Genomic DNA, 56,566 nt, shown 5'->3' with positions numbered 1-56,566 from the left:
TGTGATCGACAGCCATACCGGCGGCGAACCCACGCGGGTGATCCTGGAGGGCGGGCCGGATCTGGGCAGCGGCCCGCTGGCCGACCGGGCCGGGAGGCTGGCCCGCGACCACGCCGATTTCTACCACGCGGTCCTGCGCGAGCCGCGCGGCCAGCCGGCGATGGTGGGGGCGCTGCTGGTGCCGCCGGTCGACCCGGACTGCGTGACCGGGGTGATCTATTTCGACGCGGATGCGGTGCTTGGCATGTGCGGGCACGGCACGATCGGGCTGACCGTGACGCTTGCGCATCTGGGCCGGATCGGGGTTGGCACGCATCGGATCGAGACACCGGCCGGGGTGGTCTCGGTCCGGCTGCACGACGCGCACACGGTGACGGTGACGAATGTCGAAAGCCGCCGCGTGGCCCGCGCGGTCGAGATCGAGGTGCCGGGCCACGGCACGGTGACCGGTGACGTCGCCTATGGCGGCAACTGGTTCTTCATCGTCGATCCCAGCCCGGTGCCGGTCGAGCCCGCGAATATCCGAGCCCTGACCGACCTGGGCGTCGGCATCCGCCGTGCGGCCAATGCCGCGGGTATCGGCGGCGAAGCCGGAGAGCCGATCGACCATGTGATTTTTCAGGAGGCCGCGCCGGCCCCCGACGTCCACAGCCGAAACTTCGTTCTGTGCCCCGATGACGCCTATGACCGCTCGCCCTGCGGCACGGGCAGTTCGGCGCGGTTGGCGTGTCTGGCGGCCGACGGGCGCTTGGCGCCCGGTGAAGAAATCGTGCAGGCCAGCGTCATCGGCAGCCCCTATCGGCTGTCCTATCAGCCTGGTCCGAACGGCGGGGTGATCCCCTCGATCACCGGTCAGGCTTTCGTGATGGCCGAAAGCCGCTTGATTTTTGATCCCGCCGATGCATTCCGTTCGGGTATAGCGATCACATGAAAAAATAGAGATCACATGAAGATAGACGTCATCGTTATAGGTGCCGGCGTGGTCGGCATCAGCGCGGCACTTGAGCTGCAGCGTCGGGGTTACGCCGTGCAGGTGTTGGACCGCGAAGGCGTGGCCGCGGGCAGTTCGGCGGGTAACGCCGGAGCGTTCGCCTTCCCCGAAGTCGAACCGTTGGCCACCCCCGGGATCATGAAGAAGGCCCCAAAATGGCTGCTCGATCCGTTGGGGCCGCTGTCGATCCCGCCCGCTTATGCCCTGCAGATCGCGCCGTGGATGTGGCGGTTCTGGCGGGCCAGTCGCCCCAGCCGGTATCAAACGCTGGTCGCCGCGCAGGCCAGCCTGATGCGCCTGTGCCAGGCCGCGACCGAACGGCAGATCGCCGATACGGGTGGCGAGGCGATGATGCAGCGTGACGGGCAGTTGCAGTTGTACGAAAGCGCGGCCGAGTTCCGTGCCGCTTTGCCCACGTGGGAGTTGCGTCGCCAGCATGGCATCGCCTTCGACTTGCTGGAAAGCCCCGAAGCGATCGCTGAGATCCAGCCCGGGCTCAGCCCGCGTTTTACCCATGCCGGGTTCACGCCGCACTGGTGGAATACCGTCGATCCCAAACGCTGGGTCGAGCATCTGGCGCAGGTGTTCCGCGACCGTGGCGGGGTGATCGAGACGCGCCCCGTGCGCGCGCTGGAGCTGTCGGACACGGGCGTCTGGGTGCGCTTCGATCAGGGGGCGGCGGATGCCAGCAAGGTCGTGGTGGCCGCGGGCGCATGGTCGCACCACCTGACCCGTACGGTGGGCGACCGGATTCCGCTGGAGACCGAGCGCGGCTACAACACGACCCTGCCGCCGGGCGCGTTCGACCTGCGGCTGCACCTGGCGTTCTCGCGGCATGCTTTCGTGGCCACCAAGATCAACGGCGGTGTTCGCATCGGTGGTGCGGTCGAACTGGGCGGGCTTGACCTGCCGCCCAATTTCAAACGCGCCGATACCCTGTTGAACAAGGCGCGCCAGTTCCTGCCGGGGTTGAAGACCGAAGGCGGGACGCAATGGATGGGATTCCGCCCCTCGCTGCCAGACAGCATTCCGGTGATCGGGCGGTCTCCGAAATCGCGGCACCTGGTCTATGCCTTCGGGCACGGCCATCTGGGCCTGACCCAGTCGGCCGGCACCGCCGAACTGGTGGGCGCGCTGGTCGACGGCACCGACCCGGCCATCCCGGTCGATCCCTTCGCCGCCACCCGGTTCTGAGCGGGTGATGCGCAGCAGCAAGACCATCCACGTGATCTCGGCCCATGCCGAGGGCGAGGTGGGGGATGTGATCGTCGGCGGTGTCGCCCCGCCGCCGGGCGACACGATCTGGGCGCAACGCAACTTCATCGCCCGTGACCAGACCCTGCGCAACTTCGTGCTGAACGAGCCGCGCGGTGGGGTGTTCCGTCATGTCAACCTGCTGGTGCCGCCCAAACACCCCGATGCCGACGCCGCCTTCATCATCATGGAGCCCGAGGACACGCCGCCCATGTCCGGCTCGAACGCGATATGCGTGGCGACAGTGCTGCTGGACGGGGGCATCCTGCCGATGACCGAGCCGGAGACCCACCTGACGCTCGAGGCGCCGGGCGGGCTGGTGCGGGTGCGGGCCGAATGCCGCAACGGCAAGGCCAAACGGATCTTCGTGCAGAACCTGCCCAGCTTTGCCGACCGCCTCGCCGCGCCGCTCGAAGTCGAAGGGCTGGGGACCCTGACGGTGGACACCGCCTATGGCGGGGACAGTTTCGTCGTGGTCGACGCCGCAGCGTTGGGGCTGCGCATAACCGAGGACGAGGCCGCCGACATCGCCCGCTTGGGGGTGGCGATTACCTATGCCGCCAATGCGCAGCTGGGCTTTGCGCATCCCGAGATCCCGGATTGGGACCACATTTCGTTTTGCGCCTTCTGCGGACCGTTGGCCGAAACCGAAACCGGCCTGACCGGCCGATCCGCGGTGGCGATCCAGCCCGGCAAGGTCGACCGCTCACCCACCGGCACCGCCGTTTCGGCCCGCATGGCGCTGATGGCCGCGCGGGGGCAGATGCGGCCGGGCCAGAGCTTCGAGGCCGTCTCGATCATCGGTTCGCGGTTTACCGGCCGTATACTGGGCACAACCCATGTTGGCGACCGCGCCGCCATCCTGCCCGAGATCTCGGGTCGCGGATGGATCACCGGCATCCACCAGCACATGCTGGACCCGGACGATCCCTGGCCGCAAGGTTACCGCCTGCGCGACACCTGGGGCGCCTAGTCCAGAAGGGCCAGCAGGTCGCGGTAAAGTTGCGTCGGAATCTCGGCATATCCCCGGGCGGTGTTACGCGCCCGGGCGGCAAAGCGGCGCTGCGACGGCAGGCGCGCGCCCTGATCGAGGATATCGGCAAACAGGCGCTCGGCCCGCGCGTCGTTGGCCTGTCGCCGCCCGCCGCTGAACTGGTCGGGGTCGAAGGCGATGATGATGTCGCCGTGGTATGGCGCGCCGCCTGTTCCTTGGGCGAATTCCATGCTCTCCAGGCTGGTCAGGTCGTCGATGAGAGGGCCGGCCAGAAGCTCGATCATGATTGACAGGGCCGAGCCCTTGTAGCCGCCGAAGGTCAGCATCGCGCCGTCCAGCGCCGCTTGCGGGTCGGTCGTGGGGTTGCCGTCCTTGTCGATCGCCACGCCTTCGGGCAGGGGTTTGCCCGCGCGCTTGTACAGCTCGATCTCGCCGCGGGCGAAGGCGCTGGTGGCGAAGTCGAAGGTGAACGGGTCCTTGCCCCTGCGGGGCCAGCTGAAGGCCAGCGGGTTGGTGCCCAGGCTGCCGCGCGTGCCCCCGGCCGGGGCCACCCAGGAATGGCTGGGCACCATCGCCATGGCCGCAAGCCCCTCGGCCGACAGGGCCTCGACCTCGGGCCACAGGGCCGAAAAATGAAAACAGCGGTTGATCGCCATGGCCGCGATCCCGTGGGTGCGGGTCTTGTCGACCAGATGCGGCAGGCCGGTCTGGAATGCCAGCAACGACATGCCGCCCCGCGCGTCGACGCGCACGATGGCATTGTCCGAGGAGGTGACCTCGGGCTGTGCATGGCCGTCGATCTTGCCGGCCTGCATGGTCTGGGCGCACATGAACAGGCGAAACAACCCGTGCGACTGGCAATCATCCATCTGGCAGGTGGTCAGCATCCGCGCAATCGCCTGCGCGTGGTCGGGGCCATAGCCCACATCGGTCAGGACCTTCAGGCTCAGATCGGTCATTTCCTCGGGCGTCAGCCCTACCGTTTCGCTCATGTTCTGTCCCCTTGGGCTGATTTTGGTCGCCCAAGGGGTAACGGGGAAGCTCGGACCTGTTCAACCCGATAACCGCCAGCACCGGCACCGCTGGGCGGAAATGCCGCCGGCCCTCTTGTGAAGCGTTGAAAATCGCCGAAGAATGCAGGTCATGATGTCAGGACCGCATTCCCCCGACCCCGACGAGGACGAGCCCTTTGCCGGCCCGCGCAGCATCTATGATGTCGATCCCCCGGAAGACGAGGACCTGTGGTTTCTGCCCCCCGACAGCGACCCGGCCGTCGAGGATCTTTTGCCGCCCGGTCCCCGGGCGGACCGGCGCCTGCTGTTCGATCCGCGCGAGTGGCGCGCGGCGCAGGCCGCCGTGGCGCAGGACCTGGCCGAGTTGACCCTGACCTTCGGCGCGTTGGACGAACGGTTGCGGGCGGGTCCGGCGGGCTGGACGCATCGGCTGGCGCTGATGGACGTGTCCGATCTGGGTTGGTGGACCGGCGATCGGATCAGCGTCGACCGGCTGGCACTGTGGACCGGGCTGCGCATCGGAGCCACCGGCGACGACGTACAGGCCCTGTTTCGGGCGGGCTGGGCGGTGCGGCGGCTGACCTCAGGGGCCGGTCCGTCCGACGGGGGCTGGCAGCACGGGCTGGCTGCGTTTCTGGACCGGATGGCGCAGGGCATCGACGAGGTGCCCGAGGCCGTGGCCGATCTGGCCGAGGTGATGGACTCTGCCGCCGATCTGCACCCGGTGACCCAGTCGGCCATCGCCTTTCACGCCTGGCGCGCGCTGTCGCAAGGGATGGGTCAGGACACCGAGGCCGCTGTCATCGCTGCTCGCCACGCGGCCACGATGGGGCGGGGTGGGGCGCTGTTCATGCCGCTGGCGCTGTCGGGGCCGGGGGCGTTGCGCAGCGCAGGAGCGCCCGAAGACAAGCTGGGCGCGTGGGTGCGCGGCGCGGGGCAGGCGGCGCTGGCCGCCCTGCTACACCTGGATCGCGTCAGCGCCTGGGAGTCGCGCGCTCGCGCCGCGACCGATGATCTGAGCGGCCGGACACCGCCGGTTCTGATCGACGTTCTGGCCGCCTGGCCCATGGTTTCGGCGCCGCTGGCCGAGCAACTGACGCAGGCCTCGCGCGCGGCGGTGCAGCGCAATCTCGACAAGTTCACCAGCCGCGGCCTGATCCGCGAGGTGACTGGGCAGGGGCGGTACCGCGTCTGGGCGGCGGCGCTGTGATGCGGCGGGCCTAGCGGCCTACGCCAACATAGGTGTCGAAACCCGATTTCAGCGCCATTTCGCGGGCGTAGATGTTGCGCAGATCGACCATCCGCGGGGATTTCATCGCCCGGGCCATCTGGGACAGGTTCAGAGCGCGGAACTCGTTCCATTCGGTCAGCAGCACGACCGCATCGGCATCGCGCACGGCGGCATAGGGGTCGTCCTCCCATACTACGCCTGGCAGCAGGGCCTCGCCCTCGGCGCGGCCCTGCGGATCGACCACGCGCACCTGAGCGCCGCCGCCGATCAGCGCCGGTACGATGGTCAGCGAGGGTGCATCGCGCATGTCATCCGTGTTGGGCTTGAAGGTCACGCCCAGCACCGCGATGGTCTTGCCGTTGAAGCTGTCTCCGCAGGCGTCGCGGATCTTTTCGATCATGCGCTTCTTGACCTCGTCATTCACCCGCATGACCGTCTCGGTGATCTGCATGGGAAAGGCGTGATCCTGGCCGATCCGCGCCAGGGCGGCAGTGTCCTTGGGAAAGCACGACCCGCCATATCCGGGACCGGCATGCAGGAACTTGTTGCCTATGCGCCCGTCCAGACCGATGCCCCGCGACACCTCCTTGACGTCGGCGCCGACCCGCTCGCACAGGCCGGCGATTTCGTTGATGAAGGTGATCTTGGTCGCCAGAAAGGCATTGGCCGCGTATTTGATCATCTCGGCGCTTTCCAGATCGGTGGTCAGGATCGGAAAGTCCCGCAGGTACAGGGGGCGATAGATGTCGGCCATCACCTGAGCGGCGCGGTCGCTCTCGACGCCCACCACGACCCGGTCGGGACGCATGAAATCGTCGATCGCCGCGCCTTCGCGCAGAAATTCGGGGTTCGAGGCGACGTCGAAATCGGCCTCGGGGTTGGCGGCAGAAATGGTCTCGTGAACCTTGCGGTTGGTGCCCACGGGCACGGTCGATTTGGTGACGACCACGGTATAGCCGGTCAGGGCGCGGGCGATCTCGTCGGCGGCGGCCATCACATAGGTCAGGTCGGCATGCCCGTCTCCGCGGCGGGTCGGCGTGCCAACGGCGATGAACACCGCATCGGCCCCATCGACCGCCCGGGCCAGATCGGAGGTGAAGCTGAGCCGTCCGGCGGCCACGTTCTTGGCCATCAGCATGTCCAGCCCCGGCTCATAGATCGGAACCTGACCCGCCTGCAGCATCCGAATCTTGTCTTCGGCCTTGTCCACGCAGATCACGTCATGGCCGAAATCCGAGAAACACACCCCCGACACCAGCCCTACGTAACCGGTGCCGATCATCGCAATACGCATTGTCCACTATCCCTTTCTGGTACCCACCGTGGCGGGCGGGCACACATTCTGAGAATCTTCCGCCGGTTTCAATGGCTGTCTGCCGGACCGGCTTGCAATCTGGTTCGTCTTGCTGTTTTAGGAGCGAAACCCAAATACCCCTAGGATTTTTGAGGCATTCGATGACGAAAACGGCGCTGATTACCGGGATCACCGGACAGGACGGTTCTTACCTGGCAGAGTTTCTTTTGGCCAAGGGGTATGAAGTTCACGGAATCAAGCGGCGGGCCTCTTCGTTCAACACGCAGCGGATCGACCATATCTATCAAGACCCGCACGAGCCCAACCCCAAACTGCGCCTGCACTATGGTGACCTCAGCGACACGTCGAACCTGACCCGGATCATCCAAGAGGTTCAACCCGACGAAGTCTACAACCTAGGTGCGCAATCGCATGTGGCGGTCAGTTTCGAGGCGCCGGAATATACCGCCGATGTCGATGCAATCGGTACCCTGCGGCTGCTCGAGGCGATCCGCTTTCTGGGGCTCGAGAAAAAGACGCGCTTCTATCAGGCTTCGACCTCAGAGCTGTACGGGCTGGTCCAGGAAATCCCGCAGCGCGAGACCACGCCGTTTCACCCCCGTTCGCCTTATGCCGTCGCCAAGCTGTATTCCTACTGGATCACGGTGAACTACCGCGAGGCCTATGGGATGTATGCCTGCAACGGGATCCTGTTCAATCACGAAAGCCCCCGCCGGGGCGAAACCTTCGTGACCCGCAAGATCACCCGCGGTCTGGCCAACATCGCCCAGGGCCTCGAACAGTGCTTGTACATGGGCAATATCGACAGTCTGCGCGACTGGGGCCATGCCAAGGACTACGTGCGCATGCAGTGGATGATGCTGCAGCAGGATCAGCCCGAGGATTTCGTGATCGCCACCGGCAAGCAGTATTCGGTGCGCGAGTTCATCGAATGGTCGGCGGCCGAACTAGGGATCTCGGTCGAGTTCTCCGGCAGTGGCGTCGACGAGGTTGCAACGGTGACGGCGATCGAAGGCGAGGACGCTCCGGCTGTGAAACCGGGCGACGTGATCATGCGCATCGACCCGCAGTATTTCCGTCCGGCCGAGGTGGACACCCTGCTGGGCGACCCGACCAAGGCAAAGGAAAAACTGGGCTGGGAGCCGGAACTGACGGCGCGGGAAATGTGCGCCGAAATGGTCCGGGAAGATCTGAGAACGGCCAAACGCCACGCCCTGTTGAAAGAGCATGGCTATGAACTGCCGGTCAGCCTTGAAAACGGCTGAGGGGGCGAAAATGCAAAAGGTCTATATCGCCGGACATCGCGGCATGGTCGGAGGCGCGATTCTGCGCCGTCTTCAGGCGCGTCAGGCCCAGGGCGAGGACCTGCAGCTGATCACGCGCACCCACGCAGAACTGGACCTGACCGATCAGGCGGCGGTGCGCGACTTCATGCAGGCCGAACGCCCCGATGTGGTGATCCTTGCCGCCGCCAAAGTGGGCGGCATCCACGCCAACAACACTTATCCGGCGGATTTCATCTATGACAACCTGATGATCGAGTGCAACGTGATCCATCAGGCCTTTGCCGCCGGTGTGCGGCGCCTGCTGCAATTGGGCAGTTCTTGCATCTACCCGCGCGAGGCCGCCCAGCCCATGCGCGAAGATGCGCTGTTGACCGGTGTGCTGGAACCCACGAACGAGCCTTATGCCGTTGCCAAGATCGCCGGGATCAAGCTGTGCGAAAGCTACAATCGCCAGCACGGGGTCGACTACCGCTCGGTCATGCCGACGAACCTGTACGGACCGGGCGACAACTTTCACCCTGAAAACAGCCACGTTCTGCCCGCCCTGATCCGCCGGTTTCACGAAGCCGCGCGCGACGGGCTGGACGAGGTGGTGATCTGGGGCACCGGCAAACCCAGGCGCGAATTCCTGCATGTCGATGACATGGCCGAGGCGTCTCTGTTCGTGCTGGACTTGCCGCGAGCCGACTACGAGGCCAACACCCAGCCGATGCTGAGCCACATCAATGTCGGGTTCGGGCAGGACGTCTCGATCGCGGAACTGGCTGCGCTGGTGGCCAAGGTCACGGGGTTCCAGGGCAGGATCACCCAGGACCCCAGCAAACCCGACGGCACGATGCGCAAGCTGATGGATGTTTCGCGGCTGGCGAGGATGGGCTGGACGGCGCGCATCGGGCTCGAGGACGGCATTCGCCAGACCTATGCCTGGTTCCTTGAGCAGCCCGAGCACGGCCTACGCGCCAAGTAGCGGCCCGGCCCGAAGGCCGGGTGGCTGAGCAGGTCAGATCCACCGACCGATTGCGACCAGTGCAGGCGCGATTGCCGTTGTGTCCGAGATTGTCGACAAGACCTGCCAGTCGGCCTGACTGTCGGTTGCGGCTCCAAGGCTGAGGAACCGGCCCGTGGCCCCGCCACTGCCCGAGACGGCAGGCGTGCTGCCGCTGACAAAGGGCACCGGGTAGGTCCAGGTTTGGGTGGCGCTTGCAAATAGGGCGCCGGCATTGCCGATACAGCCGACCCCAGCAGGGCTTGTTGTGCAGATCTGGGTGCCGTCGGCAAAGCGGACATATTCGCCGTCAGCCGAGGCGCCGCGTTCGATCACCGCTCCGGTCGGTGTGCCGCCGGACTGGCTGACTGCGCCCAGCAGGTTGCCCGGCCCATAGCCAAAATCCGCCCGCATCAGTCGGCCGGGGGTCACGTCAGTCGCGCTGGCCTGAACTGCGGCCCCGGCCACAGTGCCCGTGGCCGCGTCCAAACGAAGTGCCTCGGTCCAGCTGCCGCCATCCGGCGACACCTTGATCGAGAAGTCGGTGTTTCCCGCCAGACCCATCTCGGCGTGGCCGGTCCAGTTGGACTGAAACAGCAGGGATGCAGTGTCGGATGCAGCGGCCTTGTTGATCTTCAGTTGATGCCCGGCCCCGTCATGGGTCAGCAGCGTGGCCGGGCTGCGGACCGACAGACGGTTCGTGCCGTCATAGCCGGTTGCGATACCGATGCCCGCAAGGTTGGACGTTTCGACCGGCGGATCGATCCAGCCGTTCCCGTCCCACGACTTCAACCGCCCGGCGGTTTCATCCCAGATCCGCCAACCGGTTCTGGGGGTCACGAAATACCAGCCATTGTCCAGCCAGGCCGCCAGCTTGCCCGCGTGCCCGGCCCAGGCGCCGGTGGGCGCGGATCCCAATCCATAGACCGCCCCCTGCGCGGGTACCGCAGGCGGGGTGTTTTCGTTCAGCGCAATCGCGCTGAGCTGCACGACCAGATCCAGCTCACGCAGGGCCTCGTTGTGGGTGACATGTTTTTGCGCCTGAGACGGTTGCAGAAAGGGCAGGTTCAGGCGGGGAGTGGTTTGTGACACGGCGGGCATCCTCCTTGGGCTGTCGGGTCAGTGAGTGCTTTGCGCGTCACTCTGCCCTGCCTGTGGTCAATGCGCGCTTTCCCGTGCGAACGGTACGGAAACAAATTCGAAAGTGGTGATTTCCAATGGCGAAACAAATCGGGGCGATGGTGTGGTTTGTTGCCAACTAAGGGCGGCGACGCATCAAGGTGATTCTGTTGGCCGCACAAAAAAAGGGGCCGCCATGGGGCCGCCCCTGGGGTCATCCGCCGGGATGCTCAGCTGCGGGCATAGACATCCTCGTACCGGATGATGTCATCCTCGCCCAGATAGCTTCCGGTCTGAACTTCGATCAGAACCATCGGCACCTTGCCGGGGTTTTCCATCCGGTGCACGGCGCCCAGCGGGATATAGACCGACTCGTTTTCGCTCACCAACTGCACCTTATCGTCGATCGTGACCTTTGCGGTGCCTTCGACGACGATCCAATGTTCGGCCCGATGGTGATGTGACTGCAGGCTCAGCGCGGCGCCGGGGTGCACATGGATGCGCTTCACCTGAAACCGGTCGCCCACGACCAGGCTTTCGAACCAGCCCCACGGGCGATGGTCCACCGGCAGCTGTTCAGCCTGTTTGGAGCCCTTTGCCTTGAGGGCCGCGACCGCTGTCTTGACGTCCTGCGCCTTGTCCATGCTGGCTACCAGCACAGCATCGGGCATGGCCACGGCGATCATATTCTCAAGTCCCATCGCCACGACTTCCTGGGCTGGCGATTCCGACCGGATCAGAACGTTGCGACAGTCGATCGCCGTCACCTCGCCGGCGGTTGCCACGCCATCCTCGGATGGGTTGCTCAGTTCCTGCACGGCAGACCAGCTGCCCACATCCGACCAGCCGCCTGCGAAGGGCACGACGCTCAGGTTGTCGGCCCGCTCCATAACGGCATAGTCGATCGAGATGTCTTCGATCGGCTCCCATGCGTCGCGGTCCAACCGCAGGAAACCCAGATCGGCCTTGGCCTTTTCAACGGCGACTCGAACCGGGTCGATCAGATCGGGCGCGTGGGCTTCGAAGGCGGAAATGATGTCGCGGACGGCGAACAGGAAGATCCCGGAATTCCACAGATAATTCCCGTCGGCGACCATCTGGCGGGCGCGTTCGAGATCGGGTTTTTCAACGAAATGGTCCAGCGGGACGGCCTTGCCCGAAGCGTCCGGCGTCGTGGCGAGCTTCAGATAGCCATAGCCGGTCTCGGGCCGGTCCGGCGTGATGCCGAACGTAACCAGATGCCGGTCTTGTGCGACCGCCTGCACGCCCTTTTCGACGGCGGCGAAGAAGGCGGCCTTGTCCGGGACGACATGATCCGACGGAGCCACCAGCATAAGCGCGTCCGGGTCCTGCTGTTGCAGGTACAGGGCCGCCGCCAGAATAGCCGGTGCCGTGTTGCGTCCTTCGGGCTCGATCAGCACTGGGCCGGGGTCGATTCCGACAGCGGCCAACTGCTCGGTGACGACAAAACGGAAGGCCTCATTGGTCAGAATCAGGGGTTTGGAAAAAGGTGCCTCGGCCGGACCCCGCATCCGATCAGCGCAATCCTGCAACAGGCTGGTTTCACCGAGCAGCGGCACGAATTGCTTGGGATAGCTCTTGCGGGACAACGGCCACAGCCGGGTTCCGGAGCCTCCACACAAGATGACGGGATGGACGTTGCTCATGTTTAAAAACACTCTTTTTTTGATGTGATTTGGGTGGTTACACCGTTTGACGGCTAGGTATGGCGCGGTGCATCACTGCGCGGCTTTGCCTGTGGCGACGATATCGTTCAGGTATCGGGCCAAGTCGTCGCGCAGGTCGTCGCGGGCCAGCGCGAAGGACACCGTCGCCTGCAGAAACCCCGCCTTCGAGCCGCAATCGAACCGCTGGCCCTTGAACCGATAGCCGAAGACCGGCACGCCGTTGCCGATGTCCTCGGCGATGGCATCGGTCAGCTGGATCTCACCGCCGCTGCCTTTCTTCATGTGGTTGAGGTTGTACAGCACCGAAGGACCCATGATGTAGCGTCCGATCACCGCCAGGTTCGAGGGCGCCTCTTCGGGTTTGGGCTTCTCGACCATTCCGCGCACGCGGACCACCGTGCCGGCGTTTTCGGCCACGTCCAGAATGCCGTAGGCGCTGGTGCGCTCTGGCGCCACCTCCATCGTGGCGACCATGTTGCCGCCGGTTTCTTCATAGGCTTCGACCATTTGTTGCAGACAGGGCTTTTCGGCGGCGATGACGTCGTCGGGCAGCATCACGGCAAAAGGTTCGTCGCCGATCAAACGTCGTGCGCACCAGACCGCGTGGCCCAGGCCCAGGGCCTTGTATTGGCGGATATAGGCGATCGCACCGCTTTCCATGTTGGTCGCATCCAGCGTTTTCAGCAGCTTGTCTTTGCCCTTGGCCCGCAACTCTTCCTCGAGAACGGGGTTGTGGTCGAAATAGTCTTCCAGCGCCGACTTGCCGCGCGATGTCACGAAGATGAATTCCGTGATCCCGGCCGCGCGGGCTTCGTCGATTGCGTATTGTATTAATGGCCGGTCAACCAGCGTCATGATTTCTTTCGGAACCGATTTCGTGGCGGGAAGAAACCGGGTCCCCAATCCCGCGACCGGAAAAATCGCCTTGGTGACCTTTCGTGACATGATACCTCACAAATCAAATACGCTGCGGGCGAACAAACTGCCGCCGGGGATCCCTCTTAGGCCGGGAGGCCAGCGCATTCAATGACTCTTGGGCGACCCGGCGGAAACTTTCCGAACCGTGCCATCTCAAATGAACGGTGTCAAAAGCATCCGCAAAGGTGTGATCGACCCGCGAAACGCCAAAGGCCCGGAAACCCGGCAAGCGGACGAACCCCCAAAGCCGAAGTTCCGGCTTTGGGGGGCGGCGATCAAGCCTGAGCCAGAATGGCGTCCAGCGGGTCGTGCTCGGCCACCAGATGCCCCGGGGCAACCTCGGTCAGCTTGGGAACATAGTCGGTCTGACCCGCCGCCAGACGGCTGGGCAGGAACCGCAGCGCCGCCTTGGGATCCATCGGCGAGGGCAACTCGCCCGGCAGTTTCAACCGCTGGCGGCTGCGCTCGACATCCGGGTCCGGGATCGGAACCGCCGAGATCAGCGATTGCGTATAGGGATGAACCGGGTTCGAGCAGATCACCTCGCCATCGCCCAGTTCGACGATGCGGCCGAGATACAGAACCATGATCCGGTTCGACACCGCGCGCACCACCGACAGGTCGTGGCTGATGAAGATCATCGACAGCCCGAACTCCTTCTGCAGTTCCTTCAGCAGCTGCACGATTTGCGCCTGGATCGACACGTCCAGCGCCGAGACCGCCTCGTCGCAGATGATCAGCTTGGGTTTGTTGATCATCGCACGGGCGATGCCCACGCGTTGGTTCTGCCCGCCCGACAACTCGTGCGGGTAGCGGTTGATCATGTTGGCGTTCAGGCCGACCCGTTCCATCATCTCGGCGACCATCTGCTTGCGCTCGCGCTCGGTCAGGTCGGGGCGATAGGTTTTCAGCGGTTCCGCGATCGAGGCAGAAATCGTCATCCGCGGGTCCAGGCTGGCCAGCGGGTCCTGGAACACGATCTGCAGGTCCTTGCGGTACTTGTTCAGCTCGGCCCGTTTCAGCCCGACGATCGGATGGCCCAGCCAGCTGACATTGCCGGCGCTCGGCTCGATAAGCTGCAGCACGGCACGGGCGAGGGTGGACTTGCCGCAGCCCGATTCACCGACCACGCCCAGGGTTTCACCCTTGCGGATGTCAAAGCTGACGCCGTTCACCGCCTTCAACGGCACCTTGCGGCCAAAAATGCCGCCCGGAACGTGGATCGGGAAATGCACCTTGACGTCATCGACCCTCAGCAGCGGGGCCTCGTCGGTCTCCACCGCCTTGGGCGCATCGCCCGCGTCGATGCGGGGCATGGCCTCGATCAGGGTGCGAGTATAGTCGTGCTTGGGCGCGTGAAAGATCTCGCGCGTGTCACCGGCCTCGACGAACTCACCCAGGCGCATGACCTGCACCCGGTCGCACATGCGGGCCACGACGCCCATGTCATGGGTGATCAGGGCGATGGCCGTGCCTTCGTCCTTTTGCAGACGCACCATCAGATCCAGGATGTCGGCCTGAACGGTCACGTCCAGCGCGGTGGTCGGTTCGTCGGCGATCAGCAGTTTGGGATTGCACAGCATGGACATGGCGATCATCACCCGCTGGCGCATCCCGCCCGACAGCTCGTGCGGGAACTGGTCCAGACGGCGCGCGGCCTCTGGGATGCGGACGCGGTCCAGCCATTCCAGACACCGTTGCCGCGCGGCCGAGCCCAGCAGGCCTTCGTGCACGCTCAGCACTTCGCGCATCTGCTGGCCGATCCTCAGATGCGGGGTCAGCGCGGTCAGCGGGTCCTGAAATATCATGCCCACATCGGCACCGCGGATCTGGTTCAGCTTGCTCACGGGCAGGTTCAGAATTTCCTGCCCGTTCAGCAGCACCGACCCGGTGGCCCGGCCCGCCGGCGGCAGCAGGCCCATCGCGGCCATGAAGGTCTGGCTTTTGCCCGACCCGCTTTCGCCGACGATGCCCAGGCATTCGCCCGGGGCGATGTCAAAGCTGATGTTCTTGACGGCCTCGACCACCCCATCGGGCGTGTCGAACTGAACGCTCAGGTTCTTTACGGAAAGCAGGCTCATGTCAGCGGTCCTTCGGATCCAGTGCGTCACGCAGGCCATCGCCGATGAAGAACATCGTGATGATGATGGTGACGTAAAATGCCAGGGGGTACATCAGTTGCCACAACGTGCCGTAACCCATGGTTCCGGCGCCCTCGGCGATCAGACGACCCAACGAGGTATAGGGCTCGGAAATCCCCAGCCCCAGGAACGAGATGAAGCTTTCCGTCAGGATCATCTCGGGCACCAGCAGCGAGGCATAGACGATCACCACGCCCAGCAGGTTGGGCAGGATGTGGCGGTACATGATGGTGAACTCGCTGACACCGGCAGCGCGGGCGGCTTCGATGAACTCACGGTTCTTCAGGGTCAGGGTCTGGCCGCGCACGATCCGTGCCATGGTCAGCCAGCCCACCGCACCCAGTGCGATGAACAGCATGAAGAACGACCGCCCCGCCACGACCAGCAGCAGGATGATGACCAGCGTGGCCGGAATGGCCAGCAGGATGTCGACAAAGCGCATCATCACGCTGTCGACGCGGCCGCCGATGTAACCGGCGGCGATGCCGTAGCAGGTGCCGACGATCAGCGCGGTGGCCGCCCCGACCAGGCCCACCAGTAACGAGGTGGTGGTGGCCTGGATGACCCGGCTGTACAGGTCGCGCCCCAGATCGTCGACGCCGAAATAGTGGCCGGTTTCGATGGACGGCATCCCCATGCCGGCCACGTCGCCCATGACGGCCCAGTCGATTTCCTCGTTGTTCCAGACGGCGAAGTAAGGCCCGATGATCGTGAACAGAACGATCAAGCCCAAGATGAACACGCTGGCCATGGCGGCCTTGTTGCGGACAAAACGCATCCGCGCGTCCTGCCACAGCGACCGGCCCTGGATGGCGGTGTGATCGGTGATGGTCTCGGCCAGCCGAGCGGCTTTTTGTGATTTTCCAAGCATGGATTGCCCCTCAGTACCGGATTTTCGGATCGAACCAGGCATAGGCCAGGTCGGTCAGCAGGTTCACCAGAACGGTCAGCACGCCATAAAGTATCGTGACCCCCAGCAGCACGGCATAGTCGCGCGACAGGGCCGAACCCACATAGGCTTGCCCCAGCCCGCCGGTCGAGAAGTAGATGTCCACAAACACCGACCCGGTCAGTACATAAACGAAGACCGGGCCCAGATAGGACACCACCGGCAGCAGCGTGGGTTTCAGCGCGTGGCGCCAGATCACGGTGCGGGTCGGTAGGCCCTTGGCCCGGGCGGTGCGGATGAAGTTCGAATTCAGAACCTCGAGCATAGACGACCGGGTGATCCGCGCGATCGAGCCCATGTACGAGGTCGCAAGAGCGATGACGGGCATGATCAGGTATTGCCACTGACCCCCGTTCCAGCCGCCGCCCGGCAGCCAGCCCAGCCACAGTGTGAAAGTCAGGATCAGGATCGGGCCCATGATGAAGTTCGGCAGCGCCTGGGCGGCGATGCCCAGACCCACGGCGAAATAGTCGATCCAGCTGTTGTGGCGGATCGCGGCGGCGATGCCCAGCCCGACGCCCACCAGCGTAGCCACGATGAATGACAGCATCCCGTAGGTCAGCGAAATCGGAAAGCCCTGCGCGATGATGTCGTTCACGTCGCGGTCCTTGAACTTGAAGGACGGGCCGAAATCGAAATGCACCACGATGTTGTACAGATAGTCCCAAAGCTGTTTCCACAGCGGCTGGTCCAGCCCGTAGCGCGCCTCGATATTGGCCAGAACCTGCGGCGGCAACGGCCGCTCCGAGGTGAAGGGCCCGCCGGGCGCGAAGTGCATCAGAAAGAAACTGGCTACGATCAGCAACAGGATCGTCGGAACGGCGATCAGCAGTCGCCGGATGACATAGGCAAGCATTTCATGCCCCCAATTATTGGCCCTGCCCCAGAGCATGTCCGGGGCAGGGCGCGATCAAAGGATGATGATTACTCGGCGATCTTGTAGAGGTTTTTCGAGTACCAGTTCTGCTCGACGTTATTCACCGGCCAGTTCCCCACGTCGCTGTCCATCATGTAGACGCCGGCATAGTGGTAGATCGGGATCACAGGGGTTTCCTGTGCGATGATCCGCTCGACCTCGGTGTACAGCGGGGCCGGATCATCCGAGGTCTTGGCCTGGGCCAGCAGCTCGTCCACCTTCGGGTTGCTGTACTTGCCGTCGTTATAGCCGGAATCAGACTGCAGCAGGTCCAGGAAGGTCGAGGCTTCGTTGTAGTCGCCGCACCATGCGCCGCGGGCCAGCTCGAAGTTCTGGTTGCCGCGCTCTTCCAGGAAGATCTTCCATTCCATGTTGGCCAGCTCGACCTGCGCGCCCAGCTTCTGCTTCCACATCTGGCTGAGGGCCACGGCGACCTTCTTGTGCGCCTCGGAGGTGTTGTAGACCATCGAGAAGGTCAGCGGGTTGTCGGGGCCGTACCCGGCCTCGGCCAGCAGTTCCTTGGCCAGCTCGTCGCGCTCGGCTTGCGTCATCGTCGCCATTTCGACGACCGGCGGGGTGAACCCTGCGGTGGCTTCGGGCACGAAGGTGTAGGCTTCGGGCTGACCTCCGGCCAGGATGTTCTCGGTGATGATCTTGCGGTCAACCGCCAGCGACAGAGCCTGACGCACGTTCGGGTCCTTGAAGGCCTCGGGGCCGCCGTCGGACAGGTTGAACGTGTAGTAGTAGTTGCACAGGCGCGGGAAGCTGATCGCCTCGTTCGGGTATTCCTTCTTCAGGCGCGGGAACTGGCCTGCGGGCACCTCGGTACGGTCCAGCTCGCCGGCCAGATAACGGGTCAGGGCCACGTTTTCATCGTTGATGACCAGCGCCACGACCTTGTCGATGATGGTGTTGTCGTTGTCCCAGTACATCGGGTTGCGCTCGCGCACCGAGCGTTCGTTGGGCAGGTGCTCGGTCAGGACATAGGCGCCGTTCGACACGATGTTGCCGGGCTTGGTCCATTCATCGCCGAACTGCTCGATAACCTTCCGCGGGGCCGGGAAGGTGGTCGAATGCGTGGTCATCTGCGGGAAATAGGGCAGCGGCGCGCTCAGCTTCACTTCCAGCGTGTGGTCGTCGATCGCCTTGACGCCCAGATCGTCGACCGGCTTGTCGCCCGCGATGATTTCGGCGGCGTTCTCGATCGACATCAGTTCCATGAACCACGCATAGGGCGAGGACAGCGCCGGATCGACGGCGCGCTTCCAAGCGTATACGAAATCATGCGCGGTGACCGGGTCACCATTCGACCACTTGGCGTTGTCGCGCAGGGTGAAGGTGTACACGTCCTTGGTTTCGTTGGTGGTATAGCCGGTCGCCACGCCCGGAACCAGGTTGCCGTTCTCGTCCTGGTTCATCAGACCTTCGAACAGGTCGCGGACAATCTCGGCGCCCGACACGTCCTCGACCACCTGCGGGTCGACCGAGCTGTGCTCGTCCAGCACGCGGTAGACAAAGGTCTGGTCGTCGGCCAGCGGCTCGCCGGTGACCGGATGGGTGCCTGCGGCCAGCGCGGCACCGGTGATGAAGGTCGAGCACAGCAGGCCCGCCACCGAGTTTCGAAGGATGGTGTTCATGATCTTCTCCCATTTATTGTGGCGGCGGTCTGCGCATCCCCGTGGGATGGCGTCCGGCGGCCCTGGTTGCCCGACATCCGCTGGGACCCGGTTCTTTTCGATTTTGGATTGTGCCAATTCGCAAGGAACACTGCGTCGCAGCTTTGTGGATTGCAGTCGGTGAAGTGGATGCAAGAGCTTCCTCTCGCTGTGTAAGACCGTGCCACTATTTTGGGCAGGGTTAAAGCCTTCCCATGAACCCGGATCGCCTAAAGGTAGAAAGAAACTTCGTGACGCGAGGTCGCCGAAATTTTGTAACGATGGCGTTTGTCGCTGGGATATTTTCGTGCCCAGGCTGCTCGGAATTCCGCCTGTGAAGCGGCCTGTTTCGGCAGAGTATCGCGGCCCGTTTTCGCCGAATTCGGCGAATCGCCCGCGGTCAGGGGCGCAACCGCGATTTCATCCGCGCGTCGGGAAAGCATGTGGGGCGCTGGCCTGTCGCCTCTTGCCAGCGGCCGATCGACCGGCGCGTCTTGTATCCCGGCAGGCCATCGGCACCGCCCACGTCATGCCCCATGGCGATCAGTGCTTTCTGCATGGCTGCGATGTCCGACCGGTACAGGCCGTCAATCTTGCCCCAGCGCCCCTTGAAATCGCCCACGCCATACTGGATGCGGTCGCCTACATGGCCCACAAACAGGGCATAGAGGTCGCTGGTGTTGTAGTCCTTCAGAACGTAGAAATTGGGTGTCACGATGAAGGCCGGCCCGTGGCGGCCCGCTGGCATCATCAGGTATCCTTCGCCGAGCAGCTCGTGCGGGGGAAAGGGTCGGCCCGAGACGCGGGTGATGCCCATCGCGGCCCAGTCGCGGATCGGGCGACCCTGATCGGGGCCCTCCAGCGCACAGGACACTGACGCATCCACCGTCACCTCGAACCCCCAGTCGCGGCCGGGCACCCAGCCATGTCGTTCAAGGTAGGCAGCGATTGAGGCGATCGTGTCTTCGGCCGACCTCCAGATATCGGCGCGCCCATCGCCATTGCCGTCGGTGGCATAGGTCAGAAAACTGCTGGGCATGAATTGCGGCTGGCCCAGAGCGCCGGCCCAACTGCTTTTCATCGCCCGGCCGCTTACGTGGCCGGCCTCGACGATCTGCAGGGCGGCGATCAGCTCGTCGGTGAAATACGCCGCGCGCGTGCTCATGAACGCCTTGGTGGCCAGCACCTGAAAGGCATCATGCCGGATGGGCACCTGCCCGAACCCGCTTTCGCGGCCCCAGATCGCAAGGATGATGCGTGCGGGCACGCCTGTGTCCGCCTCGACCCGACGCAGGGTCGCTGCATGGCGTTTGGCCATCCTGCGCCCGGCCGCGGCGGTGCCTTGCACCGTGTTGGCGTTGAAATAACGCGCCGGTGCGCCGAATTCGGCCTGGCGCTGCGTCTTGGGCGTCTTTGGTGTGGTTCCGGGCGGCACCAGATCCGGCAGATCCCAGTTGATCCTGACGCCGTTCAGACTGTTTTGGAACGTGCGGCGCGACACGCCCTCGCCCCGGGCCAAGGGCCAGAGTTCGGTGCTCAGCCAAGCCTGGAATTGTTGTTCCACGGCGGCCCTGTCCAGCGCCGGAACGGCGGTGGCCCAGATCAGGCCGAGGATGACGAACAGCACACGCATGGCAGATTCCGAGTGTCTCCACCCCGCGACCCAAGTCAACTCATACCGATAGTTTGCCTGAAATTTCTTGTGAAGTCGGTCAACTCTGCCGATAGTTGCCGAAACCAGCGGGAACAAAAGGCAATCTGACGTGGCCAGAGAACCGACGACCCCGGCAGTACGAGCGACGCTGATCGCGATCACGGTCTGGGCGGTCGCCGCCCATCCTGGGTTGGCCAGTAATAGCTTTCTGGACCCGCAAGGCCCGATAGCCCAGGCCCAGAGGGTTCATCTGTTGCGCGCCACCGCGCTGATCCTGGTTGCGGTCATTCCGGTTCTGGTTCTGGTTCCCCTGATCGCTCTGCGCTATCGCCGTCGCGCGCAAAGCCCGGCTACCTATCGGCCCAAATGGGAGTTTTCGCCCCTGCTCGAAACCGCGATGTGGGGCGTGCCAGTGGTAATCGTGGCGCTGCTGTCCTTCTATCTGTGGAAGGCGACCCACCGGCTGGACCCCTACGCGGCCGCGTTCGGCGATGAACCGGCCCTGCGCGTGCAGGTGGTGGGGCTGGATTGGAAATGGCTGTTCATCTACCCCGATCTGGGCATCGCGACGGTGGGTGAATTCGGGATTCCCACGCAGCGTCAGGTCGCCTTGACGCTGACGACGGACACGGTGATGCAATCCTTCATGATTTCTGCCCTGGCGGGGCAGATCTATGCCATGCCCGGCATGATGACCCAATTGCATCTTGTGGCTGATGTCCCGGGCCGGATGCAGGGCGAGAACACCCAGTACAACGGGCGCGGATTTACCAAGCAGAAGTTCCAGACGGTCGCGATGTCGCCCCCGGACTTCGACGCATGGGTTGACCGGGTTGGGCAGAACGGAATCGTTCTGGACCCGGCAACCTATCGGACGTTGGCCATGCGGACCGACCGGGACGAAGTTCAGGCCGCGCTTGGCACCGCGCAGATGCCGGACAATGCGCTGTACTTTCGTCTGGATGATGGCGATCTGTTCCACAGCGTTCTGGACCGGTATCACAACGGGCAACCATTGCCTGAGGATCAGCAACCGGGAACCGCCCAATACGGGCAGGAGGGCAAGCCATGACAGCTGTCGAGTCCGGTTTCTTCGGTCGTCTGACCTGGGAAGCATTCCCCATCGCCGGGCTGATTCAAGATCCCAACACGAACGAGATCGTCGCCAACGCGGCGGCGGGCGTGGTGATCGTCGGTGTGGTCTTGGTTCTGGGGCTGCTCACGTGGTTTCGCCTGTGGGGGCCGCTGTGGCGCGACTGGCTGACCAGCGCGGATCACAAGAAAATCGGCATCATGTATATCGTCTTTGCCATCGTCATGCTGGCGCGCGGCGTTCTGGAAGGCGTCGTGATGCGTGCCCAACAGGCGGCCGGGCCGGGCGAGGGATTCCTCGAGGCCGAACACTTTGCCGAGCTGTTCAGCACCCACGGCACGATCATGATCTTCTTCGTGGCGGTGCCCTTCGTGTTCGGACTGGCGAATTTCCTTGTCCCGCTGATGATCGGCGCGCGCGACGTGGCCTTTCCGGTGATGAACCAGATCAGCCTCGGCCTGACGGTTTCGGCGGGGATGATGCTGATGGTCAGCTTGGTGGTGGGCGAGTTTTCCACCGGCGGCTGGACGGCCTATCCGCCCTATACCGGAGCGGCCTTCAATCCGGGTGTGGGGCCGGATTACTGGATCTGGGCGATCGTGGTGTCGGGTATCGGCACCACGCTGACGGGGATCAACTTTGCCGTCACGATCTACAAGCTGCGCGCGCCCGGGATGAAATTCATGCGGCTGCCGATGTATTGTTGGACGATCATCTGCAGCTCGATCCTGATCGTGTTCGCAATGCCGCCTTTGGGGGTAGCGGCGCTGCTGCTGGCCGCTGACCGGTATCTTGATTTCCATTTCTTCACCAATGACCTGGGCGGCAACATGATGAACTATGCCAACCTGTTCTGGTTGTTCGGCCACCCCGAGGTCTATCTGCTGGTTCTGCCGGCCTATGGTATTTATTCCGAAGTCTTCGCGACCTTCTCGGCCAAGCGGCTCTATGGCTACAACTCGCTGGTGATCGCGACCATGTCGATTGCCGTGCTGTCGTTTACCGTCTGGCTGCACCATTTCTTCACCATGGGCCAAAGCGCCCTGATCAATGCGGTGTTCGGCATCGCCACGATGCTGATCGCCATACCCACCGGCGTTAAGGTCTATGACTGGATGGCCACCCTGTATCGCGGCCGCATCCGGTTCTCGGTGCCGATGCTGTACGGGCTGGCCTTTCTGATGTTGTTCGTGATCGGGGGGCTCAGCGGGGTGATCCTGGCCAACCCGACCGTCGATTACCAGGTGCACAATACGCTGTTCCTGGTCGCGCATTTCCACAACGTGCTGCTGCCGGGTGTCCTGTTCGGATTGCTTGCGGGCTACAACTACTGGTTTCCCAAGGCGTTCGGCTTCCGCCTGGATGAGGTCTGGGGGCGGATATCGGTCGTGCTGTGGACGGTGGGCTTCATGCTGACCTTCCTGCCGCTGTATTTCGTGGGGCTGATGGGGATGCCGCGCCGCTCCTACAGCTGGGAGGACCCGAGCTTTCACCCCTACATGATCACGGCCGTCATCGGCGCGCTGGTCATTCTGGCGGCCTTGCTTTCGGTCGTCGTGCAGCTGTGGGTCAGCATCCGGAACCGCGAACAGAGCCGCGTACCGGTTGGCGACCCCTGGGACGCCCGCACGCTGGAATGGTCGATTCCCTCGCCGCCGCCGCCGTACAATTTCGCGATCATCCCGCATGTCACGGACCGCGACGATTTTGCCGCCGCGAAAGAGCGTGGCGAGGCATACCCGCACCCCGATCAGTACGAGGACATCACCATGCCGCGCAACACCGGCATCGGTTTCGTGCTCTGCGTGCTCAGCGGTGTGTGGATGTTTGCGCTGGTCTGGTGGATCTGGTGGCTGGCGGCGCTGGTGACAGTGATGATGATCCTGTCGTTCATCCTTTGGACCTTTCAGACCGATACCGAGGAGGTTGTTGCGGCCGAAGACGTGCGCAGGCAGCACGAGGCCTGGCTGGACTTGGTCCGCAACGCGACCCCTGTAAACAGGGATCATGAAGGCGCGCCAGAAAACACCGGGCTTGCCCGACCGGATCTGGAGGCGACGACATGAGGCCTGCACCAACCCACAGCTATCCGGGCCTGAACCTGGGCCGAGGCAGGCCCGGGGCCCACAAGGCGACCGAGGTTGTGACCTTCGGTTTCTGGGTCTTTCTGATGAGCGATCTGGTCTATTTCGGGCTGATGTTCGGCGTCTACATCACCATGATAGACGCACAGGCCGGTGGTCCGGGCCCGCACGCGCTGTTTGATCTGTACAGCATCTTTGCCCAGACGCTGATCCTGCTGACCAGCAGCCTGACCGTTGGACTGGCCATGCTGGCGCTGAAATACAACCTGCCGCGCGGTCGGGTCGTCCTGTGGTTCGGGGTCACGCTGCTGCTGGGGCTGAGTTTCCTAGTCCTCGAGATCCGCGATTTCATGTCGATGGTGGAAAAGGGCGGCATCCCACAGCGCAGCGGTTTCCTGTCCGCCTACTACGGGCTGGTGCCTCTGCACGGTCTGCATGTGGCCGCAGGCTGCGTGTGGTTGGTGGTGCTGGGCATTCAACTGCGGGTCATGGGGATGACCGACCTGGTGATCTCGCGCATGGTCCGGCTGGCGCTGTTTTGGCATTTTCTCGACCTAATCTGGATCGGCATCATCACTATCGTCTATTTCGGAGGGCTGACTTATGGATAGACATTCCGAACTGCACCGGCGCGAACGGCGGCGCTATGCGATCGGGTATGGTGGCTCGCTTTTGTTGACGCTGGGCATGTTTGGCACGGCGCATTGGTTCGGCATCGAAACCCCCGGCGTCTATCTGACGATCGGCCTGCTCGGGCTGGCGCAGCTGATCGTGCAGCTGATCTATTTCCTGCATATCGACCGTCGCCGCAGCAGCCGCGAGGATCTCGATCTGGTGTTGTTCTCGACGCTGGTTCTTCTGATCATAATCGGGGGAACGGTCTGGATTCTGGGCAATCTGGCGATGCGGATGCACATGCCCGTCATGTGAGCGCGCTCAGCGCGTTGCCCACAGGCCCAGCCACAGGGCCAGCCAGCACAGGCCTACGCTCAGCAGGATGTTGGCGGCTGCGCTCGCGATGGTGCGCTCGCGCCGCAGTTCCAGCGACTGCCAGGCAAAGCTGGAAAAGGTCGTGAAACCGCCGCAGAAGCCGAAGACAAGGCGCCTTTGATCTTCGGCCAGATCGACGGTGCCGCCCAGATACCCGATCCAAAGCCCCAACAGCAGGCTGCCGCCCACGTTCACCATCAGAGTTGCCACCGGTAGGTCATGGGTAACCGCGCGTGTAACCCAATGGCGCAGCACGGCGCCCAGCCCGCCGCCCAGCCCGAACATTAAGTGCAGGTGCAGATCGGTCATCCGCCGAACCCTCGGGCCGACCTGCGACGGCCGGTGGCCTCGCCCAGAATGGCCGCGCCCAGTCCGGCGGAGATCTCGGCCGCCAGCGGTATCAGCACCACCCAGCCCGAGGTTTCGGCGAAGCGCTCCAGCTCGGCGACGAACGAGGAAAAGGTCGACAGCCCGCCGCAGAAACCCACAGCGCCCAGATGCAGCACATGGGCATGCACACGGGTGCGGATCGCATACAGCCAGCCCAGCACGAAACAGGCCGCCACGTTGATGCCGAACGTGGCCGTCAGCAGTGGCGCACCGGGGATCTCCAGCGCAAACAGTTCGCGCAGGATCGACCCCGCCGCGCCGCCGATGAAGACGGCGGCATACATCAGCGGTCGTCCCGCTATGGCAGCCTGCGCTCTGGCCAAGACGTCTGTCCCTGTTCCTGCGTGTCTGCGCATGGATAAAGGGCGTGCCCATCAGGCTCAAGGGCGATCACGATGGCGCAAGACAGGCCGCGCGATCCGCACAAAGGCTTGCAATCGCGTGACAAGCTTTCCACGATCGGCCGAAGATCATGAGGGAGAGCAGGATGATCGTACGCAGGATCTACTTTGCCGTGACCTTTGTCGCGTTGCCGCTGACGGTCATTCTGGGGCTGTTCTGGCCGCCTGCTTTCTGGCTGCTGGTCCTGTTGGTGCCTTATGCGCTGGTTGGTCTCTATGACCTGCTAACCACGCGGCACAACGTGCTGAACAACTATCCGGTTCTGGGGCACTTCCGCTATATGCTGGAATTCGTCAGCCCCGAGATCCGGCAATATTTCGTGGAAACCAACGAAAGCGGCCGCCCGTTCAACCGCATCGTGCGGTCTCTGGTCTATTCCCGGGCCAAGGGGCAGGTCGATACGCAGGCCTTCGGCACGCAGTACGACATCCTCAAGGTCGGGTACCACCGCGCCAACCATTCGCTAGTCCCCAAGGAGGTGCCGGAAAGCGAGGAACGCATCCTGCTTGGCGGGCCTCAATGTGAAAAACCCTATTTGGCGTCGCGTCTGAACGTCTCGGCCATGAGCTTCGGTGCGCTCAGCGCCAATGCGATCCGGGCGCTGAACGGCGGCGCGCGCGACGGCGGTTTTGCCCACAACACGGGCGAGGGCGGCCTGTCGCCCCATCACTTGGCCGAGGGCGGTGACATCATCTGGCAGATCGGCACCGGCTATTTCGGCTGCCGCACCCCTGAGGGCGGTTTCGACAAGGACAAGTTCGCCGAACGGGCGCGGATGGAGGTCGTCAAGGCGATCGAGATCAAGCTGTCGCAAGGGGCTAAGCCCTCGCATGGCGGCGTGCTGCCTGCGGCCAAGGTGGATGCCGAAATCGCCGTGATCCGCGGCGTGCCGGTTCACCAGGACGTGATCTCGCCGCCGGTTCATTCGGCCTTCGACGGCCCGACCGGGTTGCTGAATTTCGTCCAACAGCTCCGCGACCTGTCCGGCGGCAAGCCCGTCGGCTTCAAGCTGTGCATCGGGGCGCGATCCGAATTCCTTTCGATCTGCAAGGCCATGCTGGAAACCGGCATCCTGCCCGATTTTATCACCGTGGACGGGGCCGAAGGCGGCACCGGCGCTGCCCCAGTGGAATTTACAAATCGCCTGGGAACCCCACTGAACGAGGCGTTGATCTTCGTCGACAACAGCCTGCGTGGCGTGGGGCTGCGTGACAAGATCCGGGTGATCGCCTCGGGCAAGGTGGCCACCGGGTATGACATGATCGAGAAATGCGCCCTGGGGGCCGACATGTGCAACGCGGCGCGGGCGATGATGTTCGCGGTGGGCTGCATCCAGGCGCTACATTGCAACACCAACCGCTGCCCCTCGGGGGTGGCCACGCAGGACCCGGTGCGCGGCCGCGCGGTCAATGTCCCGCAAAAGCGCAAGCGCGTGCACCGGTTCCACGATGCGACGCTGGAAAGCTTCCGTGAGATCCTGGGCGCCATGGGCAAGGAACGGGTGTCGGATCTGCGCCCGTCCGACATCTTTCGCCGGACGGCGGACGAACGCGAGTGGTCCTATGCCCAGCTTTATACCTTTCTCGAAGACGGCGCCTTGTTGGGTGCCGACATTCCTGCCGAATTCGCCGATGATTGGGCCCGTGCCTCACCCGCGCAGTTCTGACATCCGGGCCTAGTTCAGCGACGGCCGCGGGTTGCTGGCGGCATGGGCGTGGATCTTGCGGATGCTCCATTCAACAGCGTTCCGCATCGTGCTGCCGAGGGCCTGATCGAAGGCAGCGACCAGGTCGGGTGTCTGGTCGCTGGCAGCAATCACGTCGCGCTGGAACGAGTTCGAGGCGATGATTTTGTCTTCGAACTCGTCGATGATCTTGATGTTGAGGCGAACTTCGATTTTGACCGAGGTGGAATCTTCGGTGTCTCCGAAGACGATGCCTTGGAATTCGCGCAGGTCTGGAACGATCACATAGTCCGCCCGCAGACCGACGGTCGAGCGGCCCACGGCCGCAACACGGTTGCTGTTTTCAAAGCTCTCGACCAGCAGGGCCTGCACGATCAGCGGTGCCCTGTCCACCCAGCGCGCGCGCGGCAGGTATTGCACCTGCAGGCGCGTCGGCTGCACCGCGATCTGGTCGGTGTTGACCGCGGCTGTGGCCGTCGGCTCCTGCACGACGATCTGCTTACCCACACGTGGCAGCGAACTGGAGAACGTGCTTTTGGGCGTCAGCAGGTACAGATCGTTGGGTTTCGAGGCCTGCTTCAGCGTTCCCAACCCGGTGCAGCCGGTCAACCCTGCCAGGCCCAACGCGACGATTGCTGCTCTGATCATTGGCGAAACTCCGATGCCTGTGTGCCCAGCAGGAACCGGGCCGGGTCGCGTTCCAGCTTGTCCACTAGCCGATCAAGGCCAACGACAAGGCGCTGGGATTCTTCGACGAAGCGCACGAACTGGGGCAGGCCCACCCGCAGAAAGTCCGACACCTGGCGACGGTTCTGCTGCACAATGCCGTCGATCGTGCCCAGCAGGTCCGACGCCGATTGCGAGGCGCTGAGGATATCGGCGGAAATCGCGTCGATCCGCTCGGTGACGTTCGACACGGTCTCGGCCACCTGGTTGGCTGCGGTGCGGATATCGGCGGCCACGGCGGCCACGTCTTCGTCCATGACACGATTGGCCGAGTCGAAGGCGCGTTCGGCCGAGGTCAGCGTGCCCTTGGCCGTTTCCATCGCCGAGGTGACGGAGTCGAGCGTTTGGTTGGCATTCGCGAAGGTGTTGTTGACGGTTGTCATGGTCACCCCTGCCTCATCCGACAGCCCGATCAGCCGGTCCGCCAATTCAGACCCCTGCGCGATGAAGGGCCGGATATCCTGTTCCAGCACCTGATCGGCCGTGGCCAGCGTCTTGTTGACACCATCCAGTGCGGTTTTTGCGGATTCCGCGGCGGTCTTGACACTGTTGAGCGTGTCAGTCCCGGTGGTCAGCGTGGTTTCGGCCGTATCCGCCAGCTGGTCCAGCCGCTGGGTGAAGGCACCAATCTCCTTTGCCGCACCGCCCAGATCGCCCGAGAGGGTTTCGAAATCGGTCAGCGTCTTGTCCAGCCGCCCCGAGGCCGAGGCGAGGTTGTCCAGAATGTCGGCCACCGCCTTGCGGTTGTCGTCATCGACAACGGCGTTGAGGTTTTCCAGCAGGGTCACCGCCTCGTCCAGCACCTTTGGCGCGCCTTCGAACAGCGACTGGATCGCGCTGCGTTTGCTTTTGATGACGCTGAACTGCGGCAGGCGCTCTGCATCGGGCGACCCCCCCGACAGTTCGACATAGCTGACGCCCGTCACCCCCAGCGACTGCAATTGCGCGATGGTATCCGTGGTGACGGGAATGTCGGCGTCGATTTCAAGGCGCACACGCACCTTCGAGGGGTCGTCATCGTCCAGATCCAGCGAGATCACCTGGCCCACGGGCAGACCGTTGTAGTTGACGCCCCCGGCCGCCGACAGGCCCGAAACATTGTCGAACAACACGTCGTAGTAGGCGTATTGCCGGGTCACCTCGAACTTGGCCAGCCACAGGAAAAAGCCGAACGCGCTGAGGATACCCACAAGCGTGAAAGTGCCGATCAGGATGTAGTTCGCCCGGGTTTCCATCGCCTCTACCTGTCGTGCCCCTTCTGCTGCGCCGCGCGGGCCCGGGGGCCGGTGAAGTATTCCTGCACCCAAGGATGATCGACCTTGGTCATCTCGTCTATGGGACCTTCGACCAGAACGCGTTTTTCCGCAAGCACCGCGACGCGGTCGCAGATGGCGTAAAGACTGTCGAGGTCATGGGTGACCATGAAAACGGTCAGCCCCAAGGCCTGTTGCAATTCGCCGATCAGTTCGTCATAGGCCGCCGCCCCGATCGGGTCCAACCCGGCGGTGGGTTCGTCCAGAAACACGATCTCGGGGTCCAGCGCCAGCGCGCGCGCCAGTGCCGCCCGTTTGCGCATCCCGCCCGACAGCTCGGACGGAAACTTGCCGCAACTCAGCTGTGGCAGGCCCACAAGGCTGATCTTGAGGCTGCCGAGCGCGCGCATCAGGCTTTCGCTCAGGCCCGTATGTTCGCGCAGCGGCGCCATCACGTTCTGCAACACGGTCAGCGATGAAAACAGCGCGCCGTCCTGAAAGGCCACGCCCCAGCGTTTCTCGATCCGGCGACGGTCCGCCTCGGGGCCGTTCAGCACGTCAACGCCTAGCACCTCGATGCTGCCGGCGGCGGGCTTGTTCAGCCCGACGATGGTGCGCAACAGGACCGATTTGCCGGTGCCCGACCCGCCGACGATGCCCAGAACCTCGCCGCGCCAGACATCCAGGTTCAGGTCATCATGCACCACCTGCGGGCCGAACTGGTTGCGCAGGTGACGCACCCGGATCACCGCCTCGCGCTGTGCCTCTGCCTTGGTGTCCTGCTGCTGGATTGCGCCATCCATGTCAGACGCCCACCTCAGAGAAGAAGATGGAAAACAGCGCATCGATGGCGATCACCATGAAGATCGCCTGCACCACCGATGATGTCGTCCGCTGCCCCACGCTCTGGGAAGAGCCCTTGACCTGCATCGCCTGCCAACAGGCGATCACCGCGATGACCACGGCAAAGAACGGAGCCTTGATCAGGCCGACTGCCAGGTGCCAGACATCGGTGTTTTCCTTCAGGCGCGTGACGAACATGCCGGGGCTGACGCCCAGATCGATCCAGCTCATCAAGGCGCCGCCGAACAGGCCGGCAATGTCGGCGACGAAGCCCAGGATCGGCAGCATGATCAGCAACGCCAGCACCCGAGGGACAACCAGAACCTCGATCGGGTCCAGGCCCAGCGTCTGCATGGCGTCGATCTCCTCCTGCACCTTCATCGAGCCGATCGAGGCGGTGAAGGCCGAGCCCGACCTGCCCGCCACGATGATCGCGGTCAGCAGGACGCCCAATTCGCGCAGAACCGAGATCGAGATCAGCTCGACCACGAAGATCTCGGCGCCGAACTGTTTCAACTGGGTTGCCCCCTGAAAGGCCAGAACCACGCCGATCAGAAACCCCATCAGCGCCACGATGGGCAGCGCCTTGAGCCCGGTTTCCTCCATCTGCGACACCAGCGCGGCCCGGCGCAGACGCCACGGCATGACCAACGTGCGCGCCAGCCGATGCAGCGTCAGGCCCAGAAAGCCCAGCATCGACGCCGTGTCGCGCCCGGCCCCGACCGTCCTCCGGCCCAGAGACTCCAGCCAGGGCACGAAGCCGCGCGGCGGGGCCTCTGCCGGTATCTCGGTTGCGATGTTCTGCGCGACGGTCTCAAGCAGCGCCGATTGCGTTGCCGAGACGTTTTCATAAGTCACGGTTGCGCCCGCCGCCGAGGCGCGCCGCGCCAGATCGCAGATCAGCCAGGCGCCTCCGGTGTCCAGCGACCTGAGCCCGGACAGATCGAAAATAATGCTTCTCGCGTCGGGGTGAAGAGACCGAAATCCCTTTTCCACCGACTCCAGCGATTGGGTCACCATCTCACCCGAAACGGCGATCCGCAGGTCGTCGTTGACCTGCTCCAATGCAATCGAGGGCTGTGTCATGTGGGTATCAGATGGGAAACGGCCCCCTGCTGCAACGGCTTTCTTGCACATGAGGTGAAACTGAGCGTGGGGCGTGTCCTTCAGGGGCTGCCGCGCCGTCGGAAAATCTCGCCTGACCGACGGAATCGGTTGCCCGGACCAAGGATCGCAGACACAGTCGCCTTCGGACGGAACACGGGATCCAGACAGGGTGGTTCGGAATGCGGCGAAGGGGAAATGTCCTGTTCATCATCATCGATCAGTTGCGTGCCGACTGCCTGACCGGGGCGCTGGCCGACCATGTCGATCTGCCGAACCTGCGCGGCTTCATGGCCGAGGGCGTCACGTTCACCCGCCATTTCTCGGTCACCAACCCGTGCGGGCCGTCGCGGGCGTCGCTGCTGACCGGACAATATGCCATGAACCACCGATCGGTGCGCAATGGCACACCGCTGCGGCATGATACGCCAAACATCGCCACCGAAATGCGCAAGGCCGGATACCTGCCGCAGTTGTTCGGCTATACCGACACCTCGGCCGACCCCAGGGTGCATCACCCGAACGACCCGGCGGTAAAGACCTACGAAAACCCGATGAACGGCTTTCACGAGGTCGTCGAAATGCGGCTCGAGGAATCTTTTCCCTGGCAATCGCACCTGCTGCGCAAGGGATATGAGTTCGACAACTATTGGGACCTCTACAAGCCGGTTTCACAGGACGGGTCCGTGCCTCGGTTGAATGATCCGGCCCCTTACAGCGCCGAAGACAGTGACACGGCATTCCTGACCGACTCGTTTTTGAACGAGATCGCGTCGTATCGAAAGCCCGGCTGGTTCGCGCATTTGACCTATATCCGCCCGCACCCGCCGCTGGTTGCGCCGGCGCCGTACAACCGCATGTATGATCCGGCGTCGCTGCCCCTGCCGACGCGTCTTGAATCGCCCGATGCCGAAGCCGCCGTTCATCCGTTCTTTGGCCCGGCACTGGAAAGCTGCGGGCCGGGTGACTGCGTACATGGCTTTGCCGAGGTGTCACCGACCGATCCGAACACCCAGACACTGCGCGCCGTCTATCTGGGGCTGGCGAGTGAGGTCGACTATCACATCGGTCGGGTGCTGCGGTTTTTGAAAGATAACGGCCAATATGATGACACGTTGATCGTCATCACCGCCGATCATGGCGAGATGCTGGGCGACCACCATGCCTGGGGCAAGATGTCGGTCTATGACGCGGCCTATCACACGCCGTTGGTGATCCGCGCGCCGGGCAACGCGGGGAATGCCGGGCTGCGCGTCGACGTTCCGACCGAATCCATCGACATCGCGCCTACCATTCTGCATTGGGTGGGGCAGGCCATCCCGAATTCGATGGACGGGCGTTCCCTGCTGCCGCTTCTGCGCGGCCAGACACCGGCGGACTGGCGCAGCTATTCTTTCAGTGAGCTGGATTTTTCCGACCCCGAACACCCGACCGTCTGGCAGAGGCGGCTGGGGACAGGGCACAGCGACTCGTGCCTGAGCATCCTGCGGGATACCCGGTTTACACTGGTGGAATTCGCCGCTGACCTGCCGCCCCTGCTGTTCGATCACAATGGCAAGGGCGAGGCCGAGAATGTCGCGCACAAGCCCGAATTCGCGTCGGACCTTGCGCGGTTGACGCGCCAGATGCTGCGCCACCGGATGCGCAACATGGACCATACACTCTCGTTGCATTCAATCACGCCGGATGGTCCGAGATCGGTGCGGCGCTATTCCTGACCCACGCCAGTTCCACCCCCTGTGACATCGCGGATGTTGCGTTTTCCGGCTTTATTGATAAACCCGAGTAGATCTGAATCATCGGGAAAAATTATCTATAAAATGTCGGCTACATCGAACACCTGGACCCGCGAAACCGCTCAGGCCATCTATGACCTGCCGCTGATGGATCTTCTGTATCGGGCGCAGACCGTACATCGCGAGAATTTTGACCCCAACAAGGTGCAGATGTCGCGGCTTCTGTCGATCAAGACCGGCGGCTGCGCCGAGGATTGCGCCTATTGCTCGCAATCCGCGCGCAACGGCTCCAAGCTGAGCGCCTCGAAACTGATCGAGGTCGAACGCGTTCTGGCCGAGGCCCGCAAGGCCCGCGAGTCCGGCTCGACCCGGTTCTGCATGGGCGCCGCCTGGCGTGAGCCCAAGGCGCGCGACATGGATGCGCTGGTGGCGATGATTCAGGGCGTCAAGGCGATGGGCATGGAAACCTGCATGACTCTGGGTATGCTGGACGACACCCAGGTGGTGCAGCTGCGCGATGCCGGGCTGGATTATTACAACCACAACATCGACACGTCCGAGCGTTACTACCCCGAGGTCATCACCACTCGCACCTTTGCCGACCGGATCGACACGCTGAACCGCGTACGCGAGGCGGGGATGAAGGTCTGCTCGGGCGGCATTCTGGGCATGGGCGAAAACGGCGAGGATCGGATCGACATGCTGGTCACGCTGGCCAACCTGCCCGAGCCGCCGGATTCGGTGCCGATCAACATGCTGATGCCGCAACCCGATACCCCGCTGGCCGACGCCAAGCCGGTCGATCCGATCGATTTCGTGCGCATCATCGCGCTGGCGCGGATCATGATGCCGAAATCCCATGTCCGCCTGTCCGCTGGCCGCAGCGACATGAGCGACGAGATGCAGGCCATGTGCTTCTTTGCCGGTGCCAACTCGATCTTTGCCGGCGACACGCTGTTGACCGCCGAGAACCCCGAGGAAAGCAAGGACGCGATCCTGTTCGCCAAGCTGGGCATCCAGCCGATGGAGGCGGAGTCCGAGGCCCGCGTGGACGCGGCCGAATGACAGCGATCGCAAGGCTGGGCAATGCGCTGAAGGTGCTGGAAACGCGCCATCGGCTGCGCAGGCTTGCGCCCCGCACTGGGCTGGATTTCGCATCCAACGATTATCTGGGCCTGGCCGGGTCCGATGTTCTGAAACGTGCGGCGCAGAACGCGCTGGACCGGGGCGTTCCGCTGGGTTCCGGCGGGTCGCGCCTGTTGCGCGGCAACCACCCCGAGCATGAGGCGCTGGAAGCCGAGGCCGCCGCCTTTTTCGGCGCCGAGGCGGCGCTGTTCATGGGCGGCGGGTTTCAGGCCAATCAAGCCATTTTCTCGACCCTGCCGGCGGCCGGGGATCTGATCCTGCATGACGAGTTGGTCCATGCCAGCGCGCATGAAGGGATGCGCTTGGGTCGGGCCGAGATCCGTGGCTTTGCGCATAACGACATTTCGGCGGCCCGCGCGGTGCTGGCCGATTGGCGTGCGCAAGGCGGCACGGGCCAGGTCTGGATCGCGGTCGAAAGCGTCTATTCGATGGAGGGCGATCTGGCCCCGTTGACCGCCCTGGCCGAACTGGCCCGAGCCGAGAAGGCAGTGCTGGTGGTGGACGAGGCCCACGCCACGGGCGTCTTCGGCCCGAACGGGCAGGGACTGGCCCATGGGTTGAACGCCGAGATGCTGACACTGCACACCTGCGGCAAGGGGCTGGGCGCCAGCGGCGGGTTGATCTGCGGGCCGCGTGAAATGATCGACACCCTGATCAACCGGGCACGGCCGTTCATCTTTGCGACAGCCCCGTCGCCATTGGACGCCGCCATCGTGCGGGGCGCGTTGCGGGCCGTCGGACAGGACCCGGGCCTGACATTGGCCGCGCGCGACCGGATGGCCCATGCCCATGCCGAAGCCGCACGCCTGTGCGGTCTGACCGGATTTCACAGCCAGATCATGCCCGTCATCGTGGGCCAGGACGCGGCCACGATGGATCGCGCGGCGGAACTCCAGCAGATGGGGTTTGACGTGCGCGGCATCCGCCCGCCCACCGTACCACGAGGCAGCTCGCGACTGCGGGTCTCGATCACCGGCAACGTCGGCGCGCAGGACATCACGGCGGTGTTTCAGGCCATCGCCGAACAACAGGCAGGAACCGCATGACCACAGTGATCGTGACCGGAACCGACACCGGTGTCGGCAAGACCGTGTTTTCCGCCGGGCTGACTGCGGCCCTTGGCGCGCAGTACTGGAAGCCCGTGCAATCGGGGCTTGAGGAAGAGACCGACAGCCAGATCGTGGCGCGCCTGTCCGGCCAACCGGTCTTGCCCGAGGCGTATCTGCTGAACCTGCCCGCCTCGCCGCACCTGTCGGCCGAGGCCGAGGGGGTCGAGATCGATCTGAACCGACTGACCCTGCCGCAGACCAATGGCCCGCTGGTGGTCGAAGGGGCTGGGGGTGTCATGGTGCCGCTGACCCGGCAGGCCTATTACCTTGACCTGTTCGCCCGCTGGCAAGCACCCGTGATTCTGGTGGCCCGAACGGCCTTGGGCACGATCAACCACACGACCCTGTCGCTGATGGCGCTGCGCGGCGCCGGTTGCCCGGTGGTCGGTGTGGCCTTCATCGGAGACCCCGAACCCGAGGTCGAACAGACCATCGCCCAGATGTCGCAGGTGCCCCACGTTGGACGCCTCGGCCGGATCGAGAATCTGACACCCGCCACCCTGCGCCGCGCGTTCGAGGCGATCGACATGGACACGATCCGAGGTGCCCTGTGACCCCGCTCGAGTTTGACGCCCGCCACTTATGGCACCCCTATACGAACGTGGCCGACCCGGGCCCGATGCATCTGATCGACCGGGCCGAGGGCGTGTATCTGTACCGCGAGGATGGGGTGAAGATGATCGACGCCATGTCCTCGTGGTGGTGCGCCATCCATGGGCACCGTCACCCGGCGATCACAGCCGCCATGCAGCAGCAGCTGGACCGGATGCCCCATGTCATGTTCGGAGGCCTGACCCATCGGCCCGCCATTGATCTGGGCCGCAAGATGGTGGCCCTGCTGCCCGAGGGGCTGGACCGGATCTTCTATTGCGACAGCGGCTCGGTCTCGATCGAGGTGGCGATGAAGATGGCGGTGCAGTTCCAGATGGCCCATGGCCGCACCGACAAGGTCGAGTTCGCCACGATCCGTGGCGGCTATCACGGCGACACCTGGAAGGCGATGAGCGTCTGCGACCCGGTCAACGGCATGCACGGGCTGTTCCGCGGCGCGCTGTCGATCCAGCACTTTCTGCCGCGCCCGTCCGTCCGTCTGGGCGATGACTGGCCAGAGGACTCCGCGCAGAACGGGCTCGACGCCTTGGAACAGTTGCTGCGGGACAAGGCGCACCGGCTGGCTGCGCTGGTGCTTGAACCGGTCGTGCAGGGCGCGGGCGGCATGTATTTCTATCACCCCAAGTGGCTGCGCCGGGCCAAGGCATTGTGTCAGGCCCATGACGTTCTGGTTATCTTCGATGAAATCGCCACGGGGTTCGGCCGGACCGGAGAGCTCTTTGCCACCACCTATGCGGGGGTGACGCCGGACATCATCTGCCTGGGCAAGGCGCTGACGGGGGGGCATATCTCGTTCGCCGCAACGGTGACCACCGAACAGGTGGCTTATGGCATCGGCAACAGCGAGGCCGGCGTGTTCATGCACGGCCCAACCTACATGGCCAATCCGCTGGCCTGCGCCGCCGGCATCGCCAGCCTCGGGCTGCTTGAAGACAACGGCTGGCAGTCCCGTGTGCGGGCCATTGAGACGCAGATGAAGGCCGAACTGGAGCCGGCGCGCGGCCTGCGCGGCGTCACCGATGTTCGGGTGCTGGGCGCCATCGGCGTGATCGAGATGGAGCACACGGTCGATCCGCGCATCGCCCATCGGCGGGCGCCGGAAACCGGTGTCTGGCTACGCCCCTTTGCGCGCAACATCTATTGCATGCCGCCCTATGTGATCTCGGGCGACGAGCTGAGCCAGGTGACGGCGACCATGGTCGAACTGGCGCGAGGCGACGCATGAGGCGGCACTGGCTGAACCGTGACGGCGGAGCGCAGTTGACGCTGGTGTTCGGCGGGTGGGCGCTGGGGCCTGCGCCGTTTACGCGCCTGACCGGGGCGGCGGATGTTCTGGTGGTTGACGACTATCGCAACCTCGACGACGCCCTGCCCGAAACCGGCGACTATGACACGGTCCGGCTGCTGGCCTATTCCTTCGGGGTCGCGTCGGCCGCGCATTGGCTGGCGGGTCACGGGCTGACCTGTGTCCGCAAGGTTGCGGTCAACGGCACGCTGTTTCCGGCGGATGCAGACCGGGGCATCGCGCCCGAGACGGTCGCGGCCACGGCCGATGGCCTGAGCGCGGCCAGCTTTGCACGGTTCTGCCGCCGGGCCGGGCTGGAAGGCCCCGCACCCGGGATCGATTTTGCCGTCGCGGCCGAGGAACTGCGGGCCATCGCGGCGCGCGGACCTGCGCCCGATCCCGGGTTCGACCGGGTCTGGATTTCTGCCTCGGACCGCATCGTGCCGACGGCGGCGCAGGAGGTGGCCTGGGGCCAATCGGACACCGTGCGCCGCATCCCTGGCCCGCACCAGCCTTTCGCGGCCGGGCAGACTTGGGCGGAGTGGTTCGCATGAACGCCATGCCCACGGACCGGATCCGGCGCAGTTTCAGCCGCAGCTTCGGCAGCTATCACTGCGCCGCTGGCCCGCAGGCCCGGATCGCCCGCGCATTGGCGCATCGGCTGGTCGATCTCGGGGCGCCCCGCCAGTTTGGCACCCTGTTCGAAATCGGCTGCGGCACCGGCCATCTGACCGAGGCGCTGCACCAGCAGTTTTCGTTCACTCGGACCAAGCTCAACGACCTGATGCCACAGGCCCAGGAGACTGCGCGGCGATGGGGCGCGGATTTCCTGCCGGGCGATATCCGCAATGTGACATGGCCCGCGCGGCCCGACCTGATTGCCTCGGCCTCGACGGTCCAATGGCTGGACGATCCGGCGGCCGTGGTCCGCCGTGCGATGCATCAGGTCGCGCCCGGCGGGTGGGTTGCCATTTCGGGATTTGGCCCCGACCAGTACGCCGAACTTTCCGCGCTGGGGTCGGCCGCCCGCGCGCCCGGTTTGTGCGGCCCCGAGGATCTGGCCGCGGGGATCGGCCCCGATGTTGAAATCCTCGACCTGTGGCAGGATCGGCAACCGCTGTGGTTCGAAACGCCGTTGGACGTGCTGCGCCACCTGCGTGAGACCGGGGTGAACGGCCGCGCGGCGCAGGTCTGGACCCGCTCCGACCTGACCGATTTCAGCACGCGCTATCGCGCCGCGTTTTCCGGCCCCAAAGGCGTGCGCCTGACCTATCACCCCGTCTGGATCATCGCCCGCAAACCCGGCTAGGGGCCAACCGGTCGCATCCGGCCCATCTACACCTGCCCGAAAACTGGTGATAGGCCTGTGCCCAGGGGAGGATCGGCGTGGACATATCCGAACAGCGCATCAAAGAGATGACGACCGCAGGGCTGAACCTGATTGGTCAGGCGTTGTCGATCTATGACGACCAGTTGCGCCTTGTGGTCAGCAACAAGCGTTTTCAGGAAATGTTCGACCTGCCCGAACGCCTGGTGCAGCCGGGCGCGCTGTTCAGCGACACGATCCATTTTCTGGCCAGCCGCGGGGAATATGGTCACGACCAATCGGTCGAGGATCTGGTCAGTGTCCGGGTCGAACAGGCCTTGGCGTTCGAGCCGCACTACATGGAACGCGTGCGCCCCAACGGGCAGGTGATCGCGATCGAGGGTGCACCCCTGCCCACCGGTGGCTGGGTTGCCGTCTATACCGACATAACCAGCACCAAACGGGTCGAAGAGCTTCTGCGCAGCCGGTCCGAAGAACTGTCGGACCAGTTGCTGAGCCATGCCGAAGAGCTTTCGGCCACCAACCGGCAACTGGCCGCCACGATCAGCGCGCTGGAAGAGGCCAAGCGCCAGCTGACCGAGATCGAAGCGCGCACCCGCATGACCACCGAGATGATGCCCGCCCATATCGCCCATTTGGATGCCGAGGGGCGGTATGATTATTCCAACCGGCGGCTCAGTTCGGTCCTGCCGGGGCGGCCGTCGGACATCCTGGGTCTGCACATCTCGCAGGCCCTCGGCGCGCACGCTTACGAGCGGGTCCGGCCGCATCTGAAACAGGCCTATGACGGGCAGGCCTCGGTGTTCGAATTCACAGAGGATCAGGATTCACGCCGTATCCGTGTCTCGTTCACGCCCGACGGCGCGGGCGGCGTCTATATCATGTCTGTGGACATCACCGAGGAAACGCAGGCCCGCGTGGCCCTGCAGCAGACCAGACGCCGGGCGATGGCCGCGCAGATGACCAGCGGGTTGGCGCATGATTTCTCGAACCTGCTGACCATTATCCTGGGGATGCAGGCCAAGCTGGAAAAGATGGACCTGCCCGAAGACGCCGCCGAGCTTGTGGTCGCAACCCAGCAGACCGCGCGGCGCGGCGGGCAGCTGCTGAACCGCATCGCCGACATGACCGGCAACCGCACTCTGCAGCCGCAGGCCACCGACATGCGCGGCCTGCTCGAGGATCTGCGGGTGCTGGCCTCGCCTTCTTTGCCGCGTGGTGTGGGGCTGTCGGTGGTCAATACTCTGCCGGATGAAGCGCTGATGTTGGACCCGGGCATGGTTCAGGACGCGTTGTTGAATCTTGTGCTGAACGCCCGCGACGCCTGCGGCAGTAGCGGGCAGATCACCATCAGCGCCCATGCGATCGGTCGGATCTGGGTGGAAATTACCGTGTCCGATACAGGCCCGGGGTTTTCACCCGATGCGCTGGACAAGGCGTTAAACCCGTTTTTCACCACCAAGGGCAGCAAGGGGTCGGGGCTGGGCCTGCCGATGGTCTATGACACGGTCAAGCTGGCGGGTGGAGATCTGCAACTGCGCAATACGCCCTCGGGCGCATCCGTAATGCTGCGGCTGCCCTATCGGCCCGCGCCGCCTGTCCAGTCGGGCCTGGCGTTGCTGGTCGAAGACAGCGACGATCTGCGCCACCAGTTCCGCGACATGCTGGTTGATCTGGGTCTTTCGGTGATCGAGGCGACCTCGGCGGATGAGGCGCTGGCACTGACCGCCAGTTTGAATGACATCTCGCTGATCTTGTCCGATATTCGGCTGGAGGGCACTGCCACCGGCATTGATCTGATCGAACGACTTGCTCTACCAATTCCGGTGATCCTGATGACCTCGTTGCCCTATGATGACCCGCTGCACCGTCAAGCTCTTGCCAAGGCGCCGGTCCTGCGCAAACCCTTCACCCGCGCGCAATTGTCCGCGCTGATCCGAACCGAGGCCGCCTCATGACGCAACCCCTGGTGACCATTCTGGACGACGAGCCGGAAATCCGCCGGATTCTGACCGAAGCGCTTGAAGACGCTGGATTTCGAACCCAGAGCTTTGCCCGCGCCCGCGAATTCGAAGCGTCTCTGAAACGGGTTACGCCGGATGTGTGCCTCGTGGACCTGTCGCTGCCCGACACCGACGGATTGGCGCTGGTGCACCGGCTGGCGCTCGAACAGGGGGCGGCGGTCATCATCATTTCGGGTCGGGCACAGGTGCAGGACCGGGTGACGGGGCTGGAGTTGGGGGCCGACGACTACATCACCAAACCGTTTGACCCAGCTGAGGTGGTGGCCCGCATCCGCGCCCGTCTGCGTGCGCCCAGATCCCAGGTGCAGCAATCGCAGGTGGCCAGGTTCCATGGCTGGACGGCCTGTTTCGACCGCTATATTCTGCTGTCTGATACCGGTGAGGAAGCCGCATTCAGCCATGCCGAGGGCGAAGTGCTGCGGCTGTTCCTGGAAAGCCCCAAACGCCTGATCAGTCGAGCGCAGATGCAGGAGGCTTTGGGCGGGGCTGCGGGCGAAAGCTTTGACCGGGCCATGGACGTGCGCATATCGCGGCTGCGGACCAAACTGGGAGAAGACCCCAAGAACCCGCGCCTGATCAAGACCATCTACGGCGCCGGTTACATCTTTCTGGGCGACGTCGAGTGGCGGTGATAGAGTTTCGGAGCGAACGGCCCGACAGGTCTTGGTCACCCAATGCTTTGACGAAAACCCGCATTGGCACTGGTATTTTCGAGCTCAGCCCCTAACTGAAGGCTTCTGCGCGTCGTGGCACGGCTTTGCCGGTCGGCGCTTTGACAACTTGCAAATCCGGTTCTGACACGCAACAAGGCGTCAGAACGTTTGGAGACCCTGATGATCGGAAAGACCTGGGCCAAGTGGCGCTCCGGCCATATCGGCCGGCTGGTGGGCGATAGTCTGCGGGCGCAGTGGCGGCTTTATGCCATCGCAATGGTCGCCATGGCGATCGTGGCCGCGACGACAGCCGGAACCGCGTGGATGATGGAAAGCATCGTCGACGCGATGACCACCCCCGAAATGCAATCGCAGGTTTACTGGATTGCGCTTGGGGTCGTTGCGCTGTTTTTCACCAAGGCGGTGGCCTCCTATGCTCAGGCCGTGTTTCTGGCACGCGCCGGTAACCGCATCATCGCCGAGCAGCAGGAAAAGCTGTACGACAAGCTTATCACCCGCGGGGTCGGTTTTTTTGCCAAGACCGAGTCGTCTAGTCTTTTGATGCGCGTGACCAATGGGGCCCAGGCCGCGCGGCGTCTTGTGGATGTCATCGTCACCAGTTTCGTTCGAGACGCCCTGACGCTGGTCGGCCTGGTCTTTGTGATGGTCTACCAGCAACCGGTTCTGTCGGTTATGTTCTTTGTGGTGGGGCCATTGGCCCTGTGGGGCGTGAGGGCGCTTTTGAAAAGCGTGCGCGTCATCATGGAATCCGAGCTGAAATCGCTGGCAGAGATCATCAAGGTGCTTCAGGAAACTTCGGCCGGCATCAAGGTGATCAAGGTTTTTGCGCTCGAGGACATGATGGTCGACCGGATGCACGGCGCCATTCGCTCGGTCGAACGCCGCGCCAACTCGATCGCCAAGCTGCAGGCGATCGCAAGCCCCTTGATGGAGCTTTTGGCCGGATTGGCGGTGGCGGGCGTTCTCGTGGTTTCGACGATGGGACTCGCCGGCAGCGAGCCGCCATCGGCGGGTCAGTTGATGTCGTTCATCACGGCTCTTCTGATGGCCTACGAGCCGGCCAAACGGCTGTCGCGCATGCGTGTGGCGATCGAAACCACATTGGTGCCGATCGGTATGATGTTTCAGTTGCTGGATCAGGAAGACCCGATGCGCGAAAAGCCGGGGGCAATCGACCTTGCTCCGGGGCCCGGTGAAATTCGCCTGAAGGACGTCACGTTCGGGTATCGCGGTTCGCACCCGGTCATCCGAAAGCTGAGCGCTACCTTCGAGGCTGGCAAGACGACCGCGCTGGTGGGGCAATCCGGCGGCGGAAAATCGACCATCTTCGGCCTGATCATGCGGTTCTACGATCCCAAAAGTGGTACCGTCGAAATCGACGGGCAGAACTTGCAGGATGTCAGCTTTGCATCGTTGCGGCGCAAAATCTCGTTTGTAGGCCAGGACACTTTCCTGTTTTCGACATCCGTGATGGAGAATTTGCGCTTTGCCCGACCGGATGCCACCGACGAAGAGGTCATCGAGGCGGCGCGTGCTGCGCATGCGCATGACTTCATCATGGCGCTGCCCAAAGGTTATGATACGCAGGTTGGCGAAAACGGAGCCTTCCTGTCGGGTGGGCAAAAACAGCGCCTGGCCATCGCCCGGGCCATTCTGCGCAAGGCCGAGATCCTGTTGCTGGACGAAGCCACCAGTGCTTTGGATGCGGATTCCGAATCCCTGGTCAAGGACGCCTTGGACAGATTGACCGAAAACGTCACCACGATCGTCATCGCGCACCGGCTGTCGACGGTGCTGGGCGCGGACAAAATCATGGTGGTGCAAGACGGGCAGGTGGTCGAACAAGGCAATCTGGATGAATTGCTGGAAATGAACGGCAGATTCCGGGGTTTGTTCGACCAACAGTTCAAGACGTCCTCCAATTGACGCAGTTGGCGTGCCCTAGTCCCTGAACGCGCGGTTCTTGATCTTCAGAACCGGCTGCAACAGATACTCCAGGACGGTTTTCCGCCCGGACAGAATATCGACCTCGGCGATCATGCCCGGAATGATCTCGACAGGGTTCCCGGCCGCGTCCAGCAGCTTGTCTTCGGTCCGCACCTCGACCACGAAAACCTCTTCGTCGTTGCGCTCGGATCGGGTGATCGTGTCGGCACCGATGCGGATGATTTCACCGTCAAGTGCGCCATAGCGCGCGAAATCATAGGCCGTTATCTTGACCCTGACCTTCTGGCCTGCACGCAGAAACGCAATGTCCTCGGGCCGGACATAGGCTTCGACCAGCAGGCTGTCATCCAAGGGGACGATCTCGACCAGCTCCTCTCCGCTGCGGGCCAAGCCGCCCAGTGTGCTGCGGAGCAATCGGTTGACGATTCCTTTGACCGGTGCTCGGACCTGCGCCCGCGAAGCTCTGTTTTCCAGCGCGGGCAGCGTCGGCTCCAGTGCGGCCAATTCGGCCGTGACCAGGGCAAGGTCGGTCAAGGCCGACGTACGAAACCGGCTACGGGCGGCCTTGATCCGATCATCGATTTCGCTCAACCCGGTGTTCAGCCGCAATGTGGCCGCCTCGGCTCTGACCTTGCGCCCTTTCCATTCGGCTTCGCTGCGGCGCAGGGCCATCAAGGTCGTCGCCGGCTCCATCTGGCGTTTAACCAGGGGTTCGATCAGGGCACGTTCCTCCGCCAGGACCTTGAGCGTTTCCTCCGCTGTGATCTTGTCGACCAGACCTTCTTCATACTCGCGCTGGCGTTGTTCGCGTTGCCGCTCCAGAATCGCGATCTCATCGGCCAATTCCGCCTGCCGCCCCAGATACAAGGCCGTCTCGGACTGGACGACTTCGGGCGCCTGCCGGACAAGATCGTCCTCAAACCTCAGATCGGTTCCATCGATCTCGGCCTGTAGCCTTTGTGCCTTTGCCATCAACCCAAAGGCCTTTTGCCGTTCGCGGTCCAGGTCGCTGTCAAGTTGCGTGGCGTCGAATTCCATCAACAGCTCATTCTTGTCGACGACCTGACCCTCGCGAACATGCAGGGCCAACAGAACGCCTGGTTCGGTGGCCTCGATGACTTGAACATCGGCCGACGGTACAATGCGCCCATCGGCGCGTACGACATCATCCAGTTCGGTGGTATACGCCCAGACACCCGCAACCAGTATGCAGCTCAAGGTCACCAGCAGCAGAACCGAACCTCGCGCGCCCGGGCGGCCGCGCAGTTCCCGCTCAAGGGAAGCAAAATCAGGATGCCGCGACATTCAGATGCCTCCGTGTACTGCGGGCGCGTTGGGTCAGTATCGACTTGGGGCCGTCGGCGGCGATCCTGCCGTTCTCGATGACGATCACCCGCTCGACCATCTCTAGAAGGCTGGTTCTGTGGGTGACGACGATGGTCGTGGTTCCTTTTGTGGCCGTCTTGAGGCGCTGGATAATCTCGGCTTCGGACTTTACGTCCATTGCGCTTGTCGGTTCATCCAGGATCAGGACCGGTGGTCGCCCGATCAAGGCCCGTGCCAGGGCGATGGCCTGTCTCTGACCCCCTGACAGACCTTCGCCGCGCTCTGCCAGTTGCAGGTCGTAGCCGCTGGGGTGTCGGTTCACGAAATCTTCGACTCCGGCGATGTGGCCGGCGCGGATCAGGTCTTCCTCGCTGGGCCGATAGGCGCCGCTGACTATGTTGTCACGCACGGATCCTGAAAACAGCCATATGTCCTGCAGAACCGATCCAATGCTTCTCCGCAGGTCGCCCGGGTCAATCTGCCGGATGTCGATATTGTCCAGAAGAACCGACCCCGATCGCGGCTGGTACAGTCCCAGAAGCAACCGGGCAATTGTGCTCTTGCCCGAGCCGATCTGCCCAAGAATTGCGACCTTTTCCCCGGGTTCGATGGTGAAGGTCACGTTTCGCAGCGTATCTTCTTCCCGACCGGGATAGGCGAAGCAGACGTTATTGAAGGAAACGCGGCCTGCAAAGCCGGGCCGGCTGATCCAGGTTCGTCCTGCTGGCTGTTCGCAGTCTGCCGACATCAGAGATTGCAGGTTGCGATAGGCGCTGCGCGCCTGATTGACCCGCGTCAGTGTTTGCGCAACTTGCCCCAGCGGGGCCAGGGCCCGACCGGTCAACATGACCGATGCAACGAGGGCACCCATGCTGGCGTGACCGTCGGCAATCAGGAATACCCCGTAGAAGACGATGAGAACCTGCGCGGCCTGTTGCACGAATCCGGTCAGGTTAAGCGCGAACTGGGTGATCGCCCGGCTCTTGATCCCGTTTTGCGAATGCCGCTCGACCGCCTCTTCCCAGCGCTTGCGCATCCGGTTCGAGGCCGTCGTGGTCTTGATCGTCTCTAGACCGGCCAGAGTTTCCACCAATACTGATTGCTTGGACTGCCCTTCGTCAAAATTCCGTGCCGCGAGCCGGGAAAGAAAGGGTTGCACCACCAAGCCCGCCAGCAGGACCGCAGGCACCGCCAGCGCCGGAATGGCCGCCAATTGACCGCCCACCATGTAGATCGCGAAAATGAACAACGCGATGAAGGGCAGGTCGACGACGGCAACCAGCGTGGCTGACGTAAAGAACTCGCGCAGGGTTTCGAATTCGCGGACGGTGCTCGCTATGGCGCCAATCGACCCGGGGCGCGATTGCATCCGGATGTTCAGAATCTGGTTGAAGATCCGTCGCCCCATCAACATGTCGGCCCTCTGGCCGGCCCTGTCGATGAACCCGGCCCGCAAGATCTTGAGGATGAAATCAAACAGCAACGCAAGACCGACGCCGACCGTCAGCGCGACAAGGGATTCCGTCGCCTCGTTGGGAAGTACCCGGTCGTAGACGACCATGATGAAGACCGATGTGGCCAGACCCAGAAAGTTGGTCATGGCGGCAGCCAGAGCGACTTGCGCATAGGACCAGCGGTTCGCCATCAGGGCCGACCAGAACCAGTGACCGTCGTCCCTGGTGTCCGGCTTCGGACCGTCCCTGTGGGCCTTACGGAACAATATGGTATAACCGGAATAAAGCGAGGCAACCTTCTCGTGGGGCATTTCCGAAACGCCATTGTCCAGTTCAGGGTCAAAGATCAACAGGTCTCCGCCGTGACCCCGTCCATGATAGACGACCGCCTTGTCGCCCTGCATCAAAAGAACAGCAGGTGCCAGCACATCGTCGAAGTCTTCCAGTCGACGTGCACCAAAACCGGCCTGCAGGCCGGCATCCTGAGCGAGAGCCAATGTCTCTTTGACGTTCAACCCCTTTTCCGGGTTGTGCTGGGCCGCAATGACCCGCGATGGCGTCAGTGGCCGCCCCAATTCGGCTGCGACGTGCAGAAGGCAACGCTCCAGTGCTTTGAAGTTCGGCTTTGTGGGTTCCGGGCGCTCCGAGGTCATGGCATGCCGTTCCAGTTTTCCAGTTGGATATCAAACAGGTCGAGGATGTCGCCGGTCAGGCTGATGGCGGCGTAATTGGTCAGGAAAAAGTTCTGCTCGGCGAGGATCATCCGCTCCTGCGCGGCGACCAGATCGCGTTGTGCATCCAGAATTTCGATCAGGCTGCTGCGGCCGATCTTGAACTGCTCTTGCATCGCCGAAACATTCTGGATGTTTGCCTGAACGGCGCGGCGCGCCTCTTTCAGTCGTTCCGCACCGGCTTTCTGGTCTGACCGAATGAAGCCAAGTTCGCGGCCGATTTCGCGGATCAGCGTTTCCCGCTCGAATTCCGCCTGCTTGATGCGCGCCGAGGCAGCGGCGATTTCGGCTCGCCGTTTGCCGGTGCTGTCAATCTCGTAATTGACGGACAGGTCCACTCCGAAATTCGCGTCATGATTGTCGTCCTGGTTGGCGAAGGCGGATACGCGGATATCCGGTTGGCGCCTGCCCAAGGCCGCCGACTGCTCGGCCCTAGCGGCAAGAAGCGCCGCATCCGTGCGTCGAACCTGTGGGCTGTTCAGCACGATCTGGCTGTCGCTTCTGTTCAATACGGGCGCGGGAAGCGGAGCGGGTAAAGCACCGGGGTCATAGCCGAATATCTCCCGGAAACGGGCGATGGACCGATCAGCCTGCGCCTGCGCGTTGGCCAGTTTCGTGCGGGCATCTGCGATCCTGGACCGGGCGGTCAGAAGGTCGGCAGTCGATCCGGCTCCGATGTCGGTCCTCTCGGAAATCTGCCGTTCGATCTGTTCGTGCGCCGCTACATTCTGCCGAGCAATGTCAACAAGCTCGCGCCGGTTCAGAACCGAAACATAGGCCTCGATTGCGGCCAATGCGGTCGCGGAAGCCGTCTGCAATTGGCTGCCGCGGCTTTCCAAAATCCTGGCCCGAGCAGCGGCCAGATTGCCAGAGGCCGCGCCGCCGTCATAGACTAATTGAGAGACGCGTAGATAGGGCGATAGGTCAGAAACATTCGAATCCACGCGCTCGGAACGCGCATTCAATCCCAAGGACAGCTGCGGCAGAAATGCACCTTCGGCGACGTCCCGGTTCGCGCGTGCCAGGTCGATTTCCGTATTTGACTTCGCAAGCGTCGGACTGGATTCCACCGCCTGGCGGATGCGGCGGCCGAACTCGCTGCTGGTCAGTCGCTCAGACGGTGCGGTAGCGCCCGCTCCGGCCGTGCCGGCCGAGAAGGCCATTTCGACTGGCGCCAGATCCGGCACGGGTTCGCACGCGGAGACAAGAGCCAAAAGAATGCAGCCAAGTACTTTCTGCGCAGACCGTTCAAAAAAATGCATGGGAAGCCTCGTTTTCGGCCTTGGATTGTGCCGTAGCGAGCGCAGTTAGGAACCCGTCCAGTTCCGACGGCTGGGAGGTTGCGCAAGCGGATTGAGTTCGGCCGGCGGCCATCTGCAACTTGCCCAACCATTCACAATGAGCGAGCGAAACCCGATGGCTGTATGCGATCTGCATTGCGCCACTCGTCATCATCAGCGAGGTTTCGGGCGGTGACAACTCGTCCAAACGCGTGAAATCGATGCCGCAAAGAGGCAAATCCAGGCTCAGCGGCACACCTGATTGCAAGGGTGCAAACAGCTCGAGCTCGGCAAGGACGGCGCAGGCAGACTCAGCCGCTCTCTGCTCCGCCACATAGTGTCGCATGAAGTCGACGACTGTCCCAAGCTCTTGCGAGGGCGCCTTGTCGGACGTGAAAAACGGCAGTCCTGTCGAATCTGGTGTGACAAGGCCCGTCGTTTCGTCCACAAGCAAGGTAAAGGTGCTCTCGTGCCCGGCTTGCCGAGGGTCGGCCGGCGCCGCGAAAAAGGGGTGACACCGCAGGACAGACGGCACATAGGGTGCCAACCATCGGCCGTCGTTTGCGACGAAGAGGTTTGGTTCCCCTTCCAAGACAGACATGATGCAGACCGGTCGCAGCGATTCGCCGTCGGAGAGAAACCCGATCGGGAACGAAGCTGCGACGATCGGGATTTCTGAGGCAACGACCTCGCAAACTGCCATGGTTCGGGCGAAATCATAGGATGTGAACCGATGCCAAGAGCATTTGGAATGTCTCTGTGTGGTCACTGCGACCCGGTCGTTCTGAACCATTTTCCCTCTCAATGCTCGCTATGGGCAACACCCCCTTGGGGATGTTGCATGTTCCTTCGCTGGATCAGGCGGTCGCGCCGGTGGGATCCGTGTGCAGGATGTTGTCGCTGCTCAGGCTTCCGAGATCGCCAACCCCCTGGAAGTGCGCGATCATGTCGACAGAGGCCGTTCCCGGGGCTGTATAGTCCACCTTGGCCAGTACGCTGTCGGTTCCGTCGGTGGCCATCAGATAGATCTCATCGCCAGACTGAGCGCCACCCAAGCCTTCGGCTGCGGTCGTCAAGGTTCCCACATCGAGATCGGCCAGTTGGGTGTTCAGTCCGACAAAGCCGGTGTTCGCGCCAAGAGAACCTCCCAGCCCCAAAATCTCGATATCTGTCCCGCTTCCGCGCAAGGTCGAAGCATCAAGCCCGCTGAAGAGCAATGCATCGGTCACATCCGTCGCCGGACCAATATTGAAGCCGGTGATTGTATCCGTGCCGTTGATCGCGGGGTTCGCTTCAAACACGACCAGATCGCGCCCGGCGCCCGTCAGGTTAATTGCGTCGTCGCCGCCGCCGCCTCGAACGACGTCGTCCACATTCGAGGTCGACAGGATATCGGCGCCATCGGTTCCCATTTGCCATTTGGCTGGTCCGCCATTCGGTGTCGTTATTGCCAGAGCGATGGGCTGAGAAGGATCTTGCACCGTGATCGTGAAGGTGAACAGCGGTTGCGACAGGTCGGTGAAGGTCAGGGCCGTACCGGCAAAGTTGACGGCGCCCGTACCGGGTGAATAAGTGAGCTCCGAAAAGAGTTCGGGGTTTGGAACCGTCGATCCGGCGTTGAAGGTGACGACCGTCGGGTCGAAGGTCGCGTCGACATTGTAATCGATGCCGCTGGAGATATCGCGGTCTGCGTCGGCGTAGACGGCCAGTGTGACTTCGGACCCGGTTCGGCCGAATTCGGCGATCGTGTAAGCCGAGGGCACGTGCGCGAAAACCTGGTCACTGACGGGCACGGGGTCAGGCCCTGTTGCGACGCTTGCCGTAGCCTGAACGTCGATGGCGTCGCCGCCGTCGAGCCCTGCGAAAGTCGCGGCTGGTACTGAGATGCTCCATGACCCGTCTGCTGCGACGGTCGCGGCCCCCACCGCGTTGGAGTTGACGGTCACATCCACCGACTGGCCGGGGGCGAGGCCATACGATGTTCCGCTGATCACAGTGCCGTTCGCTTGCGCGTCGACCAGAGCGATGCTGTTGTTTGTGCCCACCGGGTCCAGCAAAAGGATCGGACGGAAATCGGTCGCGAAATTCGCGGGCGTGGCCGAGGCCGGGTTCCCTGCAGCGTCTGCGACCGTGGCCGTGGTCGTGTAGTTTCCGCCATCCGACAGACCTGAAAGGTCCGACGCAGGAATCGTCGCTGTCCAGCTTCCACCATTGGCGGTGGCCGTGTAGGTCTGACCGTTCAACGATACAGTGACCGTCTGCCCGTCTTCGGCTGTGGTCGAACCCGAAACCGGCAGGTCTGAACCTCTCTCGACGACATCAAGTGTCGCGCCCACAAGTAGCGGGTCCAACGTGATCGTCGGCGCCGAATAGTCGGTTGCGAAGCCGGTGGTCGCGCTTTGGGTGTTTCCGGCTGGATCGGTTACTGTCGCGGTAACGTTGTACGCTTCGGCGTCCTGCAACGAGGAGATGTCCATACTGGTCGCCACGAAGCTCCAGGCGCCGCCGCTGACGGTTGCGGAGCCGGTCGCGTCGACCGTGCCATCGGCCCGGGCGATGCGGATGGATACGATCGATCCGTCCGGCGCATCCGTCGTTCCGTTGACCGAAAGACCGCCAGCCCGTTCGGTTGCATTCATCACCGCTCCGGTCGAAATGCCCGAAATCGCCAGCGTTGGGGCCGTGAAATCCGTGTCGAAACTGGTAGATGCCTGAGTAGCAGGGTTGCCGGCAGCATCCGAGACGTCCGCCGTGACAGAGATCGTGGACCCGTCGGCGAGCGCGGCCAGGTCAGCCATCGGAACGGTCACTGCCCAGCTTCCACCGGTTGCGGACGCGGAATAACTCTGTCCGTTCAGGTTGACGGTCACGGCCTGCCCATCCTCGGCGGTCGTCGAGCCGGAGACGGTGAGGTCCGTGGCCTGCTCGGCCGCATTCATGACGGCACCGTCGGAAAGCGCGTCGATGGTGACCACGGGCGCGGTGGCGTCCTTGGACAACCCGATGCTGGCCTGAGGCGCAGACAGGCCGTCCGCATCAATCACGTCGGCGGTGATGGTGAAACTGCCACCATCCGCCAGCGCCGTCAGATCAGTGCTTGGGACGGTGACGCTCCAACTTCCGGACGCGACCGTACCGACATAGGGTTGTCCGTCCAGGGTCACCGTTACGGTTTGGCCGTCGGTCACGTTGCCCGTGGTTCCCGAGATCACAAGATCCGAGCCGGCTTCCGTGGCATTTATGACTGCTCCGACCGACAGAGGAGCGATGGATATGGACGGGCCGGTCAAATCGACTGGAACCGAGGCCGACACCGGCGGTGCCGGATTGCCGGCGGCGTCGTCGACGGCGACGCTGATGTCTACCGGAACGCCGGTCGACAAGGTCGCCAGATCCGCGACCGGAACGGTAACTGACCACGCGCTGCCAGAGACGGTGCCGGAATACGTGTTTCCGGCGAACGTGACCGTGACGGTCTGTCCGTCTTCGGCCGTGGTCGTTCCTGTCAGTGTCAAATCCGCGCTGACATCGGCAAGATCGATCTGCCCGCCGGCCACGGGGTCGAGGGTCACGGTGGGCTCGGTGAAGTCGGTGTTGAAATTGCCAGTCGCCTCAAGAGCTGGGTTCCCGGCGCGATCTTCGACATCTGCAGTTACGGAAATGATCGCTCCGTCGGGCAAGGACGTGAGATCCGCGGCCGGGATTGTGACGCTCCAGGTGCCGCCTGACGCCGTTCCGGAATAGGTCTGGCCATTGAGGTTCACGGTGACGGTCTGCCCGTTTTCGGCGTTTGTGACTCCGGTGACAGTCAGATCCGTACCGCTTTCGGCGGTGTTCATGACCGAACCGTCTGAAAACCCGGTGATCGAGATCGTCGGTGCAATCGTGTCGACCGAGAAATCCGCCGTGGCGATCGATATTTCGTTTCCGTCACTGTCCAAGCTGCGGACCGTAACGGTCGTCACCCCCTGTGGCAGCCCCGCGGCCTCGGCCTGCGTCAGCGATACGCTCCATGTGCCATCGGGCGCGGGCGCGGCGACTGTGGTGACCGAGCCGATTGTTACCTCCACGGCGGCAGCCCCCGCCGCTGCCTCTGCCCCTGTGCTGACACTGTTGAACGACGTGCCTTGAAGCTCGGCAAGGTTCAGGCTGGGGGGCGCAGGAACAGAAGGTGTGACGGGTGCCGGTTCGGGGGGCGGGATCGGGCTTGGCTCGGGCGATTGATCCCCGCCGCCACCCCCGCCGGCGGCAGCCGCGCCGGCAAGGCCTATGCCGCCTAACACCGCGCCGGCTGCGCCGACTCCGCCTCCGGCTGCGGCCCCAGCGGCTGCGGCTTCGGCTGCGGCGGCGAACTGGGCAATCTCGACGGCGACGCCCTCGGCGATCATGATCGCGCCGCCGTCCAGTACGCGCACGTCTTCGGCCGCCACGACAACAGTTCGGCCGTCAAGCATCTTGAGTTGGACGTCGCCATTCTCAAGCAGTTTTACCGACCGGACGCCGGGCAACACTTCGGCGAACTGAAACGAGTCCAGGTCTTCTCGGCTGGCCTGGGCCAATGCAGGGAGGGCCAGCAAGGTCGAAACGAGACCGCCCGCAAAGCCGCGACCGGCCCATTTGCGCAGCTGTTTTTCAATCAGGTGGCGGGCTGTGATATCGTTGCCCGTTTCCGGTGCCTTGTCAGCCAAAGAGGCCTTTTGCGAACCTTGTTTCATCGTCATGATGCCCTCACGATCGGCGGCCACAAACAGCAGGTCGGCAGGCAGAGACGCAGCGTGTTTCGATCTTCGTTCCTGTCGCCTGTTTTCTCATGCGGTCGAACCCAAAAAGTTGTTTAAAACTGGAACCGAAATCCTCGTTTTCACCACATTTTCGTTCTGATCCCTGCTTCTCTTTCGGATGACCCTTGACGTGTGCCGCAAGTGGCGTGGGGGAAATCGAAAGTGAATCTTCAGTTCGAAAGAGTGGTGGCAACGGGAAGCCCGGCGCTCGATTCCGGTATCGGCGATACGGCTTTAAAAACGTTTAACGGTGTCACGTACCTATACGGCGTGACTGGCGCGACAGGCGGGATTTCGGTTTGGGAACTGACAGCGGGCGGCGCCCCCGTGTTCCATGATGATCAGTATTTCGGCAGTACGATTACCCTTCAGGCCGGGCGGTTCGGACAGCCTGTGACCTTTGGCGCCCAAGACTGGATCGTGCTGGATATCGACACCGCGACGGGGCTTGTCGGCTATCAGCTGAACGGGAACGGCACGATCGGGGCCTTGGGCGAAGTCGCTGTGGTTTCAGGGGGTGGGGACGTGACGAGCTTGGTTCAGTACTCCGCCGGGGCAAGCGAATTCGTAACGGTTTCCCATCAAGATACTGCGCAGGTCACGACATACCGGATCGAAACGAACGGAGCGCTTTTCGAGGTTGGGTCCCTCGCCGGTCAGGCTGATTCGATGCAGGCCGCACAGGTTGGCCCGAGTTCATTCGTGGTTGCGGCCAATGCAGCCGACAGCACGGTTCGGGTCTTCGGAGTCGACCCGATGACGGGCAGTCTGAGCCTGACCGATACGGGCGCATCGCTCGCGACTTTGGGCATCCATACGCCCACGGCGCTCGAGATCGTGCAGGCCCATGGCCAGACCTGGGTTCTGGTTGCGGGGTCGGGCAGCAACTCGATCAGCGTCATGCGGTTGGGCGCGGATGGCAGCCTGGTTCCAACCGACCATGCCCTCGACACGCTTGGCACCCGGTTCGGATCGGTTCAGGACATGAAGGTCGTCGAAGCAGGCGGCCATGTTTTCGTGGTGGCCGGTGGCGGCGACGACGGGGTCACGCTGCTGACGATGACACCGGATGGCAAGCTGGTCTATCTAGACAGCTTTGCCGATACGCTGGCCAGCGGCCTTCAGAATGTCGAGGTGATCGAAGTTGCCCATGTCGGGAACGAGTTGCAGATCTTTGCCGGCTCGCAGCAGGAGCCGGGCTTGACCCAACTGAGCGTGTCTCTGCAGGATTTGGGCGTGGTTGCCGAAGGCTATGGCACCGTGACCGGCTCCGCGCAGGACGACATGCTGAGCGGTGGCGTTCTGGATACTGTCGTGCAGGGCGGGGCCGGAGACGACATCCTGATTGCCGGGCGTGCCGCGACAACCCTGACCGGCGGATCGGGTGCCGACATCTTCGTCATGCGGTCCGGCAGCGGGCCAACCACGATCACCGATTTCCAGGCTGGCACCGACCGCCTGGACCTGTTCGACTATCTGCTGCTGCGCAATCCCGGCCAGTTGACCGTGGCATCGACCGCGCAGGGTGCGCAGATTGACTATCGCAACGAGACGATTCATGTCGTCTCGGCCGACGGGTCGCCGCTGGACGGTGCGGCTATGTTCGGTGCGGGGTTTCAGGGTCCCGATCACATGCCGGTCGACTACGGCGTGTTTGCCAGCCCGCAATCCTCGGGTGGGGTAGTCGGTCTCGTTTCGATCGACTCGCGAACCGCGAATCCGGGCCTCACCGATGCCGAAATCCGGTTCACGCCCTCCGGCAACGCGACGATCACGGCGCAGGCGGACGGGCAGGGGCAGTTCGATCTGGGCCTTCCGGACGGAACCCTGAACGGCCATCTGGACATCATCAAAACCTACTCCAATGCCACGCGCGAAATCACCGCGCTGGATTCCCTGCAGGTTCTGCGAATCTCGGTCGGCATGGATCCGACATGGGGTCCAGCAAGCCCCGAAGATCTGATCGCCGCCGATATCACGGGTGATGGCAAGGTGACGGCTATGGATGCACTGGTGATCCTGCAAGTGGCCGTCGGCATGCCGTCATTGCACGAGCCCGAGTGGGTCTTTCTGGATCAGAACGCCGACCTGTCCGGCATCACGCGGCACAACGTTTCGTATGACACCGGAGTTTCCGTGGCGGCCGTCGATGGCGTGATCGCCACTGACATGACATCCATCTTGCTGGGCAACCTCGAAGGCCCGTGACGCGCTATTCGCGGAAGGCCCGGTTGAAATAGTCGGTCATGGGCTTGACCAGATAGGACAGCGGCGTGCGCTCGTCGGTCTTGATCAGAGTTTCGACCGGCATGCCGGGCAGCAGGGTCTGGCCATTCAGCCGTTCGGTCTGGCCATCGTCCAGGGCCACCTCGGTCCGATAATAGGCCTGCCCGGTCTTTTCATTGGTCAGCGCGTCGGCCGACACGTTGATTACATGGCCGTCGATCTGGGGGGTTTCCCTCTGGTTGAAGGCCGGAAACCGCAGGGTGACGGGTTGTCCCACGTGCAGCTGGTCGACATGGATCGCGTCCACGCGCGCGGCCACCAGCAAGGGCGTATCGTCGGGGACGATGTACATCATGGGTTCGCCGGGCTGAACCACGGATTGCGCTGCAAAGACCTGGCTGCCGAAGACCGTACCAGCGACCGGGGCGCGAATGTCCAGGCGCGACAGGCGCTCGGTCAGCGACAGGCGACGCTGCGACAGCTCCACGATCTGCGCCTGCACTTCCCGCAACTCGGTGATCGCCTGCTCGCGCCGTGCGGACGCCAGCTCGACGATCTGGATTTCGGTCGCGGCGATCTGTCCCTTCAGGCGGGCCACCGTTGCCTCCAGCCGCCCGATTTCACCGGTTAGGCTGGCCTCTTCGCGCTGCAGGGCCAGCACCCGGCTGGCCTGGGTCAGGCCCTTGGCCAGAAGGTCGTTCTGATCCTCCAGCTCTTGCCGGATCAGATCGACCTGTTTGGTCAGCGACACCAATTGGGCGTCGGTTCCTGCGATTTCGCTTTCGATTTGATTCCGTTGCTTGCCCAGCTGGTCGATCTTCTGGGTCAAGGTATCGGACCGCGCCAGGAACAGGTTTCTTTGTCCGGTGATCAAATCCGGGTCGATCGGTTCCATCCGCGCAAGATCGCGCATGCGCGCGTCCAGTTCGTCGACCTTGGCGCCATCGCGTTCCGCTTCCAGCCGCACCTTCCGCGCCAGCAACTCGAACAACTGAGATTCGATGATGGCCTTCTCGGACGTCAGGAAGGTGCCGTCCAACTGCAACAGAAGGTCCCCCTGGGCGACATGGTCGCCATCGCGGGCGTACAATTCGCCCACGACCCCGCCGTCAGGGTGCTCGATCACCTGCCGGTTGCTCTGGACTTCGACGACGCCGGGCGAGACGATCGCCCCGGCCAGTCTGGTCCGCGTGCTCCAAACGCCGACGCCGCCGATCAGGATCGTCAGTGCGGCAAAACCCACTAGGGCCGGAACGGTGATCCGCCAGGCCGGGCGCGAAACTTGGTTGGCCATGTCTATTCACCCACCTTCTTGAGCTGTCGCTTGATGACGCCCGCGTTCTGCACCATTGCGCTCAGAACATCGTCGCGCGGTCCGAATTTAACGATCTGGCCTCGTTCGACCACAGCCAGGTCGTCGCATTCTGAAATGGCCTGGGGCCGGTGCGTCATGATGATGGCCGCCTTGCCTTCGGCTTTGAGATTGCGGATGGCCGCGTTCAGCGCGTCCGTTCCGTCGGCATCCAACGCCGAATTCGGCTCGTCAAGGATCAGCACGACCGGGTCGCCATACAGAGCGCGCGCCAGGGCGATCCGCTGTTTCTGACCGCCCGACAGTTGGCTGTCATTGCCTTCCAAAAACGTGTCATACCCTTTCTCGAGGCTCAGGATCAGTTCATGGGCATTGGCCTTCTTGGCGGCGGCCACGACGGCCTCGGCGTCAGGCGACAGGGACATCCGAGCGATATTCTCGGCCACGGTTCCGTTGAACAGGGTGACCTGCTGCGGCAGATACCCGATGTGACGGCCCAGATCGTCCGGGTCATACTGGCTGAGGGTTGCGCCGCCCAGGCGAACCTCGCCCGCCGCCGGCGCCCACAGTCCTAGCAGCGCCTTGGCCAGAGTGGTCTTGCCCGATCCGCTCTTGCCGATCACGCCAAGCGCCTTGCCGGGCTCCAGCACCAGAGACGCCCCACGCAGGGTCGGTGTCTTGGTGCCCGGAGGGATCACCGTCAGGTTCTTGGCCACCAGCCGCGCGGCGGGAACCGGCAACTTGGTGCGCGACGGCTCCCTGGGTGTTCGGGCCAAAAACTGGTTCAGGCCCTTCCACGCCATGCGCGCCCGTTCGACCATCGCCCATTGGCCCACGATCTGTTCCACAGGTGCCAGCGCCCGTCCCAGCAGAATTGACCCCGCGATCATCGCGCCCGCCGTCATCTCGTTCTGCAGC

The 56,566-nt window shown here is 63.4% G+C and carries 45 protein-coding genes; 22 read left to right on the top strand and 23 right to left on the bottom strand.

What is annotated here, in order from left to right:
• Position 1 precedes the first annotated feature (1 nt).
• The 3 genes from AC2FM3_RS10780 to AC2FM3_RS10770 are packed head-to-tail and all read left to right on the top strand — an operon-like array spanning position 2 to position 3,218.
• Complete coding sequence (locus AC2FM3_RS10780) at positions 2 to 931, top strand: 4-hydroxyproline epimerase (RefSeq protein WP_496681554.1); 930 nt, start codon at positions 2 to 4, stop codon at positions 929 to 931.
• Between the two features lie 15 nt (positions 932 to 946).
• On the top strand, positions 947 to 2,185 hold the full coding sequence (locus AC2FM3_RS10775) for an NAD(P)/FAD-dependent oxidoreductase (RefSeq protein WP_496681552.1): 1,239 nt from the start codon (positions 947 to 949) through the stop codon (positions 2,183 to 2,185).
• A 7-nt stretch (positions 2,186 to 2,192) separates the two neighbouring features.
• A complete protein-coding gene (locus tag AC2FM3_RS10770) occupies positions 2,193 to 3,218 on the top strand; it encodes a trans-3-hydroxy-L-proline dehydratase (protein ID WP_496681549.1) in 1,026 nt (341 codons plus the stop codon).
• On the opposite strand, the gene AC2FM3_RS10765 is transcribed toward AC2FM3_RS10770, so the two are convergent.
• Positions 3,215 to 4,231 carry an Ldh family oxidoreductase gene (locus tag AC2FM3_RS10765; protein ID WP_496681546.1) on the bottom strand — a complete coding sequence of 339 codons (1,017 nt, stop codon included), beginning with the start codon at positions 4,229 to 4,231 and terminating at the stop codon, positions 3,215 to 3,217. The two genes, AC2FM3_RS10770 and AC2FM3_RS10765, sit on opposite strands and share 4 nt — an antisense overlap.
• A 142-nt stretch (positions 4,232 to 4,373) precedes the next feature.
• On the opposite strand from AC2FM3_RS10765, the gene AC2FM3_RS10760 reads away from it, so the two are divergent.
• Positions 4,374 to 5,462: a helix-turn-helix domain-containing protein gene (locus AC2FM3_RS10760; RefSeq protein WP_496681544.1), complete on the top strand. Its 1,089-nt coding sequence runs from the start codon at positions 4,374 to 4,376 to the stop codon at positions 5,460 to 5,462.
• A gap of 10 nt (positions 5,463 to 5,472) precedes the next feature.
• Here the strand turns inward: AC2FM3_RS10760 and AC2FM3_RS10755 are convergent, their stop codons facing one another.
• Positions 5,473 to 6,777: a UDP-glucose dehydrogenase family protein gene (locus AC2FM3_RS10755; protein ID WP_496681542.1), complete on the bottom strand. Its 1,305-nt coding sequence runs from the start codon at positions 6,775 to 6,777 to the stop codon at positions 5,473 to 5,475.
• A 161-nt stretch (positions 6,778 to 6,938) separates the two neighbouring features.
• Here AC2FM3_RS10755 and gmd point away from each other — a divergent pair, with 161 nt between their 5' ends.
• On the top strand, positions 6,939 to 8,063 hold the full coding sequence (gene gmd / locus AC2FM3_RS10750) for a GDP-mannose 4,6-dehydratase (RefSeq protein WP_496681540.1): 1,125 nt from the start codon (positions 6,939 to 6,941) through the stop codon (positions 8,061 to 8,063).
• Positions 8,064 to 8,073: 10 nt separating this feature from the next.
• The gene (gene fcl, locus AC2FM3_RS10745; protein WP_496681538.1) at positions 8,074 to 9,051 is read left to right on the top strand and encodes a GDP-L-fucose synthase; all 978 of its coding nucleotides are present in this window, start codon (positions 8,074 to 8,076) and stop codon (positions 9,049 to 9,051) included.
• Between the two features lie 33 nt (positions 9,052 to 9,084).
• Here fcl and AC2FM3_RS10740 read toward each other — a convergent pair whose 3' ends face one another.
• The 8 genes from AC2FM3_RS10740 to AC2FM3_RS10705 form a co-directional block, all read right to left on the bottom strand.
• Positions 9,085 to 10,170 carry a DUF2793 domain-containing protein gene (locus AC2FM3_RS10740; protein ID WP_496681535.1) on the bottom strand — a complete coding sequence of 362 codons (1,086 nt, stop codon included), beginning with the start codon at positions 10,168 to 10,170 and terminating at the stop codon, positions 9,085 to 9,087.
• Between the two features lie 248 nt (positions 10,171 to 10,418).
• Positions 10,419 to 11,855: a mannose-1-phosphate guanylyltransferase/mannose-6-phosphate isomerase gene (locus AC2FM3_RS10735; RefSeq protein WP_496681533.1), complete on the bottom strand. Its 1,437-nt coding sequence runs from the start codon at positions 11,853 to 11,855 to the stop codon at positions 10,419 to 10,421.
• 72 nt (positions 11,856 to 11,927) lie between these two features.
• The gene (gene galU / locus AC2FM3_RS10730) at positions 11,928 to 12,821 is read right to left on the bottom strand and encodes a UTP--glucose-1-phosphate uridylyltransferase GalU (protein ID WP_496681531.1); all 894 of its coding nucleotides are present in this window, start codon (positions 12,819 to 12,821) and stop codon (positions 11,928 to 11,930) included.
• Positions 12,822 to 13,069: 248 nt separating this feature from the next.
• Positions 13,070 to 14,875, bottom strand: a complete 1,806-nt coding sequence (locus AC2FM3_RS10725) for an ABC transporter ATP-binding protein (protein WP_496681528.1) — start codon at positions 14,873 to 14,875, stop codon at positions 13,070 to 13,072.
• Between the two features lies 1 nt (position 14,876).
• On the bottom strand, positions 14,877 to 15,806 hold the full coding sequence (locus tag AC2FM3_RS10720; protein ID WP_496681526.1) for an ABC transporter permease subunit: 930 nt from the start codon (positions 15,804 to 15,806) through the stop codon (positions 14,877 to 14,879).
• Positions 15,807 to 15,816: 10 nt separating this feature from the next.
• Positions 15,817 to 16,740: an oligopeptide ABC transporter permease OppB gene (oppB, locus tag AC2FM3_RS10715; protein WP_170367374.1), complete on the bottom strand. Its 924-nt coding sequence runs from the start codon at positions 16,738 to 16,740 to the stop codon at positions 15,817 to 15,819.
• A 68-nt stretch (positions 16,741 to 16,808) separates the two neighbouring features.
• Positions 16,809 to 18,437, bottom strand: coding sequence for a peptide ABC transporter substrate-binding protein (locus AC2FM3_RS10710; RefSeq protein WP_496681524.1), 1,629 nt, complete (start codon positions 18,435 to 18,437; stop codon positions 16,809 to 16,811).
• Positions 18,438 to 18,855: 418 nt separating this feature from the next.
• A complete protein-coding gene (locus AC2FM3_RS10705; RefSeq protein WP_496681522.1) occupies positions 18,856 to 20,088 on the bottom strand; it encodes a lytic murein transglycosylase in 1,233 nt (410 codons plus the stop codon).
• A gap of 130 nt (positions 20,089 to 20,218) precedes the next feature.
• On the opposite strand from AC2FM3_RS10705, the gene AC2FM3_RS10700 reads away from it, so the two are divergent.
• Genes AC2FM3_RS10700 through AC2FM3_RS10685 form a run of 4 tightly spaced genes read left to right on the top strand, consistent with a single transcriptional unit; the run spans position 20,219 to position 24,216 of the window.
• The gene (locus tag AC2FM3_RS10700) at positions 20,219 to 21,181 is read left to right on the top strand and encodes a cytochrome ubiquinol oxidase subunit II (RefSeq protein WP_496681520.1); all 963 of its coding nucleotides are present in this window, start codon (positions 20,219 to 20,221) and stop codon (positions 21,179 to 21,181) included.
• Complete coding sequence (locus AC2FM3_RS10695; protein ID WP_496681518.1) at positions 21,178 to 23,268, top strand: cbb3-type cytochrome c oxidase subunit I; 2,091 nt, start codon at positions 21,178 to 21,180, stop codon at positions 23,266 to 23,268. The genes AC2FM3_RS10700 and AC2FM3_RS10695 overlap by 4 nt, the downstream gene beginning before the upstream one ends.
• Positions 23,265 to 23,897: a cytochrome c oxidase subunit 3 gene (locus AC2FM3_RS10690; protein WP_496681515.1), complete on the top strand. Its 633-nt coding sequence runs from the start codon at positions 23,265 to 23,267 to the stop codon at positions 23,895 to 23,897. The genes AC2FM3_RS10695 and AC2FM3_RS10690 overlap by 4 nt, the downstream gene beginning before the upstream one ends.
• Complete coding sequence (locus tag AC2FM3_RS10685) at positions 23,890 to 24,216, top strand: cytochrome o ubiquinol oxidase subunit IV (protein ID WP_496681513.1); 327 nt, start codon at positions 23,890 to 23,892, stop codon at positions 24,214 to 24,216. The genes AC2FM3_RS10690 and AC2FM3_RS10685 overlap by 8 nt, the downstream gene beginning before the upstream one ends.
• Before the next feature lie 6 nt (positions 24,217 to 24,222).
• On the opposite strand, the gene AC2FM3_RS10680 is transcribed toward AC2FM3_RS10685, so the two are convergent.
• Together AC2FM3_RS10680 and AC2FM3_RS10675 are read right to left on the bottom strand one after the other, a co-directional pair.
• Positions 24,223 to 24,585, bottom strand: a complete 363-nt coding sequence (locus AC2FM3_RS10680; RefSeq protein WP_496681510.1) for a fluoride efflux transporter FluC — start codon at positions 24,583 to 24,585, stop codon at positions 24,223 to 24,225.
• The gene (locus AC2FM3_RS10675; protein WP_496681508.1) at positions 24,582 to 24,950 is read right to left on the bottom strand and encodes a fluoride efflux transporter FluC; all 369 of its coding nucleotides are present in this window, start codon (positions 24,948 to 24,950) and stop codon (positions 24,582 to 24,584) included. The genes AC2FM3_RS10680 and AC2FM3_RS10675 overlap by 4 nt, the downstream gene beginning before the upstream one ends.
• Before the next feature lie 203 nt (positions 24,951 to 25,153).
• Here AC2FM3_RS10675 and AC2FM3_RS10670 point away from each other — a divergent pair, with 203 nt between their 5' ends.
• Entirely contained in the window at positions 25,154 to 26,734 is a 1,581-nt protein-coding gene (locus tag AC2FM3_RS10670; protein WP_496681505.1) for an FMN-binding glutamate synthase family protein, read from the top strand.
• 9 nt (positions 26,735 to 26,743) lie between these two features.
• On the opposite strand, the gene AC2FM3_RS10665 is transcribed toward AC2FM3_RS10670, so the two are convergent.
• Genes AC2FM3_RS10665 through AC2FM3_RS10650 form a run of 4 tightly spaced genes read right to left on the bottom strand, consistent with a single transcriptional unit; the run spans position 26,744 to position 30,660 of the window.
• Positions 26,744 to 27,400: an ABC-type transport auxiliary lipoprotein family protein gene (locus AC2FM3_RS10665; RefSeq protein WP_496681502.1), complete on the bottom strand. Its 657-nt coding sequence runs from the start codon at positions 27,398 to 27,400 to the stop codon at positions 26,744 to 26,746.
• Entirely contained in the window at positions 27,397 to 28,713 is a 1,317-nt protein-coding gene (locus tag AC2FM3_RS10660) for an MlaD family protein (protein ID WP_496681499.1), read from the bottom strand. The genes AC2FM3_RS10665 and AC2FM3_RS10660 overlap by 4 nt, the downstream gene beginning before the upstream one ends.
• 5 nt (positions 28,714 to 28,718) lie before the next feature.
• Complete coding sequence (locus AC2FM3_RS10655; protein WP_496681497.1) at positions 28,719 to 29,534, bottom strand: ABC transporter ATP-binding protein; 816 nt, start codon at positions 29,532 to 29,534, stop codon at positions 28,719 to 28,721.
• Between the two features lies 1 nt (position 29,535).
• The gene (locus AC2FM3_RS10650; RefSeq protein WP_496681494.1) at positions 29,536 to 30,660 is read right to left on the bottom strand and encodes an ABC transporter permease; all 1,125 of its coding nucleotides are present in this window, start codon (positions 30,658 to 30,660) and stop codon (positions 29,536 to 29,538) included.
• A 200-nt stretch (positions 30,661 to 30,860) separates the two neighbouring features.
• Between AC2FM3_RS10650 and AC2FM3_RS10645 the strand changes: the two genes are divergently transcribed.
• The 10 genes from AC2FM3_RS10645 (at position 30,861) to AC2FM3_RS10600 (ending at position 42,517) form a co-directional block, all read left to right on the top strand.
• Complete coding sequence (locus tag AC2FM3_RS10645) at positions 30,861 to 32,396, top strand: sulfatase-like hydrolase/transferase (RefSeq protein WP_496681491.1); 1,536 nt, start codon at positions 30,861 to 30,863, stop codon at positions 32,394 to 32,396.
• 102 nt (positions 32,397 to 32,498) lie between these two features.
• Complete coding sequence (gene bioB / locus AC2FM3_RS10640) at positions 32,499 to 33,479, top strand: biotin synthase BioB (RefSeq protein WP_093963112.1); 981 nt, start codon at positions 32,499 to 32,501, stop codon at positions 33,477 to 33,479.
• Positions 33,476 to 34,606, top strand: a complete 1,131-nt coding sequence (locus AC2FM3_RS10635; RefSeq protein ID WP_496681488.1) for an 8-amino-7-oxononanoate synthase — start codon at positions 33,476 to 33,478, stop codon at positions 34,604 to 34,606. The genes bioB and AC2FM3_RS10635 overlap by 4 nt, the downstream gene beginning before the upstream one ends.
• Positions 34,603 to 35,223 carry a dethiobiotin synthase gene (bioD, locus tag AC2FM3_RS10630; RefSeq protein WP_496681487.1) on the top strand — a complete coding sequence of 207 codons (621 nt, stop codon included), beginning with the start codon at positions 34,603 to 34,605 and terminating at the stop codon, positions 35,221 to 35,223. The genes AC2FM3_RS10635 and bioD overlap by 4 nt, the downstream gene beginning before the upstream one ends.
• Positions 35,220 to 36,506, top strand: a complete 1,287-nt coding sequence (gene bioA / locus AC2FM3_RS10625) for an adenosylmethionine--8-amino-7-oxononanoate transaminase (RefSeq protein ID WP_496681485.1) — start codon at positions 35,220 to 35,222, stop codon at positions 36,504 to 36,506. Before bioD ends, bioA begins: the two co-directional genes overlap by 4 nt.
• Positions 36,503 to 37,120 carry a pimeloyl-ACP methyl esterase BioG family protein gene (locus tag AC2FM3_RS10620; RefSeq protein WP_496681484.1) on the top strand — a complete coding sequence of 206 codons (618 nt, stop codon included), beginning with the start codon at positions 36,503 to 36,505 and terminating at the stop codon, positions 37,118 to 37,120. Before bioA ends, AC2FM3_RS10620 begins: the two co-directional genes overlap by 4 nt.
• Positions 37,117 to 37,875, top strand: a complete 759-nt coding sequence (locus tag AC2FM3_RS10615) for a methyltransferase domain-containing protein (protein WP_496681481.1) — start codon at positions 37,117 to 37,119, stop codon at positions 37,873 to 37,875. The genes AC2FM3_RS10620 and AC2FM3_RS10615 overlap by 4 nt, the downstream gene beginning before the upstream one ends.
• A gap of 107 nt (positions 37,876 to 37,982) precedes the next feature.
• Complete coding sequence (locus AC2FM3_RS10610; protein ID WP_496681557.1) at positions 37,983 to 39,851, top strand: PAS-domain containing protein; 1,869 nt, start codon at positions 37,983 to 37,985, stop codon at positions 39,849 to 39,851.
• Positions 39,848 to 40,549, top strand: coding sequence for a response regulator transcription factor (locus AC2FM3_RS10605; RefSeq protein WP_496681478.1), 702 nt, complete (start codon positions 39,848 to 39,850; stop codon positions 40,547 to 40,549). The genes AC2FM3_RS10610 and AC2FM3_RS10605 overlap by 4 nt, the downstream gene beginning before the upstream one ends.
• 201 nt (positions 40,550 to 40,750) lie before the next feature.
• Positions 40,751 to 42,517 (top strand): ABC transporter ATP-binding protein, encoded by a 1,767-nt coding sequence (locus AC2FM3_RS10600; protein ID WP_496681476.1) that lies wholly within the window; start codon positions 40,751 to 40,753, stop codon positions 42,515 to 42,517.
• A 15-nt stretch (positions 42,518 to 42,532) separates the two neighbouring features.
• On the opposite strand, the gene AC2FM3_RS10595 is transcribed toward AC2FM3_RS10600, so the two are convergent.
• From AC2FM3_RS10595 to AC2FM3_RS10575, 5 genes are all read right to left on the bottom strand, one after another.
• Positions 42,533 to 43,843 (bottom strand): HlyD family type I secretion periplasmic adaptor subunit, encoded by a 1,311-nt coding sequence (locus AC2FM3_RS10595; RefSeq protein WP_496681474.1) that lies wholly within the window; start codon positions 43,841 to 43,843, stop codon positions 42,533 to 42,535.
• Entirely contained in the window at positions 43,827 to 45,971 is a 2,145-nt protein-coding gene (locus AC2FM3_RS10590) for a type I secretion system permease/ATPase (RefSeq protein ID WP_496681473.1), read from the bottom strand. The genes AC2FM3_RS10595 and AC2FM3_RS10590 overlap by 17 nt, the downstream gene beginning before the upstream one ends.
• A complete protein-coding gene (locus AC2FM3_RS10585) occupies positions 45,968 to 47,311 on the bottom strand; it encodes a TolC family protein (RefSeq protein WP_496681471.1) in 1,344 nt (447 codons plus the stop codon). Before AC2FM3_RS10585 ends, AC2FM3_RS10590 begins: the two co-directional genes overlap by 4 nt.
• Positions 47,298 to 48,122: a SapC family protein gene (locus AC2FM3_RS10580; protein WP_496681469.1), complete on the bottom strand. Its 825-nt coding sequence runs from the start codon at positions 48,120 to 48,122 to the stop codon at positions 47,298 to 47,300. Before AC2FM3_RS10580 ends, AC2FM3_RS10585 begins: the two co-directional genes overlap by 14 nt.
• Positions 48,123 to 48,186: 64 nt before the next feature.
• The gene (locus AC2FM3_RS10575) at positions 48,187 to 52,050 is read right to left on the bottom strand and encodes a beta strand repeat-containing protein (protein ID WP_496681466.1); all 3,864 of its coding nucleotides are present in this window, start codon (positions 52,048 to 52,050) and stop codon (positions 48,187 to 48,189) included.
• Between the two features lie 330 nt (positions 52,051 to 52,380).
• Here AC2FM3_RS10575 and AC2FM3_RS10570 point away from each other — a divergent pair, with 330 nt between their 5' ends.
• Entirely contained in the window at positions 52,381 to 54,318 is a 1,938-nt protein-coding gene (locus AC2FM3_RS10570) for a M10 family metallopeptidase C-terminal domain-containing protein (protein WP_496681463.1), read from the top strand.
• A gap of 4 nt (positions 54,319 to 54,322) precedes the next feature.
• Here the strand turns inward: AC2FM3_RS10570 and AC2FM3_RS10565 are convergent, their stop codons facing one another.
• Together AC2FM3_RS10565 and AC2FM3_RS10560 are read right to left on the bottom strand one after the other, a co-directional pair.
• Entirely contained in the window at positions 54,323 to 55,630 is a 1,308-nt protein-coding gene (locus AC2FM3_RS10565) for an HlyD family type I secretion periplasmic adaptor subunit (protein ID WP_496681460.1), read from the bottom strand.
• A 2-nt stretch (positions 55,631 to 55,632) separates the two neighbouring features.
• A partial coding sequence (locus AC2FM3_RS10560; protein ID WP_496681457.1) for a type I secretion system permease/ATPase occupies positions 55,633 to 56,566 on the bottom strand: 934 nt, incomplete at its 5' end.

The organism is Ruegeria sp. BHSB172 (assembly GCF_059613165.1).
Note: the sequence above shows the minus strand (reverse complement) of the source record. Positions and strands in the feature narration are given on the sequence as shown.

Bases quoted from the DNA above. Each gene is read 5' to 3' on its own strand.
- bioB (WP_093963112.1), top strand. From the start codon at position 32,499: ATGTCGGCTACATCGAACACCTGGACCCGCGAAACCGCTCAGGCCATC.
- AC2FM3_RS10740 (WP_496681535.1), bottom strand. From the start codon at position 10,170: ATGCCCGCCGTGTCACAAACCACTCCCCGCCTGAACCTGCCCTTTCTG.
- AC2FM3_RS10580 (WP_496681469.1), bottom strand. From the start codon at position 48,122: ATGGTTCAGAACGACCGGGTCGCAGTGACCACACAGAGACATTCCAAA.
- AC2FM3_RS10670 (WP_496681505.1), top strand. From the start codon at position 25,154: ATGATCGTACGCAGGATCTACTTTGCCGTGACCTTTGTCGCGTTGCCG.
- AC2FM3_RS10635 (WP_496681488.1), top strand. From the start codon at position 33,476: ATGACAGCGATCGCAAGGCTGGGCAATGCGCTGAAGGTGCTGGAAACG.
- AC2FM3_RS10660 (WP_496681499.1), bottom strand. From the start codon at position 28,713: ATGGAAACCCGGGCGAACTACATCCTGATCGGCACTTTCACGCTTGTG.
- AC2FM3_RS10735 (WP_496681533.1), bottom strand. From the start codon at position 11,855: ATGAGCAACGTCCATCCCGTCATCTTGTGTGGAGGCTCCGGAACCCGG.
- oppB (WP_170367374.1), bottom strand. From the start codon at position 16,740: ATGCTTGCCTATGTCATCCGGCGACTGCTGATCGCCGTTCCGACGATC.
- AC2FM3_RS10770 (WP_496681549.1), top strand. From the start codon at position 2,193: ATGCGCAGCAGCAAGACCATCCACGTGATCTCGGCCCATGCCGAGGGC.
- AC2FM3_RS10695 (WP_496681518.1), top strand. From the start codon at position 21,178: ATGACAGCTGTCGAGTCCGGTTTCTTCGGTCGTCTGACCTGGGAAGCA.
- AC2FM3_RS10765 (WP_496681546.1), bottom strand. From the start codon at position 4,231: ATGAGCGAAACGGTAGGGCTGACGCCCGAGGAAATGACCGATCTGAGC.
- galU (WP_496681531.1), bottom strand. From the start codon at position 12,821: ATGTCACGAAAGGTCACCAAGGCGATTTTTCCGGTCGCGGGATTGGGG.
- bioD (WP_496681487.1), top strand. From the start codon at position 34,603: ATGACCACAGTGATCGTGACCGGAACCGACACCGGTGTCGGCAAGACC.
- AC2FM3_RS10655 (WP_496681497.1), bottom strand. From the start codon at position 29,534: ATGGATGGCGCAATCCAGCAGCAGGACACCAAGGCAGAGGCACAGCGC.
- gmd (WP_496681540.1), top strand. From the start codon at position 6,939: ATGACGAAAACGGCGCTGATTACCGGGATCACCGGACAGGACGGTTCT.
- AC2FM3_RS10755 (WP_496681542.1), bottom strand. From the start codon at position 6,777: ATGCGTATTGCGATGATCGGCACCGGTTACGTAGGGCTGGTGTCGGGG.
- AC2FM3_RS10725 (WP_496681528.1), bottom strand. From the start codon at position 14,875: ATGAGCCTGCTTTCCGTAAAGAACCTGAGCGTTCAGTTCGACACGCCC.
- AC2FM3_RS10600 (WP_496681476.1), top strand. From the start codon at position 40,751: ATGATCGGAAAGACCTGGGCCAAGTGGCGCTCCGGCCATATCGGCCGG.
- AC2FM3_RS10575 (WP_496681466.1), bottom strand. From the start codon at position 52,050: ATGACGATGAAACAAGGTTCGCAAAAGGCCTCTTTGGCTGACAAGGCA.
- AC2FM3_RS10775 (WP_496681552.1), top strand. From the start codon at position 947: ATGAAGATAGACGTCATCGTTATAGGTGCCGGCGTGGTCGGCATCAGC.
- AC2FM3_RS10680 (WP_496681510.1), bottom strand. From the start codon at position 24,585: ATGACCGATCTGCACCTGCACTTAATGTTCGGGCTGGGCGGCGGGCTG.
- AC2FM3_RS10590 (WP_496681473.1), bottom strand. From the start codon at position 45,971: ATGACCTCGGAGCGCCCGGAACCCACAAAGCCGAACTTCAAAGCACTG.
- AC2FM3_RS10675 (WP_496681508.1), bottom strand. From the start codon at position 24,950: ATGTATGCCGCCGTCTTCATCGGCGGCGCGGCGGGGTCGATCCTGCGC.
- AC2FM3_RS10565 (WP_496681460.1), bottom strand. From the start codon at position 55,630: ATGGCCAACCAAGTTTCGCGCCCGGCCTGGCGGATCACCGTTCCGGCC.
- AC2FM3_RS10605 (WP_496681478.1), top strand. From the start codon at position 39,848: ATGACGCAACCCCTGGTGACCATTCTGGACGACGAGCCGGAAATCCGC.
- AC2FM3_RS10710 (WP_496681524.1), bottom strand. From the start codon at position 18,437: ATGAACACCATCCTTCGAAACTCGGTGGCGGGCCTGCTGTGCTCGACC.
- AC2FM3_RS10720 (WP_496681526.1), bottom strand. From the start codon at position 15,806: ATGCTTGGAAAATCACAAAAAGCCGCTCGGCTGGCCGAGACCATCACC.
- AC2FM3_RS10665 (WP_496681502.1), bottom strand. From the start codon at position 27,400: ATGATCAGAGCAGCAATCGTCGCGTTGGGCCTGGCAGGGTTGACCGGC.
- AC2FM3_RS10620 (WP_496681484.1), top strand. From the start codon at position 36,503: ATGAGGCGGCACTGGCTGAACCGTGACGGCGGAGCGCAGTTGACGCTG.
- AC2FM3_RS10595 (WP_496681474.1), bottom strand. From the start codon at position 43,843: ATGTCGCGGCATCCTGATTTTGCTTCCCTTGAGCGGGAACTGCGCGGC.
- AC2FM3_RS10585 (WP_496681471.1), bottom strand. From the start codon at position 47,311: ATGCATTTTTTTGAACGGTCTGCGCAGAAAGTACTTGGCTGCATTCTT.
- AC2FM3_RS10705 (WP_496681522.1), bottom strand. From the start codon at position 20,088: ATGCGTGTGCTGTTCGTCATCCTCGGCCTGATCTGGGCCACCGCCGTT.
- AC2FM3_RS10690 (WP_496681515.1), top strand. From the start codon at position 23,265: ATGAGGCCTGCACCAACCCACAGCTATCCGGGCCTGAACCTGGGCCGA.
- AC2FM3_RS10650 (WP_496681494.1), bottom strand. From the start codon at position 30,660: ATGACACAGCCCTCGATTGCATTGGAGCAGGTCAACGACGACCTGCGG.
- AC2FM3_RS10610 (WP_496681557.1), top strand. From the start codon at position 37,983: ATGACGACCGCAGGGCTGAACCTGATTGGTCAGGCGTTGTCGATCTAT.
- AC2FM3_RS10615 (WP_496681481.1), top strand. From the start codon at position 37,117: ATGAACGCCATGCCCACGGACCGGATCCGGCGCAGTTTCAGCCGCAGC.
- fcl (WP_496681538.1), top strand. From the start codon at position 8,074: ATGCAAAAGGTCTATATCGCCGGACATCGCGGCATGGTCGGAGGCGCG.
- AC2FM3_RS10685 (WP_496681513.1), top strand. From the start codon at position 23,890: ATGGATAGACATTCCGAACTGCACCGGCGCGAACGGCGGCGCTATGCG.
- AC2FM3_RS10760 (WP_496681544.1), top strand. From the start codon at position 4,374: ATGCAGGTCATGATGTCAGGACCGCATTCCCCCGACCCCGACGAGGAC.
- AC2FM3_RS10645 (WP_496681491.1), top strand. From the start codon at position 30,861: ATGCGGCGAAGGGGAAATGTCCTGTTCATCATCATCGATCAGTTGCGT.